Genomic DNA, 57,373 nt, shown 5'->3' with positions numbered 1-57,373 from the left:
AGGTGCGGTGCTGCAAATGCCGACGGCCATCTCCGTTGCAGTGCTGCCCAACGCCCCCCATGCCCGCTTAATGGCCACCCGCGCCCACAGTCAGGGCCGGGAAGTACTGATCCATATGCCGATGGCGCCGCTCAGTAAGCAACCGCTGGAGCGTGACACGCTACAGCCTTCCATGAGCAGTGAAGAGATACAGCGCATTATCCGCAATGCGGTCAATAATGTGCCCTATGCGGTGGGTATGAATAACCACATGGGGAGTGCCATGACCTCCAGCTTGCCCGGTATGCAAAAAGTCATGCAGGCGCTCGACAGCTATCAGCTCTATTTCCTCGACAGCATGACCATCGGCAACAGCCAGGCCACCCGAGCGGCGGCCGGCACCCATGTGAAGGTGATCAAGCGTAAGGTGTTCCTGGACGATACGGCCAGCGAAGCCGATATTCGCCGCCAGTTCAACCGGGCGGTCGAATTGGCACGGCGCAACGGTTCCGCTATTGCCATTGGCCACCCACGGCCGGCGACGGTGAAAGTGCTGCAGCAAATGCTGCCTACGCTGCCAAGCGACATCGTGCTGGTGAAACCCAGCTCGCTGCTGAACGAACCACAGGGCGGCGGTAGTGGCGGCAGCTATGTTCCACCACCGGTCAAACCGCAGAAACCGCAGCCGAAGAACCCGTTCAATGGCGGGATCAAGCAGTGTAAGGTCAAGTTGCCGAAGGAAAAAGTCAACGCGGGCAAGGTCATGAGTGTGATCGGCGAAAGCGTGACCCAGTCGCCGGCCGTGACCTTCATTAAACGTCAGTGGCAACGCTGGACGGACTCAACGCCAGACAAACCTAAAGCATAAAATCAGGGCCGGAATTCCGGCCCTTTTTACTGTTAATCCCAGCTCAAAATCACTTTCCCGGATTGGCCGGAACGCATGGCATCAAAGCCCTGCTGGAATTGGTCGATCGAGAAACGGTGAGTAATGATAGGCGTCAGATCCAAACCAGACTGAATCAGCGCCGCCATCTTATACCAGGTTTCAAACATCTCACGACCGTAAATCCCTTTGATAAACAGCCCCTTGAAGATCACCTGATTCCAGTCGATCGACATATCCGACGGTGGAATACCCAGCATGGCAATACGCCCACCGTGGTTCATCGCATTGAGCAACGAACGAAACGCCGGTGGCGCACCGGACATTTCCAGCCCAACGTCAAAGCCTTCGGTCATCCCCAACTCGGCCATCACGTCGTTCAGGTTTTCTTTGCTGACGTTCACCGCACGGGTCACGCCCATTTTACGCGCCAGATCCAAACGGTACTCGTTAACGTCGGTAATCACCACGTGGCGAGCGCCAACGTGCTTACATACCGCTGCGGCCATGATGCCAATCGGGCCGGCGCCGGAAACCAGCACGTCTTCGCCCACCAAATCAAACGACAGCGCGGTGTGCACCGCATTGCCGAACGGGTCGAAGATTGACGCCAGTTCATCGGAGATATTATCCGGGATCTTGAAGGCATTGAACGCCGGGATCACCAGATACTCAGCAAACGACCCTGGACGGTTCACGCCCACACCGGTGGTGTTGCGACACAGGTGCGTGCGGCCACCCCGGCAGTTGCGGCAATGGCCGCAGGTGATATGGCCTTCGCCTGAAACGCGGTCGCCGACGTTGAACCCTTTGACTTCCTGGCCGATGGCAACCACTTCACCCACGTATTCGTGGCCGACGACCATAGGCACCGGGATGGTTTTCTGTGACCATTCATCCCAGTTATAGATATGAACATCGGTACCGCAGATCGCGGTTTTACGGATTTTAATCATGATGTCGTTATGACCCAGCTCCGGCTGAGGCACATCGGTCATCCAAATCCCTTCTTCCGCTTTCAGTTTTGACAATGCTTTCATGGTTTTACCTTATGCAATAACGCCAAGATCTTTACCGATACGAATGAACGCCGCAACAGCACGCTCAATTTGCTCCGGGGTATGATCGGCAGACATCTGGGTACGGATGCGTGCCTGGCCTTTCGGCACCACCGGATAGAAGAAACCTGTTACATAGATGCCTTCCTTGAGCAACGCATTGGCGAATTCCTGCGCCAGTTTTGCTTCACCCAACATCACCGGGATGATGGCGTGATCGGCCCCGGCCAGCTCAAAGCCCGCCGCGGTCATTTTTTCACGGAACAGGCTCGCATTGGCCCACAGGCGATCGCGCAGTGCATCGCCCTCTTCCAGCAATTCCAATACTTTGATCGACGCTGCAACAATCGCCGGCGCCAGCGAGTTGGAGAACAGATAAGGGCGCGACCGCTGACGCAGCCACTCCACAACCTCTTTCTTCGCCGCGGTATAGCCGCCGGAAGCGCCGCCCAACGCCTTGCCCAAGGTACCGGTAATGATGTCGACGCGCCCCATCACTTCGCAATACTCGTGGGTGCCACGCCCGTTGGCGCCAACGAAACCAACCGCGTGGGAGTCATCCACCATCACCAACGCCTGATATTGGTCCGCCAGATCGCACACGCCTTTCAGGTTGGCGATCACGCCGTCCATGGAGAACACGCCGTCGGTGGCGATCATGATGTGCCGTGCGCCATCAGCCTTGGCCTGCTTCAGCTGTGCGGCCAATTCAGTCATATCGTTGTTGGCGTAGCGATAGCGCTTCGCCTTGCACAAGCGGACACCGTCGATGATCGAAGCATGGTTCAACGCATCAGAGATAATGGCGTCTTCCGGACCCAGCAGGGTTTCGAACAGACCCCCGTTGGCGTCAAAACAAGAGGAATACAGGATGGCGTCTTCCATCCCGAGGAAATCGGCCAGCTTTTTTTCCAGCTGTTTATGGCTATCCTGGGTGCCACAAATAAAGCGCACCGACGCCATGCCGAAACCGTGGCTGTCCATACCGGCCTTGGCCGCCGCGATCATCGCCGGGTGGTTAGCCAGGCCCAGGTAGTTGTTGGCGCAGAAATTGATCACATGGCTGCCGTCGGCTACGGCGATATCAGCCTGCTGAGCGGTAGTAATAATGCGCTCTTCTTTGAACAATCCCTCGCTACGGGTGGTCTCAAGTTGTTGTTCCAACTGCTGATAAAAAGACGCGGACATTCGGTTATCTCCAGGATTGGGCTGTTTTCAACATATTTTACTGATTTGTAACCAAACTGACGAGAATCAGCGGGAGAGAATATGAAAATTGCAGCAGATATCACGGCAAAGTACTGCAGTGCTCGACATCACGGGATATTCAGAGCCCGTCCGATGTTTGCAGCGGCATGAAATGCTATTATAAGCGGCATTGAGCGTGGGACACCGTGTCCCACCGGGCAGAATAACAGGGGTAACCCAATGATTATCGTCACTGGTGGCGCCGGCATGATCGGCAGCAATATCATTAAAGCGCTGAATGACACAGGGTATCGCGATATCCTGGTGGTAGATAACCTGAAAGATGGCACCAAATTCGCCAACCTGGTCGATCTCGACATCGCCGACTATATCGACAAAGAAGATTTCATCGCCAATATCGTGGCCGGTGACGATCTGGGTGAAATCGACGCGGTTTTCCACGAAGGTGCCTGCTCGTCCACCACCGAGTGGGACGGCAAGTACATGATGGACAACAACTATCAGTACTCTAAAGATCTGCTGCACTACTGCCTGGATCGCGAAATTCCGTTCCTGTACGCCTCTTCTGCAGCCACCTACGGCGGTCGTGAAGAGTTTATCGAAGAGCGCCAGTTTGAAGAGCCGCTGAACGTTTACGGCTACTCGAAATTCCTGTTCGACCAGTACGTACGTGAAATTCTGCCTGAGGCAGACTCGCAGATCTGCGGCTTCCGTTACTTCAACGTCTACGGCCCGCGCGAAGGCCACAAGGGCAGCATGGCCAGCGTGGCATTCCACCTGAACAGCCAGATCAACCGCGGCGAGAACCCGAAACTGTTCGACGGCAGCCAGAACTTCAAGCGTGATTTCATCTACGTCGGCGACGTAGCGGCAGTGAACCTGTGGTTCTGGAAAAGCGGCGTCTCCGGCATCTTCAACTGCGGCACCGGCCGTGCGGAAACCTTCCAGGCGGTGGCCGACGCGGTAGTCGACTTCCATCAGAAAGGCGCAGTGGAAAACATCCCGTTCCCGGAAAAACTCAAAGGTCGTTATCAGGCGTTTACCCAGGCCGACCTGACCAAGCTGCGCGCCGCCGGCTATGACGCACCGTTCAAAACGGTCGCCGAAGGCGTGAAAGAGTACATGGCCTGGTTGAACCGCACCGCCTAAGCTGAAGGAACAAACGTAGGGTATGAAAATACTGGTTATCGGCCCTTCATGGGTTGGCGATATGATGATGTCGCAAAGTCTCTACCGCACCCTGAAGGCCGAGCACCCGACGGCAGAAATTGATGTGATGGCGCCGGCCTGGTGCCGTCCATTGCTGGCGCGTATGCCGGAGGTCAACCAGGCCCTGTCGATGCCGTTAGGCCACGGCGCATTGGCACTCGGTGAGCGTCGACGTCTCGGGCATGCCCTGCGCGCTAACGGATACGATCGCGCTTATGTGCTGCCGAACTCCTTCAAATCTGCGCTGGTGCCCTTCTTTGCCCAGGTGCCACGGCGCGTTGGTTGGCGCGGGGAAATGCGCTATGGCCTGCTGAATGATATTCGCGTACTGGACAAGGCCGCCTTCCCGCTGATGGTGCAGCGTTATGTCGCGCTAGCCTATGACAAGCAACGTATTCAACGCGCAGAAGATCTGCCGCAGCCGCTACTGTGGCCGCAACTGCAGGTCAGCGACGAAGAGATTGCCGAAACTACCGCCGCCTTCAACCTGACCGATCATCGGCCGATCATCGGCTTTTGCCCCGGCGCCGAGTTCGGTCCGGCCAAACGCTGGCCGCATTATCACTATGCCGCTCTGGCACAGAAGCTGATCGATCAGGGTTATCAAATCGCCCTGTTCGGTTCCGCCAAGGATAACGAGGCGGGCGAACAGATCCGCGCTGCGCTGGATGACGACGCCCGCGGCTTTTGCATGAACCTGGCTGGGGAAACTCAGCTGGAGCAAGCGGTGATCCTGTTGGCCTCCTGTTCGGCCGTGGTCAGTAACGACTCAGGTTTGATGCACGTTGCGGCGGCGTTGAATAAACCGCTGATAGCCTTGTACGGCCCGAGCAGCCCGGACTTCACGCCGCCGCTGTCCGACAAGGCCAAAGTGATCCGCTTAATTAGCGGTTACCATAAGATACGCAAAGGCGATGCCGATCAGGGTTACCATCAAAGCCTGATCGATATTCAGCCACAGCAGGTGTTGGACGCGCTGACGCCGTTACTTGCCGCCAGCGAGGAATAAGCATGCAGGTGTTGATTGTAAAAACCTCTTCCATGGGAGATGTACTCCACACGCTACCTGCGCTCACCGACGCCATGCAGGCCATTCCCGGTATTCGCTTTGATTGGGTGGTTGAGGAAAACTTCAGCCAAATCCCCACCTGGCATCCGGCGGTGGACCGTGTGATCCCAGTGGCGATACGCCGCTGGCGCAAAAACTGGTTTGGCAGTGAAACTCGCCAGCAACGCTGCGACTTTAAACGCGTGGTGCAGGAGCGAAATTACGACGCGGTGATCGACGCCCAGGGGTTAATCAAAAGCGCCGCGCTGATCACTCGCATCGCCAAAGGCAGCAAACACGGTCAGGACAGCAAAAGCGCCCGTGAGCCCTTCGCCAGCTGGTTCTACAACCACCGCTACGATATCGACAAACAGCAACATGCCGTTGAGCGTACGCGCGAGCTGTTTGCCAAAAGCCTGGGCTATGAAAAACCCGACAGCGTCGGCGATTACGCCATTGCGGCCCGCTTTCTCAGCCATCTGCCGGCCGATGCTGGCCAGTATCTGGTGTTTTTGCATGCTACCACCCGCGATGAGAAGCACTGGCCGGAAACACACTGGCGCGATCTGATCGCGTTAACTGAGCCAACCGGTTTGAAGATCAAACTACCGTGGGGCGCAGAGCACGAGCGTCAACGCGCACTGCGTCTGGCGGAAGGTTTCCCGCACGTCGAGGTTTTACCCAAGCTCAGTCTGCAGCAGGTGGCCGAAGTGCTGGCCGGTGCGAAATGCGTGGTCTCGGTTGATACCGGCCTTAGCCACCTGACCGCCGCGCTAGACAGGCCGAATATCACGCTGTTTGGTCCCACCGATCCAGGATTGATCGGTGGTTACGGTCAGAATCAACATTCTCTGATTTCCCCAGAAAAAAGCATGGCGACGCTCTCCGCCGGTTCAGTCTGGGCCGAGTTGCAAAAGGTTATTGGATGAAAAAGCTGCACGTTATCAATTTAGGGAAGATGGGTGGCGTCGAACGCCTGTTCCTGCAGTATATCAACGACACTACCGACGGCAGTAACGAGGTGATTTGCATCAGTAGCGAGGTCGGTGAAGAGATCCGCCGGCAAATGCCTGACCAAAAAGTTACCTTTGCCAACCGGCTGGTGAACGCTTTGCCACTGCGCTGCCCGCAGTTTTTACGCAAATACCTGCTGAAAAGCAAAATCGAAAAGGCCAATGCCGACGTGGTCATCGTTTGGGATCTGGTACCCGGTCTGGCCGCCAAACCGAAACGCGGTAAGCTGGTTTACTACGATCACGGTTGTTCATGGCGCTACCCGAAGAATCACAAAACCTTGCGTTTTCTCGCCATGCTGGACGGGGTGATATCGGCTTCATTTGCCTCAAAACGGGTGATGGAACTGCGCTTTAATTTGCCCTGTCCGAATCACGTGGTGATCAACCGACTGAAAACGCCCTCCGGTATCAGCGATAGCCTGAAACCACTCAGCAAGCCGATCAGAATAGGCACCGCCTCTCGCCTGGTCAGCCTGAAAGGCATCAGCGTGTCGTTACTGATGATGCAGGAACTGCTGTGCCGCGGGCATGATGTCACTCTGGAAATTGCAGGCAAGGGACCCGACAGGGCAGAATTTGAAGCCTTGGCGGAAAAGCTCGAGCTGGGCGACCGGGTCATCTTCAGCGGTTTTCAGGATAACGTTGCGGATTTCTTCAACCGCACACATATCTATATGAGTACGCCGATCACCGAGCCCTTCGGCTTATCCTGTATGGAAGCGTTGTATTTCGGCGTGCCGGTCATATTCCCGCAGGTCGATGGTCAGCCAGAGGTGATCAAAGATGGGCACTGCGGTATTGGCTTGCTCCCCTCGGTAACGATTGATGAACATCAACGGCTAACGGGTATCAAGGTGGATTTCCCTCACGATGTCTATGATCCACTCAGCGATACCTTGGTCATGCCGAAACTGCTGTCACATCTTGAGTGCGCAGATGCAGTGGAAAAGCTGATAGTGCCGGAAACATATCAAAGTATGAGTCAAAATGCGCAGCGTTACCCGGTTGAACATTTCAGCTACGCTATGTTCAAAACAGAATTTGACGACGCGCTGAAATCATTTACTGCTTAACATTAATGCGAGCCGGAAACCCAGCCCCATGCAACTACTCAAAGAAACCACACCGCACCCTGTCTTCAGTTATCTGATCTATTTGGGATGCGCTATCGCGTTTTGTACTATCCCCTTCGGTTCCGACACCGGGCGCAATCTTTTTTATGTCGCCAGCTATATCTCATTTATCGCCGTGTGTTTAAACCTGAAGTATTACTTTAAAAACAAAAAAAACCTTATCGTACCCGTTCTGTTTTTCTGCGTAGGCATGGGGAGCATTTTCTGGTTGCAGCACTTTAAACAACCGGGCGATTACATCAATATTTACCGCTCATACATGTCGACCGGCAAGCTGCAGATCGCCACCGCCTTTATTCTGCTGATTGCGTTAAATGAACGCCTTTGCATGCAACGCGCCTTTATTGTTATTGCGTTGGTGACGGGTATTGCGGTCAACGGTTATTCCCTTTATCAGGGCTTGTGGCTGGATATTGGCCGCGTAGAGATTAACTTCGATCGCGCTACCGTTGCCGCCTATTTGATTACCGCCATCAATCTGGTCATGCTGCAGGCAATTCTGATGCTGCGAACGAAATACCGCATTCCGCTCTATATCATCGGCTTTCTGGTCACCTTATCCACGCTGGTGCTGACCGGCACCCGGGCGGCGATGCTGGTCTACCCGGTCGCGGTAGGCCTGTCGATACTGGCGACAAAAAACCTGATTTCCCATAAGCACAAAATCCTGCTGATAGCTTCAGTACCTTTATTGTTGGTCGCCTGCGGGTTCATCTTTAAACCACAAATTGAACAGCGTATTGCCGATTTTAAAACCAACATGCAGCAAGCGAATAATCCAGAAATCGACAATTCCATTATGTCACGCCTTACGATGCAAATAATCGGGGTGCGTACCGGAAACCTGGCCCCGTTGGGACAATCGGCAGAACAGCGCGGAGAGGAAATCAAAGCTATAGTTGCCAAGCAGCCCGAACTGTATGGCGTAATGCCTTATATCAATGTTCATATGCACAATGAGCTGCTGGAAACCTACTCGCTCAAAGGCGTCTGGGGGGCCCTGTTTTTACTGGCGCTGTACATCGGCTTATTTGTTTCCTCATTAAAGCCTCACCGCAATGCACTGTTGCTGGGTGTGACCTTCAGCCTGTTTGTTTATGGGCTCAGTGACGTCATATTCTTTAGCACTGAAGGTACGGCGATTTTTTGCCTGGCGATCGTTGCCAGCGTGCTTTCAGTGAAAAAAACGTCGGTCGCTCAGGATTAACCTCATGAACTCATCGCCGCCTCTGCTCAGCGTTATCGTGCCATTTTACAACAACGAAAATTTCGTCGTTGCCAGCCTGAGCTCGCTGTTTAACCAGATCGGCGATGATATCGAGGTGGTCATCATTGATGACGGCTCGACCGACAAGTCCGCCTCGCTGGTGCGCCAACTGTTAGCCGAACGCCGGCATCCCCAGGTGGTCTTTATTTCGCAAGAAAATAGCGGTATCGCCCACGCCCGCAACGTCGGCTTGCAGCTGGCTACCGGGCGCTATGTCACCTTCCTCGACGGCGACGACTTGCTGAGCAGCGACTATCTGGCCATTCTGCGGCCATTGCTGCTGGCAAACGAAGACGACCTGATCGATTTTAATTATCAGAAGTTTGCTGACAGTCCGCCGGTACAGCCTGTTGGCACCGCGATCCGCAGCAGCACTTATGACTTTGCTGGCCAGGGCCTGGCCTGTCTCACCCCGTTATTTTCCCACTCAATGTGGCACCTGTGGAGCCGTGTCTATCGACGCTCATTGTTGGAAGGTGACCGATTCGAAGACGGTCGACGCTATGAAGATGTCATTTTCACGCCTTTTCAATATTTCAAAACGCGCAAAATTACTCATCTCGACCACGTGCTCTATTTCTATCGAGATAACAGTCAGGGGATCACCCGCAATATCAAATCCAAGGATATTGAGGACATGCTTTTTGCGACGGGGAAAATGTTGAGTTTTGTCGAACAGCACCGAGATGACGAGCCACTGCGCCAACTGGCGGCTCTGATGCTCGGGAACTGTTTTTCAGAAATCAGAGCGATGTCGAAAGCGCTGTACGGTTACTATCACTATGAACCGGAAACACTACGTACCTTCAAACGCCTGGCTGAAGTCTGCAGCAACAGCGGCGTACCGCGAAAAAAGATCCGGCAAATGCGGTACGCACGAGTGGACACCTGGCTGTCAAAAATGCGCTGGCAACTGAAAAAGCGCTAACTCACTCTTTATTCAGCGATAAATGATCCACCACTTCAGCGTAAATACGCTGTGGTTGGATCACGCCCATCGGGCTTTCAGCCTCCAGCGGCATAGTATAGCCGGTACGGGAAACCTGAATGATCCGATGCAGCTCCGGATCCTGAATCGGTCCGGTAGAACGCGAATCCGCGGTGACAAACAGGCTGATGGTTTTTACCTTCAGCGCCACGGCTAAATGCAGTGGGCCGGTATCGCCGGTAACCAACACATGGAAGCTGTCGATCAGCGTCAGCAACGTCTGCAGCCCCGTTTTACCGATGCGGTTGTCTACACACTCCCGGGTTTGAGGGCTAACCTGGCTCAGAAACTGCTGCGCTTTCCCTTCGTCGAAAGGCCCGCCAATCAGTACGATGCGCACATTGGCATGCTTGGCCACCAGCTCATCGGCCAACCGAGCAAAATGCGATACCGGCCAACAGCGCGATTCGGTAGACGCGCCCAACTGAAAGCCTATCGTACAGTGCTCGCTGCTTTTGACGCCCGGTTGATACGGCGCGGGAATTTCCATGGTGGGATCGTCGCTGCGGCAACCCAAAATGGAAATCAGCTCCAACTTGCGGCGAATAAAATGGCCGTAGTAATGGAAGATATAGTTGGTCAACCAAGGTTCCAGCCCACAAATTCCGGAGCTGTAGTTATCCCGGATAATGTATTTAGCCCCGGATAAGACGGCGCTGATAATGTCGTACGGCAGATGTGAGTGCAGGATCAACGCCAAATCCGGCTGATGTTCGCGCAGCGATTTCAACAGCGGACGTAGACTTTTGATTTTGCTGTCCCAATACACCACGCGATCGTAGTAGCGGCCGTTTTCCACCAGCTCCTGATTCTTCTTGTGAACCACCAGAGTAATATGCGCGTTCGGATAGCGTTCACGCATCGCCCGCAGCGCAGGCGTGTTAAACATAAAGTCGCCCAACGCCGTCGTGGAATAGATGACGATATTGTCAAATTGAAGCCGACTGTCGAAAGTCGCCTTATCCTGGAAACGGCCGGACTTTGCGGTATAACGTCGCAAAAACCAATCCGCGACCTTAATTTTCCATTTTTTCGACATGTCAGTTCACTTTAAGTTGATAATACTCGGCCAGCGTCATGCCAACCGTACGCTGCTGCAGCCAGGCGAACAGCTGCTCTAAATCACGGTACAACACTTCAATATCCTGTTCGGTCTTAAAGGTTGGGCTGCCACCCGGCATAAACTCGGAAGAGTGGAGCATAAATTCCACGTAATCATGCCCCTGCGCCAAACAGCGCTCAGCCACAAGCTTCATTTTTTCCAGGTTTCCGCCGCTTGGGCGCAGCCAGTTGACCGACGGCGAACGTTGTTTGCCACGCAGCCGATCGTAACCCTGCTTCAGCGTATTCATCAGCGCAGAATGTTTATATTGAATGCTCATCGGCACTTCCAGCAGAGATGAGGAACCCGCTCTGGCGATATTTTCCGGATCGATAAAATAGGCCTGCGATGGGAAATGGCGATAGTCAGTGCCGCCGTTACCCTGCGGGTTGCCCGGTGAGTACTGCCAGTTAACGCGCGGCGTAACCGAGCAATCCACCTGATAACCATACTCCAGCAGCAAGGCGGCATAGTATTCGTTAAACGCCCAACGCCCGGCGCGATGGCTGAGCATTTTTGTCTGGAAGCTGTCTTCCAACAGTTTGGTCATGTGATCGACCTTGGCGCGGATTTGCTCGGCCGGGTATTCGATCAGATAGGGTTTGTGTCGCCAGTCATCTTCGGTCAACGGCGTCAGCGGCGGGCTGTTCCAGGCATGCAGATGCATTCCCACTTCGCCGGTGCCGCGGGCAATCACATCGCGAGCGAACTCGACATATTCTGCATCCATCGCCATTTCATAGTTGGTGAGGTACACCGGCTTAAAGCCATATTTCTCACACAGCGCCTGAAAGCGCGGCAAAAAGCGCGTGTTATCGGTCGAAATGCGATCGTGGTTTTGCCACAGATTGTCGCCTTCGGTATCAATGGTGATGAGAAATGCCGGTTTGGTCATAAATATCGGGCCTGATATCAACAGAATGCATTATGTTACGCAGGGCGTTTCGCCAGGGCAAACGACTTTAGTGCCTGGTTTTGACAACGTTGAAGGCATTTTGTCACTTCCCAAGGCGATTTTTTCTCTTCACGGCAAGAAAACCGTGCAACAGTAGCCACATGCGATCGGGTCATTTAGAATCAAAGATTGGTTTCCCTGAAAGCGACTCATGATGAACGACGCGCCAGCCCTTGCTCCTGATACCTCGATACAGCGTATTTTGATCGTTAAACTTCGCCACCACGGCGACATGTTGCTGATCACGCCGGTCATCAATACCCTGCAGCAAAACTACCCGCAGGCGCAGATCGACGTACTGCTGTATAAAGAAACCCAGGAAATGCTGGTCAGCCATCTGGCCTTGTCGAACGTCTTCGTGATCGATCGTCAATGGAAAAAACAGGGTACGAAAGCGCACCTGAGTCATGAACTGAATCTGATCCGACAGCTTAAGGCCCGGCATTACGATCTGGTGGTCAACCTGGCCGATCAGTGGCGCAGCGCTATTCTCGCCCGGCTGACCGGTGCACGTATCCGGCTGGGGTTCGATTTCCCCAAGCGTCAGGGCTTCTTATGGCGGCACTGCCACACGCATTTGGTACCGGTCAGCGATCATGCCCGGTTGCACACCGTTGAACAAAACCTGTCGCTGTTACAGCCGCTTGGCCTGCCAGGCGTCAGTCAGCAGGTCACCATGAGCTATCCATCGCAGGACTGGCAAGCCTGCGAGCAACTGTTGCAGCAACAGGGCATTACCGGCGATTACATTGTGGTGCAACCCACTTCCCGCTGGTTCTTCAAATGCTGGAGCGAAGAAAAAATGGCCGCCACCATCAGCGCGTTGCAGGCCGACGGTCACTCATTGGTGATCACCTCTGGCCCGGATCCAAAGGAACGCGAAATGGTGGCGCGCATTCTGGCGCTCTGTCCGCCACAGGGCGTAGTGTCCCTGGCTGGGCAACTGACGCTGCGGCAACTGGCCGCCCTGATCGACCACGCAAAACTGTTTATCGGCGTAGATTCGGTGCCTATGCACATGGCCGCCGCGCTGCAGACCCCTTGCGTCGCGCTGTTTGGCCCTTCCAAGCTGGTGTTCTGGCGTCCATGGCAGGTCATTGGCCATGTGATATGGGCCGGTGATTATGGCACCTTGCCCGATCCAGACGCCATTGATACCGGCACCGATGAACGTTATCTGGACCTTATTCCTACAGACGCGGTGATTGCAGCCGCGCGGAGCACGCTGGCATGAAAGCATTTCGTTTGGCGATCGTTCGCCAAAAATACCGCCCGGACGGTGGAGCTGAGCGTTTCGTCTCACGCGCCCTGGAGGCGCTGGAACAGCAGGACCTGGATCTTAACGTCATCACCCGCGAATGGCAGGGTGATGCCAACCCGAACTGGCACATTCACCTGTGCAATCCGCTGAAATTTGGCCGCATCAGCCGTGAACGCGGCTTTGCCGACGCGGCCAGAGCCCTGTGGCAAAAGGAACGCTTCGATTTGGTGCAAAGCCATGAGCGCATTCCGGGCTGCGATATTTATCGCGCCGGCGATGGCGTACATCGCCGCTGGTTATTGCAGCGGGCGCGCCTGCTGCCGGAATGGCGCCGCAAGTGGCTGTTCTCCAACCGCTACCACCGCTACGTTATGTGTGCGGAACGGGCGATGTACGCCGCTCCGGAGCTGAAAGCGGTCATCTGCAACGCCGAAATGATTAAACAGGAAATCATCGATGATTTCGGCGTTCCCGCCGATAAAATTACGGTGATCTACAACGCCATTGATAATCAAAAATTTCTGCCCGCCAATGCCGAACAGCGACAGCAGCTACGTCAGCAATACCAGATCCCGCAACAGGCGCACTGCCTGATTTTTGTCGGCTCAGGTTTTGAACGCAAGGGGCTGGCCGCCGCCATTCGCGCCGTCGCGGCCACTGACAGCTATCTGCTGGTAGTAGGCAAGGATAAGGCTGAAAAACGCTATCAGGCGCTGGCGCAGTCGCTCGGTTGCAGCGAACGGGTGCGGTTTATGGGAGTGCAGAAACAAACGCTGCCCTTCTACCAGGCCGCCGATGCGCTGTTATTACCGACGTTGTACGACCCGTTCCCCAATGTGATTCTGGAAGCCATGTCCTGTGGCCTTCCGGTGATCACCAGCACCACCTGTGGCGGTGCCGAGTTTATCACTCAGGGGCAAAATGGGTTTGTGACCGATGCCCTCGACGTACCGGCGCTGATCGAGGCGATCACCGCGTTGCCACGTCAGGCTCAGGGTTCCACCATGGGTGAAGCTGCAAGATTACGTATCATGTCGGCTACCCCGGCACACCTGTCGGAACAGCTGATATCCCTTTATAACCGGCTGCTGGATTAACTATGCGTATTCTGATGATTATCGACGGTCTGCCCGGCGGCGGCGCAGAAAAAGTGGTGCTGACGCTGTGCCAGGGCATGCAGCAAATGGGCAATGACGTCAGCCTGATTTCATTGCGCGATGTCTGTAACTACCCTACCCCTACCGGCATTCACTACCAGGTGGTGGCGGACAGCAGCCGTTCACCATGGCGTAAACTGACCGAACTGTCTCGCCGCGCCGCCGCGTTGGACAAGGCCATCGCAGATAACGAACGCCAACAGGGCGCCTATGATCTGGTGTTCTCCAACCTGCATAAAACCGATCGCATCGTCAGCCGCAGCAAACTGCTCTCGTCAGATCGCCTGTGGTTTTGCATTCACGGCATCCTTTCAACCTCTTATCTGGGCCACCGCAAGGGGCTGGATCGCTGGTTGAAACAGCGAAAAATCGCGGCGGTTTACCAAGGCAGAAATATCGTTGCGGTATCAAAGGCCGTCGGGGACGATTTACAGCGGAACCTGCCGATCCAGCCAAGCAGACTGGAAGTGATCAATAATCCGTTCGACATTGCCAGCATCGAGCAGCAGGCGACAGAGCCCTGCGAGTTGGCGGGCAAAGATTACCTGGTGCACGTTGGGCGTTTTCATCCGCACAAACGGCACGATCGCCTGCTGAAAGCCTATGCCCAATCGGGTATACAGGCGCCGTTGGCGCTGATCGGCACCGGCAGCGAATCCCATATCGCACAGGTGAAGCAACTGGCGAACCAGTTGGGCATTGCCGAGCGCGTGCTGTTTCTCGGCTTCCAGGCCAATCCCTACCCGTTTATTCGCCACGCATCCCTGCTGGTGCTGAGCTCCGACAGTGAGGGCTTTGGCAACGTACTGGTTGAAGCGCTGCTGTGCGATACGCCGGTGGTCAGCACCCGTTGCCCGGGCGGTCCTGCGGAAATTCTGGAAAAAGCGGGAATGGAAAACGCATTGGCGGAGCTCAATGAAAAATCGCTGGCGGAAAAAATGGCGGAAATGTATGCCTTGCCCCCGGAAATTAATCACCAACAGCTGCTGAGCTATGGGTTACAGCCTATTTGTCAGCAATATTTATCGCTCAAAAAATAATTAAGGCAGGGGAAACCCTGCCTTATTTTTAATTAATTGAACGCCTGTATTTTTTCCCACACATCATCAACGGGCACATCAATACAGTCACCCGATTCGGTCTGCAAAATGTGATAGCGGCCGGACCAGGGATGCCAGGATTCTTTATCCGTATCGCCAAAGAACACCACCATATCTTTATTCAACGCGGCAGCCAGATGCATCTGCCCACCATCGCTGCACAGCACCCTGTCGCATAAATCAAAACCGGCCAGTAATTCCCGCACTGACGCCGTTGGGTACAGCGCCACACGCTCGTTCTGGCACAGCGCCAACAGTTGCTCGGCCCGTTTCTGATCGCCAATATCATCCGGCGTCAGCGTGCCCTGAGGCGACCAAAAAATCAGGACTCCCGTGTTGGGTTCAGCAAGTAAGCGATTGATAATTTCAGCATAGCGTTCGATCGGCCAGCGCCGCTTAGGGCTGCGGCTGCTGATATGAACGGCACAAATCCGCTCGACCGACGGTAAGCTGGCTTGCAACCGCTGCGCTGCCTGTTGACGCTCTTCCGCGGTCAGAAACACCCGCACCGGCGGGATAGGGATGGATTGTTCGGTAATAGCCGAGAGGTAGCTGAAGGTATGTTCTACCTGATGTTTTCCGCTGAAATTCGCCTTGCGGAAAGGATGATGAATATCAGGCGTACCTAAATCTGCACCAATGATATTGCTGACCCCGGCCATTTTTGCCAATCGCAGGCTGTACTTGCAGGGTACCGGATTGGCCAGGATGGCCGCATCGAATTTTATTTTACGCAGCTGAAGAAAAATCATCAGCCGTTCGAAATAAACCCCCAGCGTGGTTTCATTTTTCGCCTTATGCTTTGCTTTTTTATAGACAAAGACTTTTTCCAGATGCGGGTTATTTTTAACGACATCCTGGCTAACTTTATTGATTAACAGATAAAGTTTGGCGTCCGGATAGGCAATTTTCACCCCTTCGATCAACGGGGTTGTACAAACAAGATCGCCAATATTGTCACGGCGAATAATTAAAATATTCTTCATTCCAAGCCTATCAGCGAAATCTCTCGCCTGTTGTCTGAAACTGACACCCAAGGTTACCAAATTAGCGCCTTTCCCTTCCAGTTATGGTACTATTCTGAATAACCCATATAAATGAAATTGATAGAATGTTGCTGCGTTTATATCAGGTACTACTCTACCTTATCCAACCCCTGATCTGGCTCCGCTTACTGTTGCGCAGCCGCAAAGCTCCAGCCTACCGTAAACGCTGGGCAGAACGCTATGGCTTCTGCGCCGGTAAAGTCGTGCCGGGCGGGATCATGCTGCATTCCGTCTCCGTGGGTGAAACGCTGGCCGCCATCCCCTTGGTCCGCGCGCTACGCCACCGCTACCCCTATTTACCGATTACTGTGACCACGATGACCCCGACAGGTTCAGAACGCGTGCAGTCCGCCTTCGGTAAAGACGTTCACCACGTTTATCTGCCTTACGATCTGCCTGGCTCGATGCGCCGTTTCCTGGATCAGGTGAATCCCAAGCTGGTCATCATCATGGAAACCGAGCTGTGGCCCAACCTGATTAACGCCCTGCACCAACGCCAAATCCCGCTGGTGATTGCCAACGCCCGTCTCTCTGCCCGCTCAGCCGCCGGTTATAAAAAAATCGGCGGTTTTGTCCGCGATATGCTGCGCCGTATTACGCTGATCGCCGCGCAAAATCAGGAAGATGGCGAGCGCTTTATCGAACTAGGCCTGAAACGCTCACAGCTTACCGTTACCGGTAGCCTGAAATTCGATATTTCCGTTACTCCGGAACTGGCCGCACGCGCGGTCACATTACGCCGTCAATGGGCGCCGCGTCGCCCAGTATGGATCGCCACCAGCACCCATGAAGGCGAAGAAAGCATTCTGCTGGCTGCACACCGAAAACTGCTGGAGAAACACCCTGACCTGCTGTTGATCCTGGTGCCTCGCCACCCGGAACGCTTCGCTACCGCTAAAGATCTGGTGCAGAAAGCCGGTTTCAGTTACACCCTGCGCAGCAGCGGTGAAATCCCTTCCGGCGGCACTCAGGTGGTGATCGGCGATACCATGGGCGAACTGATGCTGCTGTACGGCATTGCCGATCTGGCCTTCGTTGGCGGCAGCCTGGTGGAACGCGGCGGGCATAACCCGCTGGAAGCCGCGGCACATGCCATTCCGGTACTGATGGGTCCCCATACTTTCAACTTCAAGGACATTTGCGCCAAACTGTCGCAAGCGGAAGGGTTGATTACCGTGACCGACGAGGAATCACTGGTCAAGGAAGTGGCTACATTGCTCACCGACGAAGACTATCGTCGCTATTACGGCCGCCACGCGGTGGAAGTGCTGTATCAAAATCAGGGAGCGCTGCAACGCCTGCTGCAACTGTTGGAACCGCACCTGCCGCCTCGGAGCCATTAAATGAGCGACCGTAAAAGCCTGTCGGTGGTGATTATCGCCAAGAACGAGGCCGGGCTGCTGCCGGATTGCCTGCACTCCGTTGCCTGGGCAGACGAAATCATCATGCTCGATTCTGGCAGCCAGGATGACAGCGTCGCCGTTGCCGAAAGCCTGGGTGCCAAAGTATTCACCCATACCGACTGGCAGGGCTTCGGCAAACAGCGCCAACTGGCTCAAAGTTACGCCAGCCACGACTATATTCTGATGATTGACGCCGACGAACGCGTTACGCCGGAATTGCGCCAGTCTATTGAACAAGCGCTGACCGCGCCAGATGAGAATAAGGTCTACAGCTGCGCACGCCGCAACCTGTTCCTGGGGCGCTTTATGCGCCACAGCGGCTGGTATCCCGATCGCGTCAACCGCCTGTATGCCAATCGGCGTTATCGCTATAACGACAATCTGGTGCACGAGTCCCTCAATACTGACGGGGCGAAAGTTGTGCCCCTTAGCGGCGACCTGCTGCACCTGACCTGCCGTGACTTCTTTGCCTTTCAACGCAAACAGCTGCGTTATGCCGAAGAGTGGGCCATTCAACGCCACCAGGCAGGCAAGCGCTGCAGCTATCTGTCGATACTGACCCACACCCTTGGCGCCTTTTGCAAAACCTGGCTGCTGCGTGCCGGCTTCCTGGACGGTAAACAGGGGTTGCTGTTAGCCGTGGTCAACGCGCAATATACCTTCAATAAATATGCCGCACTCTGGGCATTGGGCCGCAACTATTCAGAGAAGTGAATCATGACCCGTAAAGCCATTTATCCCGGTACTTTCGATCCCATGACTAACGGCCACCTGGATTTGGTGACACGCGCATCTTTGATGTTCGATCACGTCATCCTGGCCATCGCCGCCAGCCCGAGCAAAAAGCCGCTGTTCACGCTGGATGAGCGCGTAGCCTTGGCCAGCCAGGTGACGTCGCATCTGGATAACGTGGAAGTGCTGGGGTTCAGTGAACTGATGGCACACTTTGCCGCCCATCAGAATGCCAATATTCTGGTACGCGGCTTGCGTGCGGTCTCTGATTTTGAATATGAATTGCAGTTGGCGAACATGAATCGCCATTTAATGCCGACATTGGAAAGCGTGTTCCTGATGCCTTCCGAAGAGTGGTCGTTCATCTCCTCCACCCTGGTGAAGGAAGTCGCACGGCACGGCGGCGATATCTCACCTTTCCTGCCGGCCGTAGTCACTCAGGCACTGTTCGAAAAGCTCGCCGAACACTAATCAGCGCTGGCAGCGACGGCAGAAAAATGTGCTGCGCTGCCCGTGTTTCGCAGACTCAATCGGCGTGCCGCATGCGCGACAAGGCTCCCCCGCACGGCCGTACACCTGCAACTCCTGCGCGAAATAACCCGGTTTACCGTCTGACTGCAGGAAATCGCGCAGCGTGGTGCCCCCCTGTTCGATTGAACGCAGCAACACCGCCTTGATGGTCTCCGCCAATAACTCCGCCTCTGCTTTGCTCAGCGAGCCCGCTGGACGGTCTGGCAAGATCCCGGCGGTAAACAGCGATTCACTGGCGTAGATGTTGCCTACCCCGACCACCAACTTGTTATCCATCAACCAGGGTTTGATCAGCGTGCGCTTGCTGCGTGACTTTTCGTACAGGTAAGCGCCGTTAAAGGCTTCGCTTAGCGGTTCCGGCCCCAGGTGCGCCAGCACGTTGCTGGCCGCCAGATCCTCGCACCATAACCAGGCGCCAAAACGGCGGGGATCGGTATAGCGCAGTGTCATGCCATTGCTGATCACCAGATCGACGTGGTCGTGCTTGCCGGCTTCGGTTTCCTCAGCCAGCATGCGCAGGCTGCCGGACATGCCCAGGTGAACGATAATCCAACCGTGGTCCAGTTCAATCAGCAGATACTTGGCACGGCGTTGCACGCTGCGCACCGGTTGGTCGCTCAGCGCCAGAATTTGCTCGGAAACCGGCCAGCGCAGACGGGCATTCCGCACCACCGCATATTGAATGCTGTGACCGACGAGATAAGGTTCAATCCCGCGTCGGCTGGTTTCAACTTCTGGTAATTCAGGCATCTGGCGCTCTCCCGTTGATTTCCTACCTTTATAAAACAAAAAACCCGGCCGAGGCCGGGTTTTTATTAATCCACTAAAATTATTTAATTTTAGCTTCTTTGTACAGTACGTGTTGACGGACAACTGGATCGAATTTCTTCAGTTCCAATTTTTCCGGCTTAGTACGCTTGTTCTTCGTGGTGGTATAGAAGTGACCAGTACCAGCAGAAGAAACCAGCTTGATCTTCTCGCGAACACCTTTAGCCATGATTCAGTTCCTTAATACTTCTCACCACGGGCACGCAGATCGGCCAAGACCGTCTCAATACCCTTCTTATCGATAACACGCATACCTTTAGCAGATACACGCAGAGTTACAAAGCGCTTCTCAGCCTCAACCCAAAAACGGTGTGAGTGCAGGTTCGGCAGAAAACGGCGTTTGGTCGCGTTCATTGCGTGGGAACGGTTGTTACCGCTCACCGGGCGCTTGCCAGTAACTTGGCAGACTCGGGACATGTCTATTCTCCAAAAATCAAATCAGCTCGAGCTTCGTATAGGGTATGGCCGCCTCGTCAGGCTTTTAGAGCCCATCTCAGCAAACTTCATACTGAGGAGACTCTCGTCATCAGGTCAGAAACCACACATCAGGTTAGAAACCTGCTGAGATAGGCTCTTGCGCCAAACCCAAGATTCTCAAAGGTGGCGTAGTATACGCTCTGAAGCGTAAGTGCTCAAGTCCCGAACAGCTAAAGATCCCATAAGGATCGCGAAAAAATCGCTTAAAGCCATCCGCGTTCGGCAAAAGAGACGCATTCACCCCGACCTATAACCAAATGATCGAGCACTCGGATCTCCAATAACAGGCAGGCATTAACCACTTGCTCAGTTATCAAACGGTCGGCGTGGCTGGGTTCAGCCTTACCCGAAGGATGATTATGCGCCAGAATAATGGCGGCCGCATTAGCCTTCAACGCTTCACGCACAATTTCTCTCGGGTGTACGACGACGCTGCTGATGGTACCAGCAAACATCTCCTGATGGCGAATAACACGGTGCTGATTGTCTAAAAACAATACCAAAAACACTTCCCGCTCATGGTGCGCCAGCAAACTTTGCAGATAATGCTGGGTCATCCTGGGGTTGAGCATGGCATTTTCCTGTGCCAGATGACTGGAAAAGAAGCGGAACGCCAGCTCCGAAATCGCCTGCAGTTGGGCATAACTGGAATTACCCAGCCCCTTGTGACTGCAAAAAACCGAATGGTCTGCCGACATCAGGTGATACAGCGAGCCAAACTGCGCCAATAATTGCTCTGCCAGTTGCATAACGTGCACGCCGGGAAAGCCGGTGCGCAGGAAAATGGCCAGCAGCTCCGCATCGGACAATGCCGACGCCCCGTAACGCAACAATTTTTCCCGTGGCGCCAATGTATCCTGCCACAGGGTGATTACCTGACTGCTCATTAACACCCTCCCGAAAACGCCACAGCATGCCACGCAGCGAAGCAGCTCACGACAGGTGTTTGATAACATTGCGAAGTGCTGCGCAAAGCACAATGTAACGCGTTGCAGGCGCAGCGGAATCACTCACCTGTCGGACGGTTATGCTAAAATGGCACATCTTTCGGATTCAATCGGACAATCATGATGACGGGACTTTCCGGCAAACATATTGTGCTTGGCATCAGTGGCGGTATCGCCGCATACAAATGCCCAGAACTGGTACGCCGCCTGCGTGACAGAGGCGCGGAAGTGCGTGTGATAATGACAGGCGCGGCGAAAGCCTTTATCACGCCGCTGACGCTGCAGGCCGTTTCCGGCTACCCGGTCTCGGACGATCTGCTGGATCCCGCCGCCGAAGCTGCAATGGGTCATATTGAGCTCGGCAAATGGGCGGACCTGGTGATTCTGGCGCCGGCTACCGCCGATCTGCTGGCGCGCGTCGCCGCCGGAATGGCCAACGATCTGCTGACCACCGTCTGCCTGGCCACGGCGGCACCGATCGCTGCCGCACCCGCCATGAACCAGCAAATGTACCGCGCCGTCGCCACCCAGGCCAATCTGCAGACGCTACAAGCGCGCGGTATGCTGCTCTGGGGGCCTGACAGCGGCAGTCAAGCCTGTGGCGACGTCGGCCCAGGCCGCATGCTCGATCCGCTGGAAATCGTCGAACTGGCGAACAGCCATTTCTCCGCACCGCAAGATCTGAAACATTTAAAGATTATGCTCACCGCCGGCCCCACGCGCGAAGCGCTGGATCCGGTTCGTTTCATCAGCAACCACAGCTCCGGCAAGATGGGCTTTGCCATCGCCGCCGCCGCCGCCGCACGCGGTGCGCAGGTCACGCTGATCGCAGGGCCGGTCAACCTGTCGACGCCGCCATCGGTCACCCGTGTAGATGTGATCAGCGCATTGGAAATGGAGCAGGCGGTCCAGCAAAGCGCCGGCCAACAGGATATTTTTATATCTTGCGCTGCCGTGGCCGATTACCGCGCCGAGCAGATTTCCGATGAAAAAATAAAAAAACAGGGTGATGAAATCATCCTCAAAATGGTAAAAAACCCCGATATCGTTGCCGGCGTCGCCGCGATGACCAAAAATCGGCCTTTTGTCGTGGGGTTTGCTGCCGAAACCCAGAATGTGGAAGAATACGCGCGACAAAAACTGGCGCGTAAGAAACTGGATTTAATTTGCGCTAACGATGTATCGCTTGCAGAGCATGGGTTTAACAGTGACACCAATGCCTTGCACCTTTTTTGGCAGAATGGAGAAAAGCGCCTGCCGCTGAGCGACAAGGCACTCCTTGGCCAACGTTTAATAGACGAGATAGTCAGCCGTTATGATGAAAAAAATCGACGTTAAAATCCTCGACCCGCGTATCGGGAAGGACTTCCCTTTACCGACCTACGCCACCCCAGGTTCCGCAGGCCTTGATCTACGTGCCTGCCTGGACAGCGCTGTCGAGTTGGCGCCGGGTGAAACCACGCTGCTGCCAACGGGCCTGGCTATTCATATTGCCGACACCGATCTTGCCGCAGTGATCCTGCCGCGTTCCGGTCTGGGCCATAAACACGGTGTGGTACTGGGCAATCTGGTCGGCCTGATCGACTCCGACTACCAGGGCCAGCTGATGGTTTCCGTCTGGAACCGTGGTCAGAAATCCTTCACTATTGAGCCAGGTGAACGTATCGCGCAGATGGTGTTCGTGCCGGTAGTTCAGGCTGAATTCAATCTGGTAGAAGAGTTCGACAGCAGCGAACGCGGTGCCGGTGGCTTTGGCCACTCCGGCCGCCACTAAGCGCTGCCTGATACCTGACCGACGACAAGGAATTGTCGCCTTAAATCTTGCTACCCCGGAGAGAAGGACGGCTCCATGGCAAGATTTGGCCGACTACGATTACAGCGCACACCAGGGCGCATGGAGAATACAGGTCGTTAAGGCCGCTGACCCCAGCATCGTAAAAAAGCTATCACATAAGCCGCACAGAGCTTTCTCTGCAACGGCCGGTGCCCGGGTTTCCGAAAGTCTAAGCAGTTTTAGCAAGGGTCTAATCAGACATGGCAGAAAAAGAAAATATCAAAAGGAATCGGCGCGAGGAAATACTGCAGGCATTAGCCCAGATGCTGGAGTCCAGCGACGGTAGCCAACGTATTACCACCGCTAAACTTGCCGCTAACGTCGGAGTCTCCGAAGCTGCACTGTACCGGCACTTTCCCAGCAAAACACGGATGTTCGACAGCCTGATCGAGTTTATTGAAGACAGCCTGATAACGCGCATCAACCTGATTTTGCAGGATGAAAAAGAGACCTTTAACCGTCTGCGCCTGATTTTGCTGCTGGTATTGGGGTTCGCCGAACGCAACCCTGGCCTGACGCGAATCATGACCGGCCATGCGCTGATGTTTGAACAGGATCGACTGCAAGGCCGCATCAACCAGCTGTTTGAACGCATTGAAGCGCAATTGCGTCAGGTACTGAAAGAGCGAAAACTGCGGGAAGGCAAAGGCTTTATCGTGGACGAAACGCTGCTGGCAAGCCAGCTGCTGGCGTTCTGCGAGGGGATGCTGTCGCGCTACGTGCGATCTGAATTCCGCTATCGCCCAACCCAAGAGTTCGATGGCCGCTGGCCACTGCTGGCGGCACAGCTGCAATAAACCCGTTACCGGGCGCATTTTACGCGCCCGGTAACGTAGATACTGAGTTAGACCCCGTACTGCTCACGATAGGCGCGCACCGCCGCCAGGTGATCCGCCATTTCTGGCTTTTCTTCGAGATAAACAATCAAATCCTTCAGCGTCACGATGGAAATCACCTTGCAGTGATAGTCACGCTCAACTTCCTGAATGGCCGAAATATCCGCACGACCTCGTTCCTGACGATCGAGTGAAATCAGCACGCCGGCCAACGTTGCGCCGCTGGCACCGATGATTTCCATGGATTCACGGATAGCCGTACCGGCAGTGATCACATCATCCACCAGCATCACGCGGCCCTGTAGCGGGCTGCCTACCAGCGTGCCACCTTCGCCATGGGTCTTGGCTTCCTTACGGTTAAAGCAGTAAGGCACGTCGCGCTCATGGTGCTCTGCCAAAGCCACCGCCGTGGTGGTGGCAATCGGGATACCTTTGTAAGCAGGACCAAACAGCAGATCAAACTCAATACCGGAATCCATCAGAGCTTCAGCGTAGAAACGCCCGAGTAGCGCAAGATCACGCCCGGTATTAAACAGGCCGGCATTAAAGAAATACGGGCTGGTGCGGCCGGATTTCAGGGTGAACTCGCCGAATTTCAATACCTGCTTGTTAAGCGCGAACTCGATAAACTGGCGCTGATAGGCTTTCATTACTGCTTCTCCTCGTCTGGTCGGTTAGATCTGTTAATACTGCCGCCCGATCGCCGGGCGTAAAAAAGGCGACTCTTGAGTCGCCTTGAAAAATTAGTCTGCCAGCGCCGCTTTCTGCGCCTGGAAGATGGTATCGATGCCCCCTCGGGCCAGCGCCAATAGCGCCAACAGTTCATCATGGCTGAACGGCTCGCCCTCGGCGGTGCCCTGCACCTCGATCATACGGCCATCTTCCATCATCACCACGTTCATGTCGGTTTCTGCTGCAGAGTCTTCAACGTACTCCAAATCGCACAGCGCTTCGCCGTTAACGATACCGACGGAAACCGCCGCCACCAGCCCTTTCATCGGGTTGGCTTTCAGCTTGCCGTTGGCTACCAGCGCATTCAACGCATCGGCCAGCGCAACGCAGGCGCCGGAAATGGACGCGGTACGGGTACCGCCATCGGCCTGCAATACGTCACAGTCGAGAGTGATGGTGAACTCACCGAGTTTTTTCAGATCTACCGCTGCACGGAGCGAACGGGCGATCAGGCGCTGAATCTCCAGCGTACGGCCACCCTGTTTGCCTTTGGCGGCCTCGCGGGCGTTACGGCTGTGGGTGGAACGCGGCAACATGCCGTACTCAGCGGTGATCCAACCCTGGCCCTGACCTTTCAGGAAGCGCGGCACACCCTCTTCTACCGTGGCGGTGCACAAAACTTTGGTATCGCCAAACTCAACCAGCACTGAGCCTTCTGCGTGTTTGGTATAATGACGGGTCAGTGTCAGTGGGCGAACTTGTTGTGGTGCTCTGCCTGCAGGACGCATGGGCTCTCTCCGGCTTCTTATCAACGATTGGCTGCGCATTATACGGGCTTCGTGACGTAATGCCTATCCTGCCCGAAGGTCCAACGCTATAATCGCTCCATCTTTTCCTATTACGGGTACGCATCAATGATCCGCAGCATGACAGCCTACGCTCGGCGAGAAATCAAGGGTGAATGGGGCAGCGCAGCTTGGGAGCTGCGTTCCGTTAACCAACGCTATCTGGAAACCTACATCCGTCTGCCGGAACAATTCCGCAGCCTGGAACCGGTGATCCGCGAACGCATTCGTGGTCGTTTGACCCGCGGCAAAGTGGAGTGCAACCTGCGCTTTGAGCTGGATCCGAGCGCGCAAAGCTCGATGATCCTGAACGAAAAACTGGCCAAGCAGCTGGTTGAAGCCGCCAACTGGGTAAAAATGCAGAGCGACGAAGGCGAAATCGATCCTATCGACGTCCTGCGTTGGCCTGGCGTGATGTCTGCTCAAGAGCAGGATCTGGACGCCATCAGCGCACAGCTGATGCAAGCGCTGGATGGTGCACTGGATGACTTCATTGTGGCTCGCGAAAGCGAAGGCACCGCACTGAAAGCGCTGATCGAACAGCGTCTGGAAGGCGTGAGCGCTGAAGTAATCAAGGTTCGCGCCCAAATGCCCAACATTCTGCAATGGCAGCGTGAGCGTCTGGTCAGCAAACTGGAAGAAGCCCAGGTGCAGCTGGAAAACACCCGCCTGGAGCAAGAGCTGGTGCTGATGGCGCAGCGTATTGACGTTGCCGAAGAGCTGGATCGCCTGGAAGCTCACGTAAAAGAAACGCACAACATCCTGAAGAAGAAAGAAGCCGTGGGCCGTCGCCTCGACTTTATGATGCAGGAGTTCAACCGCGAATCCAACACGCTGGCATCCAAGTCCATCAATGCCGAAGTGACCACTTCAGCCATCGAGCTGAAAGTGTTGATCGAGCAGATGCGCGAACAGATCCAGAATATCGAGTAATACATTGCTTCATTCGCTTAAGCCCGCACCCGCGGGCTTTTTTTATGGCGCAGAAGACCGCACCTGAAAAGGCGCGGCGGTGGTATGCGGCTTAATACAGCTCTTGGGTTGGCCGCAAAACAATTTCGTTGATATCTACCTCCGCCGGTTGCTCGATGGCATAGGCGATGGCACGCGCTACGGAATCCGCCGGGATGGCCTGTTGATAAAACTCCTCAACGAACTTCACGCTTTCCCGGTCCGAGGTGCCAAGCTTCAGTTCGGAATCCACGGCTCCCGGACAGATAATGGTGGTGCGAATATGTGCCCCCACCTCATAACGCAAGCCTTCGGAGATAGCGCGTACCGCAAACTTGGTGCCGCTGTAAACGGCGCCGCCCGGGCTAAGTACCTTCAGACCGGCGACGGAGGCGACATTGATAAAGTGACCGCTCTGCTGTTGCTCAAACACCGGTAGCGCAGCGGCAATGCCATACAGCACGCCTTTGAGGTTGATATCGATCATCCGTTCCCATTCGTCGACCCGGGTGGCGCTCAGCGGGGCTATCGCCATTAACCCTGCGTTGTTCACCAACACATCAACGCGCCCAAATTCCGTTATTGCGGCATCGACCATTGCCTCCACGTCGTTACGGTGAGTGACATCTACCGCTACCGCGAGCGCTTTACCCCCGGCCGCGATGATTTCATTCGCCAATGCATCAAGACGCGTTTTGCGACGCGCTGCCAATACCAACGTTGCGCCCCGAGCGGCGAGATGGCGAGCTGTCGCCTCGCCCAATCCACTACTGGCGCCGGTAATAATCACAACCTTGCCTGAAATCTGGTTCATACAGTTCTCCTCAGCAAAAAGGCCATAAAGCCTCCGTTATAGAACCGGATGTCGCGATGTGTCGTGAAGCCAAAAATAACCCTGCGATTTATAAGCCATCGCAAAGGCTGAAGTATAGTACAGCCGTAAAAATCCGGCTCACAAGCGACTCTCGCCGTGAAATTCGCGTTGAATTTATTTATGAAAAACTGCCGATAAGTAAGAGAGGATGACAATCGGCAACTTACCCGGCTTACCGAAAGTATTTTGTTCTAATTATCACGTAATGTAATGAAAGGCCGGGAGAGCTGTGGCTAAATGTGTTTTTTCCTGCCCGTTTAGCCGTACGGACTCTTTATGCCGCAAATTCTGCAATTTATTTTTGCCCTGGTGGTGATCATCGCCCTGGCACTACTGGTCAGTAATGACCGCAAGAAAATCCGCCTGCGTTATATTATTCAGCTTTTAGTCATTGAAGGCGCACTCGCCTATTTCTTCCTGCATTCAGAAAGCGGCCTGAGCGTCATCAAGCACGTTGCCGGTTTCTTTGAAACGCTGCTGACCTACGCCGCACAGGGTTCCGACTTTGTGTTTGGTGGCATGAGTAAAGACGGGCTGGCGTTTATCTTCCTGGGCGTGTTATGCCCGATTATCTTTATTTCCGCGCTGATCGGTATTTTGCAGCATTTCCGCATTCTGCCGCTGATTATCCGTCTGGTCGGCACCCTGCTGTCCAAGGTTAACGGCATGGGCAAACTGGAATCTTTCAACGCCGTCAGCACGCTGGTGCTCGGCCAGTCTGAAAACTTTATCGCCTACAAGGGCATCATCGGCGATATCTCGCCGCGTCGCATGTACACCATGGCAGCCACCGCCATGTCGACGGTATCCATGTCCATCGTCGGTGCCTACATGTCGATGATCGATGCGCAATACGTGGTAGCCGCGCTGATCCTCAATATGTTCAGCACCTTTATCATATTGTCGATCATCAACCCTTATCAGTTGGACGATGAACCCGAACTGAAACTGAGCAAGCTGCATGAAGACCAGAGCTTCTTTGAAATGCTGGGCGAGTACATCCTGGCGGGCTTCAAAATCGCGATGATTATCGCCGCCATGCTGATTGGCTTTATTGCGCTGATTTCAGCGGTAAACGCTCTGTTCTCCGCCGTGTTCGGCATCAGCTTCCAGCAAATCCTGGGCTATGTATTCTATCCACTGGCCTGGCTGATCGGTATCCCGGCACCGGATGCGCTACGAGCAGGCAGCATTATGGCGACCAAACTGGTGGCCAATGAGTTTGTGGCAATGATCGAACTGAAGAAAATCGCTACGGAGCTGTCACCGCGCGGCCTGGGCATTCTGTCGGTATTCCTGGTGTCTTTCGCCAACTTTGCCTCTATCGGCATCGTCGCCGGGGCAATCAAAGGGCTTAACGAGCGACAAGGTAACGTGGTTTCTCGTTTTGGTTTGAAGCTGGTTTATGGTTCCACGCTGGTCAGCCTGCTTTCGGCAGCCATCGCCGGACTGGTACTGTAAACACTATCCCGGCCTGCGGGCCGGGAGCTTATCAGAACGCGACGCACACGGGCGCATCAACCCGCATCACGGAATCCTGTGCAAACTGTTGTTTATAGCTGCTGCGCAATGCCTCAATATGGGTTTCACTTTCCTTGCCCGGCGCATGAATCAGCATCAGCGCTTTGCTGTTTTCGCGCGCCAGCTTGCCGTCATTACCCAACCACTGTCCTTTGGCATCAAATACCGATAACCCATCTTTAAAACGCGGCGTCACTTGCCGATCGACAAAACTCTGCCATTCGGCAGCACCGATCGCCGGCCCCGCAGGGCGATTAAGGCCAAAATAAAGCGTAGTTTGGATCATAGGATCGCCAACCTGGCAGATCGCCGATTTTTGCGGCTCAGTGTTCTGAACCGGCGCAACGCAACCGCTCAACAGGATGGTCACAGCGACAGCCGCCGCCAGTAGGGAAGTAGCTTTCATTTATCTTCATGTTCCTCAGTAAACGCCATCATCAGCCAGAGATCCCTCACCGCCAAGCGGCCTCGGGATCGCATGCAAAAAGCATAGTCAGCAATAGAAACCAATGCGAAATATCTAATGCTTTCTTGAATAAAATAAGGTTACAAAAGGCAATGGATAAGCAAATAAAACAAAAAATGGATTAACTAAAGTAATCCGAATTGCCATCGGTTAGAAAAACTCAGTGGTGCTATGTCCTCGCGGCTATTACCCTGCCACCATGACACTCATTCCCGCCCACCCTGTGAATATCTTATGTTATTGAGCATTCTTTATATCATCGGTATTACTGCCGAAGCCATGACTGGCGCACTGGCTGCCGGCCGCCGCCAAATGGACATGTTTGGCGTCATTATTATTGCCTCTGCCACGGCAATCGGTGGCGGTTCGGTACGCGACATGTTGCTCGGGCATTTCCCCCTGGGGTGGGTCAAACATCCTGAATATATCGTTATCGTTGCCATTGCCGCGATCGTCACCACCTGGCTGGCCCCCTTGATGCGTCACCTGCGCCGTCTTTTTCTGGTGTTGGATGCCGTTGGGCTGATTGTATTTTCAATCATCGGCGCGCAGGTCGCGCTGGACATGGGCCACGGTGCTATCATTGCCGCGATTGCCGCGGTGATCACCGGCGTATTCGGCGGCGTTCTGCGCGATATGCTCTGCAACCGCATTCCCTTGGTATTCCAGAAAGAAATCTACGCCGGTATCTCCTTCGCCGCCGCCTGGCTGTACATCGGTCTGCAACACTTCAGCCTGCCACATAATATGGTGGTGATCATCACTTTGGTAGCCGGCCTCAGCGCCCGACTGATTGCTCTGCGCTTTCGGCTGGGTCTGCCGGTGTTTAACTATCAGCATCCGGATCATTAATAAGGGCACCATAACAGCATAGGCAATCCCGTTGTTGATGGACTCCAAGAGGAACATCACATCAAGGCGCGCCGGCAAAACCCACAATCCCTTGTGAGCCCAGGGTGCTGACCAGCGCCAAGACTGGCTGGTGCTGGAGAAAATCGGCAATCTGTTGTGCCCTTTTTGCACCAATACCGACGATTTGCCGCCACGCCACGGGGGACATTTGCTGGACCTGATGCCAGTTTGTCAGCGCCATCGTTTGCTGCGGGGAGAGCGGTATACCCAAAGCGAGCAGCCAACGCGCGAACGGTTGTTGTCGCGCCTGCTGAAATTGCCGGTGAATGCTTTGCCCTCGCTTACCGCCGATCCCGGGCGCGGCCATCAGTTGTTCCGGCGTCAGCAACAGCCAATCCAGCAAATTCCGCACTAACCCCTGATCGATCAGCGTCTGCCAGGTGGATTCACTGACGCCGCGCAAACTTAACCCCTGCGGGCCGCTCAACCACACCAGTCGGGCAAGAAACTGCTGACGGCAATCCGGTTGCCAACTGAAACAACTCAACGCGTGGTAACGTTCAGCAGACGGCGCACTGGGCAGCGACCGGTCCGTTCCACGCCAGACCACATTATTGAGATGTGGAATGCCGTGTCCCATCAGGCTGATGGTTACCTGATCTCCGGGCACAACCGCCCATTTTCGCCAACGTGGTAGCGAGCCGAGGTTAACTCTTGTCACCCATTTATCGTCCATCCTGACGGGTTCAAGCCGCAGTACCACGGCGATTTTTCCGGTGCGACCAATATTGAAATCAATACCATTGACCCTCGCCACTTGCTGCACGGGCGGATATTTCCAGGCAACGGCCCAATCACCGGGCCTGGCTTGCCAGTAGAGCCCCTGGGGTGAGTGTGCCTGATGGATCACCACACCATCGGTGACGAAAGGCAGAGCGGTTTTATGCCAATGCTCTCGCCATTGTTGCACCTCCGCCGAGGAGTTCACCGGCTGCGAAAAAGTCAGGGCAAGAGGAAAACCCATTTCAGCAAGCTGGCGTAAACGCTGCGCCATCTCCTGCGGACCGTTCGGCCAGGCCCAGACAAACAGCCCGATCTGCTGGAGTAGCGGCGAAGGCTTATTTTTCATCAGCGCGCCGGCGACCTTGGCACGGGCGTTGATGCCGCCGCTGACCTTTTGTTGATGACCGTTCACCATCAGAAACAGCTCGCCCTGCAGAATCAACGTTGGCGGGGCCCCCTTAATACTGACCGGCACCGCAGGAATAGTCCGCACTTTTTCCAGCCAGTTCTCGCCTTTCAGCCCGTTCCCTCGGCTGATCGCCGACGTCAGTTTTCCGTCGTGATAAACCAGCGTGATGGCGACACCGTCCACTTTGGGTTGAACCCAGAGATCACTGCGCCCCTTTAACCATTGGTCGACGGCGGCAAGATCCGGCAATTTCCGCAACCCGGTATGCGCCACCGGGTGCGGCACCTTGCCTTCGGGTAAAAGCGGGCCAGCCCCCTCCTCCGGCGCTGCCCCGGCGCAACGCTGCCATAACCGCAGCTTTTCGCGCAGGCTGTCGTAGACTTCATCTTCAATTAAACTGCTGCCCTGCTGGTAATAAGCTACGTCCCAGCGTTCAAGCTGGTTTTTTAAGGCGGTTATCTCCAGTTGCATCCGCACCGGGCGCCACGCCGGACAGGCTTGCGCCCGAACAGTCTCACTGCACAGCAAACCGAACAGCAGCATCATCCCTATTCTCATGACACTTTTGCGCATCTTTCACCTCCCTGATAACCGGCAGTAAAACCAGAAGAGGAAAGCACGACAATGGCCCATGTGGCGTTCTGCGCAGCGGCTCGAGAAAGCCCGCTCGCATTGCAGAAAACCGTCAAAATTTGGCGATACGCTGCGCAAACCACCCTGTTTGAGGTTTTTTCAGCATAAAGGGGCGGGCAAAATGCGAGCTAACGCTGCATCCGGCACGTTAGCCGTGTATACTGTGCGGAGAAAATACACATCCGCTGTTATTGGCATATCAACGAATATCATCATGGCTCAAGGCACGCTTTATATTGTCTCTGCCCCTAGTGGCGCAGGGAAATCAAGTCTGATTCAGGCTTTGTTAAAGACGCAACCGCTGTACGACACGCAGGTTTCGGTTTCGCACACCACGCGCGACAGCCGCCCGGGTGAACAGCATGGCGATCATTATTTCTTCGTCTCAAAAGAAGAATTCTGCCGAATGATTGAGCAGGATGCGTTTCTTGAGCACGCCGAAGTGTTCGGCAACTATTACGGTACCTCACGCGCTGCCATTGAGCAGGTGCTGTCGACCGGGGTAGACGTTTTCCTGGATATCGACTGGCAGGGCGCGCAACAAATTCGTGCCAAAATGCCCCAGGCGCGCAGCATCTTTATTTTGCCGCCGTCGAAGGAAGAACTTGGCCGTCGCCTTCGTGGACGCGGACAAGACTCTGATGAAGTGATCGCCAAACGCATGGCGCAAGCCGTGGCGGAAATGACGCACTACGCGGAGTATGATTATTTAATCGTGAACGATGATTTCGATCTGGCCCTGTCCGATCTGAAAACCATAATTCGCGCCGAACGCCTGCGTTTAGGCCGCCAATTACTGCGGCATGACGCTTTAATCAGCAAACTATTGGCAGACTGAAGACAGTTTCAGTATTATGCCCAGTCTTTTCGTCACCTGTGGAGTAGCACAAATATGGCACGCGTAACTGTTCAAGACGCTGTAGAGAAAATTGGTAACCGTTTTGACCTGGTGTTGGTCGCTGCTCGTCGGGCACGTCAAATCCAGACTGGCGGTAAAGATGCACTTGTTCCGGAAGAAAACGACAAGTACACCGTTATCGCGCTGCGCGAAATCGAAGAAGGCCTGATCACCAGCCAGATCCTCGATGTTCGCGATCGTCAGGAGCAGCAAGAGCAGGAAGCCGCAGAAATTCAAGCGGTTACCGCGATTGCTGAAGGTCGTCGTTAATTAATTAGACTGCGAGCCTGCCTTGTACCTGTTTGAAAGCCTGAATCTGCTGATTCAACGTTACCTGCCTGAGGAGCAGATTAAGCGCCTCAAACAGGCATACCTCGTTGCACGTGATGCTCACGAGGGACAGACACGCTCCAGCGGTGAGCCCTACATTACTCACCCGGTTGCTGTGGCCTGTATTCTGGCGGAAATGCGTCTCGATCATGAGACGCTGATGGCAGCCCTGCTGCACGACGTCATCGAAGACACCCCAGCCACCTATCAGGATATGGAACAGCTGTTCGGCAAAAGCGTCGCCGAATTGGTTGAGGGCGTATCCAAGCTCGACAAACTGAAATTCCAGGACAAAAAAGAAGCCCAGGCGGAAAACTTCCGCAAGATGATCATGGCGATGGTGCAGGATATCCGCGTCGTGTTGATCAAACTGGCCGACCGCACGCACAACATGCGTACCTTAGGTTCGCTGCGCCCCGACAAACGGCGGCGTATTGCGCGTGAAACCCTGGAAATCTACAGCCCACTGGCCCATCGTCTGGGTATTCACCACCTGAAAACCGAGCTGGAAGAGCTGGGTTTCGAGGCGTTGTATCCGAACCGTTATCGCGTAATCAAAGAAGTGGTGAAAGCCGCACGTGGTAATCGTAAAGAGATGATCCAGAAGATTCTCGCCGAAATCGAGGGGCGATTGACCGAAGCCGGCATCCCCTGCCGCGTCAGCGGGCGAGAAAAACATCTGTATTCCATCTACCTCAAGATGCACCTGAAAGAACAGCGCTTCCATTCGATTATGGATATCTATGCGTTCCGGGTGATCGTGAAAGAGGTGGATACCTGCTACCGCGTGCTGGGTCAGGCTCACAGCCTGTATAAACCGCGCCCTGGCAGGGTCAAAGACTATATCGCCATTCCCAAGGCCAACGGCTATCAATCGCTGCACACTTCACTTATCGGCCCGCATGGCGTTCCGGTAGAGGTGCAGATCCGTACCGAAGATATGGATCAGATGGCCGAAATGGGGGTCGCCGCGCACTGGGCTTATAAAGAAAAAGAACAGGGTGAAACCGGCACCACCGCGCAAATCCGAGCCCAGCGCTGGATGCAGAGCCTGCTGGAGCTGCAACAGAGCGCCGGTAGCTCGTTTGAATTTATTGAGAGCGTCAAATCCGATCTGTTCCCGGATGAGATTTACGTTTTCACCCCGGAAGGCCGCATCGTTGAATTGCCTGCGGGCGCCACCCCGGTCGATTTCGCCTACGCGGTGCATACCGATATCGGCCACGCCTGCGTTGGCGCACGGGTTGATCGTCAGCCATACCCGCTGTCGCAGTCACTGACCAGCGGCCAGACGGTCGAAATCATCACTGCCCCGGGCGCACGGCCAAACGCCGCCTGGCTGAACTTTGTCGTCAGTTCCAAAGCGCGCGCTAAAATTCGCCAGATGTTGAAAAACCTCAAGCGCGATGATTCGGTTGGCCTCGGCCGCCGTTTGTTAAACCATGCGTTGGGCGGCAGTCGCAAACTGGCCGAGATCCCGCCGGAAAATATCCAACACGAGTTGGATCGCATGAAGCTGGCGACGCTGGACGATCTGCTGGCTGAAATCGGCCTGGGCAATGCCATGAGCGTCGTGGTCGCGAAAAACCTGCAGGGCGATCAGTCCAATCTGGGCACCTCTTCCGGCGTTCGTAATCTGGCGATCAAGGGCGCAGACGGCGTGCTGATCACCTTTGCCAAATGCTGCCGACCTATTCCGGGTGACCCGATTATCGCCCACGTCAGCCCAGGTAAAGGCCTGGTGATCCACCATGAATCCTGTCGCAATATCCGCGGCTACCAGAAAGAGCCTGAAAAGTTCATGGCGGTAGAGTGGGATAAAGACATCGAGCAGGAATTCATTGCCGAGATCAAAGTGGACATGTTTAACCATCAGGGGGCGCTGGCCAACCTGACGGCAGCCATCAATGCGGCTGAGTCCAATATTCAAAGCCTGAATACCGAAGAGAAAGACGGCCGGGTTTATAGCGCCTTTATCCGCTTGACCACCCGCGATCGCATCCATCTGGCAAATATTATGCGTAAAATCCGTATCATGCCGGATGTCATTAAAGTTAACCGTAACCGAAATTAGCGCTTATGAGCCCTGAACGCTATGCGCGGATTTGTGAAATGCTGGCCACCCGGCAGCCGGATTTAACCGTCTGCCTGGAACAGGTTCACAAACCGCATAACGTCTCCGCCATTATCCGCACCGCCGACGCTGTCGGCGTGCATCAGGTGCATGCCGTGTGGCCAACTACACGCATGCGAACCCTGGTTTCCTCCGCCGCCGGCAGCAACAGCTGGGTCAATGTTCAAACCCATCGCACTATCGGCGACGCCGTAACTCATCTGAAAGGCCAGGGCATGCAGATCCTGGCGACTAACCTTTCCGCCCGGGCGGTAGACTTTCGCGAAGTGGATTACACTCGCCCTACCTGCGTCCTGCTGGGCCAGGAAAAAACCGGCATTACCGAAGAAGCGCTGGCGCTTGCCGATCAGGACATCATTATTCCGATGATCGGTATGGTGCAGTCACTCAACGTGTCGGTTGCCTCAGCCTTGATCCTGTACGAAGCGCAACGCCAGCGGCAAAATGCCGGCCTGTATCGCCGTGAGCACAGTATGCTCGACGCAGAAGAACAACAACGTCTGCTGTTTGAAGGTGGCTACCCGGTGCTGGCCAACGTGGCCAAGCGTAAAAAGCTGCCGCGTCCTCATATCGATCAACAGGGCCAGGTGGTCGCCGATGCCGAATGGTGGGCGGCCATGCAGGCGACGGTACGCAAATGAAAGGCCGTCTGCTGGATGCTGTCCCACTCACTACGCTTTCCGGGGTTGGCGCCAGCCAGGCGGGCAAACTGGCCAAGATTGGTCTGGAAACCATTCAAGATCTGCTGCTGCACCTGCCGCTGCGCTATGAAGACCGCACCCGCCTCTACCCGATAAACGATCTGCAGCCTGGCATTTTTGCCACGGTGGAAGGCGAAGTGCTGCGTACCGACATCAGTTTTGGACGCAGGCGCATGCTAACCTGCCAGATCAGCGACGGTACCGGCCTGCTCACCCTGCGTTTCTTCAATTTCAACGCTGCGATGAAAAACAGCCTGGCCACCGGCCGTCGCGTGACCGCCTACGGTGAAGTCAAACGCGGTAACCACGGCGCCGAAATTATTCACCCTGAATATCGCATTCAAGGGGAAAGCAGCGAAGTTGAGCTGCAAGAGTCATTGACACCGGTTTATCCCACCACCGAAGGCATACGCCAGGCCACGCTGCGCAAGCTGACCGATCAGGCGCTGGAGTTGCTGGATACCTGCGCTATTGCCGAACTGCTGCCGCCGGAACTGAGCGGCGGTCTGATGAGCCTGCCACAGGCGCTGCATACCCTGCACCGCCCGCCGCCGGATATCCAATTGGCGGATTTGGAACAGGGCAAGCATCCGGCGCAAAAACGCCTGATCCTGGAAGAACTGTTGGCGCATAACCTCAGCATGCTGGCGGTACGAGCCGGTGCGCAGAGCTATCAGGCCCTGCCGTTAATGCCCGACGACCGGCTTAAAAAGCAATTCCTCGCCCAGTTGCCCTTTGCCCCCACCGGCGCGCAAGATCGCGTAGTGGCCGATATCGAAGCCGATATGCAAAAAGGCTTCCCGATGATGCGCCTGGTGCAGGGCGACGTTGGTTCCGGCAAAACGCTGGTGGCCGCGCTGGCAGCACTGCGCGCTATCGCTCACGGCAAGCAGGTGGCGTTAATGGCCCCGACGGAACTGCTGGCCGAACAGCACGCCAATAACTTCCGTCAGTGGTTTGAGCCGCTGGGGTTAGAGGTTGGCTGGCTGGCCGGCAAGCAAAAAGGCAAGGCGCGTATCGCACAGCAAGAGGCAATTGCCAGCGGGCAGGTCTCCATGGTGGTCGGTACCCACGCCATCTTCCAGGAACAGGTGCAATTTTCCGGTCTGGCGCTGGTGATCATCGATGAACAGCACCGTTTTGGCGTACACCAGCGGCTGGCACTGTGGGAGAAAGGCGAAGAACAAGGCTTCCATGCCCATCAGTTGATCATGACCGCCACGCCAATCCCACGCACGCTGGCAATGACCGCCTATGCCGATCTCGACACCTCGGTGATCGACGAACTGCCACCGGGCAGAACGCCCGTCACTACCGTTGCCATTCCAGACACCCGGCGCGCCGATATTATTCAGCGGGTGAAAAGCGCCTGCATGGAAGAAGGCCGCCAGGCGTACTGGGTTTGTACCCTGATCGAAGAATCCGAACTGCTGGAAGCCCAGGCAGCCGAAGCCACCTGGGAAGAATTGAAAACCGCGCTGCCAGAGCTGAAAGTGGCGCTGGTGCACGGTCGCATGAAAGCACAAGAGAAACAGGCGGTAATGCAGGCCTTTAAACAGGGTGAGCTGCAGCTGTTGGTGGCGACGACGGTGATCGAGGTGGGGGTCGACGTGCCCAACGCCAGCCTGATGATCATCGAAAACCCGGAGCGACTGGGGCTGGCTCAGCTGCATCAGTTGCGGGGGCGCGTGGGTCGTGGCGCCGTAGCGTCTCACTGCGTGTTGTTGTACAAAACCCCGTTGAGCAAAACGGCGCAAAAGCGCCTGCAGGTGCTGCGCGACAGTAATGACGGTTTCGTTATTGCCCAGCGCGATCTGGAAATCCGCGGTCCCGGTGAACTGTTGGGCACCCGCCAAACCGGCAGTGCGGAGTTCAAAGTGGCGGATTTGCTGCGCGATCAGGCGATGATCCCGGAAGTACAACGCGTCGCCCGCCATATACACCAGCAGTACCAGGAGCATGCCAGAGCCCTGATTGAACGCTGGCTACCGGAGAAAGCACGTTACTCCAACGCCTGATTTTCAGGCAGAGAAAAGGCGCCAGATAGGCGCCTTTTTCGTTATTACGACCGGTTAATCAGCCAATCGCCGGAAACACCGGCAACAGCAGATACAGCTTAATCACAATCGCGTTGGCGATATCGATAAAGAACGCCCCCACCATAGGCACCACCAGAAACGCCAGGTGCGATGGACCGAAGCGATCGGTAATCGCCTGCATGTTGGCGATCGCCGTAGGCGTGGCTCCCATGCCGAAACCGCAGTGGCCCGCAGCCAACACCGCTGCATCGTAATTTTTACCCATCACCCGGTAGGTAACGAAAATTGCGTACAGTGCCATCACCAGCGTTTGTACGGCCAGGATCGCCAGCATTGGCAGCGCCAGAGAAGCCAGCTCCCACAAACGCAGGCTCATCAACGCCATCGCCAGGAACAGCGACAGGCTAACGTTGCCCAGCACCGACACCGCACGCTCAAACACGGTATAGAACCCGGTGAAGGCCAGGGTGTTGCTGAGGATCACCCCAACGAACAGCACGCAAACAAAGTTGGGTAATTCAAATACCGTACCGCTCAGCAAGCCGGAGATAAACTGCCCCAGGCTCAGGCAGATGGCGATCATCGCGATGGTTTCAATCATGATCAGCGAGGTGATCAAACGGCCGCTCTCCGGTTTTTCAAAACCGCTTGGCTGGACGCTGTCATCCGGCGAGCCTTCCGGGGTGGAAGAGTGCTTCACCAGGTAACGCGCCACCGGACCGCCGATCAGGCCACCCAGAACCAGACCGAAGGTGGCACAGGCCATCGCCACTTCCGTGGCGTTTTCAAAGCCGTAGCGTTCGATAAACAGCTTGCTCCAGGCCGCCCCGGTACCGTGACCGCCGGACAGGGTAATCGAGCCGGCGATCAGGCCCATCAACGGGTCCAGACCCAGCATTTTCGCCATGCCGATGCCGATAGCGTTCTGCACCAGCAGCAGGCCCAGCACCACAAACAGGAATACCATTAATGCCTTGCCACCCGCGCGCAACCGCGACAGGTTGGCGTTCAAACCGATGGTGGCGAAGAAGGCCAACATTAACGGGTCTTTCAGCGACATATCGAAGCTGATTTCCCAGTTAACGAACTTTTTCAGGGCTAACAACAGGAGTGCCACCAGTAAACCACCGGCGACAGGAGCGGGAATGGTGTATTTCCTCAACAGGGGGATGCTGGTGACGCATTTGCCCCCAAGGAGCAGAACCAATGTTGCTGCGACTAACGTGCCATAAGTATCAAGATGAAACATCCAGTTACTCCATGTAAGGGAAAAGATCCAATTAATAAATAATAAGTTAGAGAAAACCGCTTAGTTTTTAAAACTTGATGAGTGCAGGATTAGAAGTAAAAAACGCTGATAACACAAGAAAAAATGAACGAAAATGCGACATAAGTGACGATACTGCTAACAAAGCATTAACGCGCAACCGTTTGCTTTTATGGGCCAAATCATTAAAATGCCTGCTTTGCCGTTTCTGGAAATGCCACACCATGACCCAGCCATCCGCCGAGTTCGATGCTGCGCAAAAAGCATCCGCCACTCCCCGCAACAGTGAACTGATTTATCGCCTGGAAGATCGCCCACCGCTGCCGCAAACGCTGTTCGCCGCCGGTCAGCACCTGCTGGCGATGTTCGTTGCCGTGATCACACCGGCCCTGTTGATTTGTCAGGCACTGGGTCTGCCGGCGCAGGACACTCAGCACATTATCAGCATGTCGCTGTTCGCCTCCGGCCTGGCCTCGATTTTACAAATCAAAACCTGGGGACCCGTCGGCTCGGGCTTGCTGTCTATTCAGGGCACCAGCTTTAACTTTGTTTCGCCGCTGATCATGGGCGGGCTGGCGCTGAAAAATGGCGGCGCGGACGTTCCCACCATGATGGCTGCGCTGTTCGGTACGCTGATGGTCGCCTCCTGCACCGAGATCCTGCTGTCACGCGTGTTGCACTTGGCACGGCGCATCATCACCCCGCTGGTCTCCGGCATTGTGGTGATGATTATCGGTTTGTCTCTGATTCAGGTCGGTTTGACTTCCATCGGCGGCGGCTATGCTGCGATGAACGGAGGTACCTTCGGCGCCCCCAAAAATCTGCTGCTGGCCGGCGCGGTATTACTGGTCATTATCCTGCTTAACCGTCAGCGCAATCCCTACCTGCGCGTCGCCTCACTGGTGATTGCCATGGCGGTGGGTTATCTGCTGGCCTGGGCCATGGGCATGCTGCCAGAAAGCCAGCCCACCCCCGAGACGGCGGCGATCATCATCCCGACCCCGCTGTATTACGGTCTGGGTTTTGACTGGAATCTGCTGCTGCCGCTGATGTTGATATTTATGGTCACCTCGTTGGAAACTATCGGCGATATCACCGCGACCTCTGACGTGTCGGAACAACCTGTCAGTGGCCCACTGTATATGAAGCGCCTTAAGGGCGGCGTACTGGCCAACGGCCTGAACTCCATGCTGTCGGCGGTGTTTAATACCTTCCCTAACTCCTGCTTCGGTCAAAACAATGGCGTGATCCAACTGACCGGCGTCGCCAGCCGCTACGTCGGCTTCGTGGTGGCACTGATGCTGATCGCGCTGGGGCTGTTCCCGGCGGTGGCCGGCTTCGTACAACACATTCCTGAGCCGGTATTGGGCGGCGCCACCCTGGTGATGTTCGGCACCATCGCCGCATCCGGTGTGCGCATCGTGTCGCGAGAGCGTCTGAACCGCCGTGCAATCATGATCATGGCGCTGTCGTTGGCCGTGGGGATGGGCGTTTCCCAGCAACCGTTGATCTTGCAGTTCGCACCGGACTGGCTGAAAACATTACTCTCCTCAGGCATTGCTGCCGGCGGCATCACTGCCATCGTGCTGAACCTGCTGTTCCCGCAGGAACACGAGAAACAATAATCCATCGAACTGCCTTGTGACAAACGGCCGCTTGCGGCCGTTTTTTATTGCCTATCAGACCATTGCACTTGAGATGCCCGGCCAATTGCGGCATAAACAGGGTATCTTTTTTGACCGACGCGGATGTAGACGATGAAATTTATCGGAAAACTGTTGCTGACGTTGCTGCTGCTGGTCGTGCTGGCCGTTGCACTGTTGTACGTCATAGGGCAAACCCGTTGGGCCGCGGGCTGGGTCAGCCGCTGGGTCAGCGATAACAGCGACTACCGCCTGTCGGTGGCGGCAATCTCGCACTCATGGAACCAGCCGGGCCAAATCAGCCTGGAAGACGTTCAGTTGGCCAAAAAAAATCAGCCTCAATCACTGGTGGCCAAACGTCTGGACCTCGGTCTCAGCCTGCGCCAAATTACCGAACCTCGTCATTTCCATAGCGTCACGCTGCGTGACGGCACGCTGAATCTGCAGCAGCAGGACGCAGCAATGCCAATACAGGCCGACGTGCTGCAACTGAGCAATATGGCGCTGCAATCCAACGATGAAACCTGGCAGCTCAACGCGCAGCAGGTCAACGCCGGCATCACGCCATGGCAACCCAAAGCCGGCCATCCGCTGGGTGATAACAATCAGTTCCAGTTCAGCGCTGGCTCGATGACGCTCAATGGCATCCCGGCCTCTCAGGTCCTGGTTCAGGGCGAGCTGAAACAAAATCAGCTGCTGCTCAGCAATTTCGGCGCCGACCTGGCGCAGGGGGATTTGACCGGCGTAGCCACTCGCGCCGCCGACGGCAGTTGGCAGGTAGAGCGACTGAGGCTCAGCGGCGTGCGCATGCAAACTCCCCTGACACTGGAACAGTTCTGGCAACGTTTTACCGCTCTGCCCCCCGTCACGCTCAAACGTTTTGATCTGATAGATGCACGGCTGGAAGGCAAGGAGTGGGCATTTAACGATCTCGACCTGTCACTGCAAAATGTCACCTTCCAACAGGGCGGCTGGAGCAGCCAGGACGGTTCGCTGAACTTTAACGCCAGCGACCTGATCAATGGCAGTTTCCATCTGATTGATCCGATCATGAATATGCGACTCTCGCCGGCCGGCATCGCCATTCAGCAGTTCACCACCCGCTGGGAAGGTGGGTTATTGCGCACCTCGGGCAACTGGCTGCGTGCCAACAACCGCCTGCAGCTGGATGAGGTCGCGGTCGCTGCGTTGGAATATACGTTGCCTATAGACTGGCGCGCATTGTGGTTACAACCGCTGCCGAACTGGCTGGCGGAGGTGTATGTCAATAAACTGACCACCAACCGTAACCTGATCATCGATATCAACCCGGCCTTCCCTTTCCAGATCACCGCACTGGACGGTTATGGCAGCAACCTGCTGCTGGCGCGCGACCACCAGTGGGGCATCTGGTCCGGCACGCTGAATTTGAACGGCAGTGAAGCTACCTTCAACAAAATTGACGTGCGCCGACCATCGCTGGCGCTGAACGCCAATGACGGGCAGATCAACGTCACCGAGCTCAGCGCCTTTATGCCGCAGGGGTTGTTGGATGCAAAAGCCACCGTCGAGCAACTGCCGGGCAAGCCTTTTACGCTGTCGTTGAATGGGCGTTCGGTACCGCTGAATACGCTACAACAATGGGGATGGCAAGCAGTACCGCTGGAAGGCGACGGTAATCTGCAATTACAGTTGAAAGGTTTGTTGAACAGCGATGGGCCATTTAAGGCTTCATTGCAGGGCAGGTTGCAGGCCACTGCCGCCGATGGCCAAACGGTCAACCAGCAACTGCCTTAATTCTGGATAGGCCCTCTCCGCATAGAGAGGGCCTGGGTATTAACTGTCTATCGCCTCACAGCCGCCCTGATCCAGGGGCACTTCCGGCTCGGCCGGCAACACCATATAAGTGCCTTCAAATACCGCACCTTTGTCATCGTCACCGAACAGATGGACTTCCGCCTGCACGCGAGCGCGGCGGCCACGGGCCAAACGGGCCAGATCGCCGCTCAACGAGCTGAGATCCGCCACTGCACGCGGTCGGCCTGTGATGGGCTTGCTGTAACGAATATGGGCATCGGCCAAAATGATGGTGCCACCGAGATGGCGCTCACGCAGCAATAGCCAGATCAGGCCCCAGGCGGTCAAGGTGGCCAGAGAGAACAGGCTGCCGGCAAACAACGTGTGGTGCGGGTTCTGGTTGCCAATTTCCGGCATGGTGGTGACAAAGCGCTGGCCGGTGTATTGGCTGATGCGCACCCCCATCTTCTCGCTGAGCGGAATGTGATCGTACCAGGCCTGCTGCAGCTGACCGCACCAGTCGGGCCGATGCAGGATGTCGTCCAGCGTCGCCACCGGTTTGATCATCAGGAAATGGCGAATCGGCGTGGTTTGCGGCGCGGTGATCTCACCCTGATTAATGAAACCCAGCTTGGCAAAGAAATCTACCGCGTCTTCACGGGCGCTACAGACTACGCGCTTCACGCCCTCCTGGCGCGCCACGGATTCCAGCGTCATGGCTACCAGCGTCCCCAGGCCTTTGTCCTGCACCGTCGGGTCTACCGCCAGAAAACGAATCGCGGCTTCGTTATCGGCATTGATGTACAGCCGCCCAATGGCGACAATTTTTCCGCTCTCGTCCACCACCATCTGATGATGTGCCATGGCGTCGTAGGCATCCTTTTCCGACCCCACCGGCTGGTGCAACGGCTTGCGCAGCATTTCCCAGCGAAACTGGTAATACTCTTTCAGTTCTTGCTCTGTTACCGGTACTCGTAGGTGATACATAGACGCCTTCTCTCTCAGAATTCTTAGACTTGAAGCCAAAACGTCACCGGCCCGTCGTTCACCAGCGCGACTTTCATGTCGGCCGCAAACTCACCGGTTTGGGTTTCGATACCGCGTTCGCGGCATTGGCCAACAAAATATTGGTATAACCGATCGGCCTCTTGCGGTACCGCGCCACGAGAGAAACTCGGACGCATCCCCTTTTGCGTGTCGGCCACCAGCGTGAACTGCGAGACCACCAGCAAACTGCCCCCTGCCTGTTGGACGTTGAGATTCATTTTGTCGTTCTCATCGCCAAAGATGCGGTAGCCCAATACGCGCTCACACAGGCGCTCAGCCTTCTGTTCGTTATCGTCCTGCTCCACGCCCAATAACACTAACAAACCGGGGCCTATGTTGCCTACCGTCTGGCCTTCCACCGTGACGCTGGCATTTAATACCCGTTGAATTAACGCAATCATAACTGCCCTTCTGATGACTGTTCCTGTTGTTGTGCCTTTTGCTGTCGGTAGTCGCGGTATTCCCCAATGGTAACCGTGATTTCCGCACCGAGTAACACGATACACCAGCTCCAGTAGACCCAAAGGAATAAAATGGGGATCACCGCCAACACGCCGTAAATCAGCTGATAAGACGGGAACATGGTGACATACAGCGCAAACCCCTTCTTGCCCAGCTCAAACAGCAAACCGGCCACCAGTGCGCCAATCAACGCATCCTTGGGTGGCACCCTAACCGTCGGCACGATGCAATACAGCAGCCAGAACGATATCCACGACAGGATCAGCGGGAAAATACGCAGCACCTGATCCACCAGGCTGTTGACGCCGGTTTGCGCCAGCCAGTTAAGCGACAGCAGATAGGAGCTGATCGCCATACTGGCCCCCACCAACAGCGGCCCCAAGGTCAGCACCATCCAGTACACGGCGAAAGAAAACACGATAGGACGCTGATTCTTGCTGCGCCAGATGGTGTTGAGCACGCTGTCCACCGACGAGATCAGCAACAGCGCAGTGACTATCAGGCCGCAGGTCCCGACGGCGGTCATCTTGTTGGAGTTGGCGACAAACTGCTCCAGATAACTTTGGATCACGTTGCCGGCGGCCGGCATGAAGTTGGAAAAGATAAAGCTTTTCAGTTGAACGCTGATGTCGGAGAACATCGGGAACGCGGCAAACAGCGCAAACACCACGGTCACCAGAGGTACCAGTGACAGCAGTGAGACGTAGGCCAGGTGGCCCGCCAACATGGTCAGGCCATCGCTGTCGACGCGTTTAATCAGCAGTCGTAAAAAGGTGACGCTGGGTTTGATCGAAGCGGGCAGCTTCTTGCGGCGGAAAAACGACATGGCCACTCCTTGATGTCAGTTTGTACGCCTTAAGCTTAACCCTTTGCGGTCATTGGGCAAAATAAGCCGGTACTACGTCGCGGTCGGTCACGTGAACCGTTTTGATGCCAAGTGCCTGGGCGGCAGCGACGTTATCCGGGTGATCGTCAAAGAACACCGCGTCGTCCGGCGAAGTATTTTCTGCATCCAGTACGTGCAGATAAATGTTGGCGTCCGGCTTACGCATGCCAAGATCCTGCGACAAATAGAGATGATCGGCGGCTTCGGCCACCTGCGGGTAGTGCTGCGGCCAGTAATTGCAGTGCAAGCGGTTGGTGTTCGATAACACCACCACCCGGTGACCTTCGCTGCGCAGGCGCTTCATGATGTCGATCACTTCTGGACGCAGGGCGACAAACACCGCCTGCCAGCCGGTAGCGAACTGCTCGAAACTGAGGGCAATCCCCATTTCGGCACTCAGCCCTTCGGCAAAGTCTTTATCGCTGATTTCACCGCGCTCGTGCTGCTGAAACAATTCGCCCATAGCAAAACGTTCGGACAAGACCGCCAATGGCGTACCGCTCAAACTGCTCCATACACCCAGTACACGTTTGAAATCGATATCGACGATCACATTACCTAAATCAAAGATATACAGCATAGTCCTCTCCTGATGGGCCGGTGAGATTTTACTGTAGCGGGAAAAGCAGAGGCTGAATAGAGAGCGGATGGAAAAGCGTATAGCACGCGGCAGAAATGAGAAAAGACAGAGGAAAAAACTCAGGGCGCTGGCGCGCCCTAAGTGTTGCAGACTAAATCGGCGATTAAGCTTCTTTAGGACCGCGGCTTGCACGCTTACGATCGTTTTCCGTCAGGTGACGCTTACGGATACGGATCGAGGTTGGCGTGACTTCTACCAGTTCGTCATCATCGATGAATTCCAGAGCTTGCTCCAGAGTCATTTTGATAGCCGGAACCAGGGTAGTGGCTTCGTCAGTACCGGAAGCACGCATGTTGGTCAGCTTCTTACCGGTCAGGCAGTTCACGGTCAGGTCGTTGGAACGTGAGTGAATACCGATGATCTGGCCTTCATACACTTCCGCACCGTGACCCAGGAACAGCTTGCCGCGATCTTGCAGACCGAACAGGGCGAACGCTACCGCTTTACCCTGGCCGTTAGAGATCAGCACGCCGTTCTGGCGCTGGCCAACTTCACCCGGACGTACGTCGTCGTAGTGGCTGAAGGTGGAGTACAGCAGACCGGTACCGGAAGTCATGGTCATGAACTCGTTACGGAAGCCAATCAAGCCGCGGCTTGGGATCACGTAGTCGAGACGCACACGGCCTTTACCGTCTGGATCCATGTTTTTCAGGTCAGCTTTACGCTCACCCATGGCTTGCATGACTGAACCCTGGTGCTGTTCTTCGATGTCCAAGGTCACGTTTTCGAACGGCTCTTGTTTACGACCATCGATTTCACGGAAGATTACTTTCGGACGGGATACCGCCAGTTCGAAGCCTTCACGACGCATGTTTTCGATCAGAACCGACAGGTGAAGTTCACCACGGCCAGATACGCGGAATGCATCAGCATCTTCAGTTTCTTCAACGCGCAGTGCCACGTTGTGCACCAGTTCCTTGTTCAGACGCTCAAGGATTTGACGCGAAGTCACAAACTTACCTTCTTTACCGCAGAAAGGTGAGGTGTTGACGTTGAAGAACATGGTTACGGTCGGCTCATCTACAGACAGCGCCGGCAGTGCTTCCACTGCAGAGGTGTCACAGATGGTGTCGGAAATGTTCAGCTCGCCCAGACCGGTGATAGCGATGATGTCGCCCGCTTCAGCCAGGGTAGACTCGATACGCTCCAGACCCATGTGGCCCAGCACTTTGCCCACTTTACCGTTGCGAGTTTTACCTTCGCTATCGATGATGGTGACCTGCTGGTTTGGCTTCACTTTACCACGCTTGATACGGCCGATACCGATCACGCCCAGGTAGTTGTTGTAGTCCAACTGGGAGATTTGCATCTGGAATGGCGCTTCGAGCTCAACCTGCGGTGCAGACACGTGGTCTACGATCGCTTGATACAGCGGGGTCATGTCTTCCGCCATCTCATTGTGGTCAGTACCGGCGATCCCCATCAATGCAGAAGCATAGATGATTGGGAAGTCGAGCTGCTCGTCGGTCGCGTCGAGGTTAACGAACAAGTCGAAGACCTGATCAACAACCCAATCAGGACGTGCGCCCGGACGGTCAACCTTGTTGATTACCACGATCGGCTTCAGACCATTAGCGAAGGCTTTTTTGGTCACGAAGCGGGTTTGCGGCATTGGGCCATCCATTGCATCCACAACCAGCAGCACCGAGTCAACCATTGACATCACACGCTCAACCTCACCGCCGAAGTCGGCGTGTCCTGGGGTATCCACGATGTTGATGCGGTAGTCTTTCCAATTAATGGCGGTGTTTTTTGCGAGGATGGTAATCCCACGCTCTTTCTCCAAATCGTTGGAGTCCATTACGCGTTCGGTGGCTTCTACACGCTCTCCGAAAGTACCGGATTGTTGCAGCAGCTTATCAACCAGGGTGGTCTTACCATGGTCAACGTGGGCAATAATGGCGATGTTACGCAAATTTTCGATCACAGCTTTGCCTCAGGCATTAGAAATAGCGCGCTATTGTACACGTATTAAGCGAGGGACTAAACAAGATCACAACAGTCTCTTATAAACAACTGTGTACAGGTCAGTATGTGATCCCTTTCACGGTGCAAAAAGCAGCATCCGGTGCACTTTTGCACCATTACAGTGCCCCACCCCGCACCGATTGCACCATTTAAGTGCAAAACGTCACTGATGGTGCATACTGATTCTGTGCAAAACCCACGCAGAAAGGCGATTAAAGCGCTTTAGCAAAGTTGGCACAGTTTTCGCTTTAGTCTTTTCAAGGCAAAAAAAGCCAGTTTCACAGATTCGTTCCACGACGACGACAATGATAAATCCGGGAGAGTTAAGTATGTCCGCTGAACACGTTTTGACGATGCTGAATGAGCATGAAGTGAAATTCGTAGACCTGCGTTTCACTGACACCAAGGGTAAAGAACAACACGTCACCATCCCTGCTCATCAGGTAAATGCCGACTTCTTCGAAGAAGGTAAAATGTTTGACGGTTCCTCGATCGGCGGTTGGAAGGGCATCAACGAATCTGACATGGTGCTGATGCCAGACGCCAGCACTGCGGTACTGGATCCGTTCTTCGAAGAATCTACCCTGATCATTCGCTGCGACATCCTCGAGCCAGGCACCATGCAGGGCTACGATCGTGACCCGCGCTCAATCTCCAAGCGTGCAGAAGATTTCCTGCGCTCTTCCGGCATCGCAGACACCGTTCTGTTCGGACCAGAGCCAGAATTCTTCCTGTTTGACGACATTCGTTTCGGCAGCAGCATCCGCGGTTCCCACGTGGCCATCGACGATATCGAAGGCGCATGGAACTCCGGCACCCAATACGATGGCGGCAACAAAGGCCACCGTCCGGCAGTCAAAGGCGGTTACTTCCCGGTTCCTCCGGTCGATTCTTCACAGGACATCCGTTCTACCATGTGTCTGACCATGGAAGAAATGGGCCTGGTCGTTGAAGCGCACCACCACGAAGTGGCAACCGCAGGTCAGAACGAAGTGGCAACCCGCTTCAACACCATGACCAAGAAAGCCGACGAAATCCAAATCTACAAGTACGTGGTTCACAACGTGGCTCACGCATTTGGCAAAACCGCGACCTTCATGCCGAAGCCAATGTTCGGTGATAACGGTTCCGGCATGCACTGTCACATGTCGCTGTCCAAGAACGGGACCAACCTGTTCGCCGGCGACAAATACGGCGGCCTGTCTGAGACTGCCCTGTTCTACATCGGCGGTATCATCAAGCACGCTAAAGCGATCAACGCCCTGGCCAACCCGACCACCAACTCTTACAAGCGTCTGGTCCCAGGCTACGAAGCTCCGGTCATGCTGGCTTATTCTGCCCGTAACCGTTCCGCTTCCATCCGTATCCCAGTGGTTGCCAGCCCGAAAGCGCGCCGTATCGAAGCCCGTTTCCCGGATCCAGCAGCTAACCCGTACCTGTGCTTCGCGGCCCTGCTGATGGCAGGCCTGGACGGTGTGATTAACAAAATCCACCCTGGCGACGCCATGGACAAAAACCTGTATGACCTGCCACCGGAAGAAGAAGCTGAAATTCCAAAAGTTGCAGGCTCTCTGGATGAAGCGCTGGCAGCACTGAGCGAAGACCGCGAGTTCCTGACCCGTGGCGGCGTATTCACTGACGACGCTATCGATGCTTACATCGATCTGCGCAAAGAAGAGATGGACCGCGTTCGCATGACGCCACACCCGGTTGAATTCGAACTGTACTACAGCGTTTAAGTTTTACCGCGCCGTCTGCGGGCGGCGCCCAGATTTAGTTGTCTTTTTTGTTGCCGTGGAAACTTTCAGCCCATCTTCGGATGGGTTTTTTTCTCCACCGTATTTTCTGCAAAACTATTCCATACCGCGTGCATAACGGATGGAGTAGGATAAATGCACTAAAAAGGTGCAGTCGTCTGCTATGCCCAAGAGATTTCACGGTGCAGCTAGGCGGCAACCGAGCGAACCGACAGGAGCTTGGTCTGCCAAGTGACTGGTGTGAGTAAGAGCAGCCAACAACGCTGCGTCTTGAAAGATAAAGGGCATATATGGCAACTGGCAAGCTGCCCGACGCAGGGCAGATCCTCAATTCTCTCATCAACAGCATCCTGCTGTTGGATGACTCACTGGCGGTTCATTACGCCAATCCGGCAGCACAACAACTGCTGGCACAAAGTTCTCGTAAACTTTTCGGTACACCGTTACCCGATTTGCTCGGTTATTTCTCACTGAACGTCGATCTGATGCGTGAGAGCCTGCATGCCGGTCAGGGCTTTACCGATAACGAAGTGACCCTGGTGGTTGACGGGCGTGCGCATATCCTCTCCCTGACCGCACAGGCGCTGCCTGATGGCTATATCCTGATCGAGCTGGCGCCAATGGATAACCAACGCCGTTTGAGCCAGGAACAACTTCAGCACGCCCAGCAGGTGGCAGCCCGCGATCTGGTCCGTGGCCTGGCGCATGAAATTAAAAACCCGCTTGGCGGACTGCGCGGCGCGGCACAGCTACTGGCCAAAGCGCTGCCCGATCCGTCGCTGACCGAATACACCAAGGTGATCATTGAGCAGGCCGATCGCCTGCGCAACCTGGTCGATCGCCTGCTCGGCCCGCAGCGGCCAGGGCAGCACATAACCCAAAGCATTCATCAGGTGGCAGAGCGAGTGTGCCAACTGGTGTCGCTGGAGAAGCCGGATAACGTGACGCTGGTGCGGGACTACGACCCGAGCCTGCCTGAAATGGCGCACGACCCGGATCAAATCGAACAGGTATTGCTGAACATCACCCGCAATGCGCTGCAGGCGCTGGGAGAAACGGGCGGCACCATCACGCTGCGCACTCGTACCGCTTTCCAGATCACCCTGCACGGCACCCGCTACCGGTTAGCGGCACGTATCGACGTAGAAGATGACGGCCCCGGTGTGCCGGCGCAGTTGCAGGACACGCTATTTTACCCGATGGTCAGCGGCCGCGAAGGCGGGACCGGCCTGGGGTTATCCATCGCCCGTAATCTTATCGATCAGCATTGCGGAAAAATTGAATTTAACAGTTGGCCAGGACATACCGAATTCTCGGTTTACCTGCCTATTCGCCAGTGAGGTTTTCTATGCAACGAGGGATAGTCTGGATCGTCGATGACGATAGCTCCATCCGCTGGGTGCTTGAACGTGCGCTCACTGGAGCCGGTGTGAGCTGCGTGACCTTCGACAGTGGCAATGCGGTGCTCGAAGCCCTGGCCACGCAAACTCCTGACGTGTTGCTGTCTGACATCCGCATGCCGGGTATGGATGGCCTTGCGTTGCTCAAGCAGATCAAACAGCGTCATCCGATGCTTCCGGTCATCATAATGACCGCACATTCGGATCTCGACGCCGCCGTCAGCGCCTACCAGCAAGGGGCGTTCGATTACCTGCCGAAACCCTTTGATATCGATGAAGCCGTAGCGCTGGTTGAACGCGCCATCAGCCATTATCAGGAGCAGCAGCAGCCTGCACGCAGCCAACCGGCCAACGATCCGGTGGCAGACATCATCGGTGAAGCCCCGGCGATGCAGGACGTGTTCCGCATCATCGGGCGCCTGTCGCGTTCGTCGATCAGCGTACTGATCAACGGCGAATCAGGTACCGGTAAAGAGCTGGTTGCCCATGCCCTGCACCGTCACAGTCCGCGCGCCAAATCGCCTTTTATCGCGCTGAATATGGCGGCGATCCCCAAAGACCTGATCGAGTCCGAACTTTTCGGACATGAAAAAGGGGCCTTTACCGGCGCCAACCAGATCCGTCAGGGTCGCTTTGAGCAGGCCGACGGCGGGACCTTGTTCCTGGATGAAATCGGCGATATGCCGCTGGATGTGCAAACCCGCTTGCTGCGGGTGCTGGCAGATGGCCAATTCTATCGGGTCGGTGGTTATGCCCCGGTGAAGGTTGACGTACGCATCATCGCCGCCACCCACCAGAACCTGGAAATGCGGGTACAGGAAGGTAAATTCCGTGAGGATTTGTTCCACCGCCTGAACGTGATCCGCGTGCACCTTCCGCCGTTGCGTGAACGTCGTGAGGATATTCCGCGTCTGGCGCGTTACTTCCTGCAGGTGGCGGCAAAGGAGCTGGGTGTGGAAGCGAAAAACCTCCACCCGGAGACTGAAACTGCACTGACGCGCCTGCCATGGCCAGGTAACGTTCGCCAGTTGGAGAACACCTGCCGTTGGTTAACCGTGATGGCCGCTGGTCAGGAGGTGCTGATTCAGGATCTGCCGAGTGAGCTGTTTGAAACCTCTGCGCCGGAAACGACCGGGCATAGCCTGCCCGACAGTTGGGCCACGCTGCTGGCACAGTGGGCAGACCGCGCGCTGCGTTCCGGTCATCAAAACCTGCTGTCGGAAGCGCAACCGGAGATGGAGCGCACCTTGCTCACCACTGCACTGCGTCATACCCAAGGGCATAAGCAGGAAGCCGCCCGTTTGCTGGGGTGGGGGCGCAATACGTTAACGCGTAAGTTGAAAGAATTGGGAATGGAATAGTTTGCGGCATTGATTATAGAAAATACAATCAAGCGCACAAAAAACGGCTATTTCAGGCTTTACAGCCGAAGAGGCCGCAGTATGATCGGGGCGCACACCCTGGAGGCTTCCATGCTGGATTCGTTAATCGCATTCATTTCTCAAGGCGCAGAACTTGGTTCTGCCGCCAGCCACACGCCGCAGGCAGCCGTTGCTGCGGTATTGTGCGCCGCACTGATTAATTTCTTCAGTTAAAACAACGGCCGCGAAAGCGGCCGATGTTTTACTCATCAAATAACCCGAGAGAATTGCTGAGTGCGGGCCTGTTGACGCAGGTAGATATCAAAGCACATGCAAATATTGCGGATCAGTAACCGGCCACGCGGCGTAACCTGAATGCCCTGCTCGTCACGCTCCACCAGCCCATCGCGTTCAAACGGCGCCAACAATTGCAAATCCTCGGCAAAATAATCGGCAAAGTTGATGTCGAACTGACGTTCTATGGCCAGATAGTCCAGTTTGAAATTGCAGATCAGCGTTTTGATCACCTCACGCCGCAAGCAGTCGTCTTCGGTCATCGCCAGGCCGCGCCACAGTGCATGACCTTGCGCTTCGACGCTGCTGTAATAAACCTTCAGCTCTTTCTGGTTCTGCGCATAGCTGTCCCCCAGCATGCTGATGGCGGAGACACCCAGCCCCAGCAAATCACTGTCGCCCTGGGTGGTATACCCCTGGAAATTACGGTGAAGTTTTCCTTCGCGCTGCGCCACCGCCAACTCATCGTCCGGTCGTGCGAAATGATCCATGCCGATAAACTGATAACCCGATTCGGTCAGGGAGGCTATGGTGTGCTGCAAGATATCCAGTTTCTGCTGCGCGCTCGGCAGATCTGCGTCTTTGATTTTGCGCTGGGCAGCAAACAGGTTCGGCATATGGGCATAGTTAAATACGCTCAGGCGATCGGGGCTTAGCTCTGCCACCCGCTGCAGAGTGTAGGCAAAGCTCTCCGGCGTTTGCTTTGGCAAGCCGTAGATTAGATCGATATTGGTGGAATTAAAGCCAAGCGCTTTAGCGCGAGCAATCAGGGCAAAGATAAAGGCTTCATCCTGCTCGCGGTTCACCAGCCGCTGCACCTCTTTATTGAAGTCCTGCACCCCCATGCTCAGGCGATTAAAACCCTCGCTGCGTAAATGATCGAGCACATCCAGCTCAATCTCACGCGGATCGACTTCGATCGACATTTCGGCATCGGGAAGGAAATCAAAGTGTTGGCGCAGCATCGTTACCAGCTGGCTGATTTGTGCCTTGCTCAGATAGGTTGGCGTACCGCCGCCCCAGTGCATCTGGCCGACCTTACGCCCGGCAAACAACGGTGCACGTTGAGCAATCTCTTGCGCCAGCACCGCCAGATATTCATCGGCCTTGTGCGTTTGACGCGTCACCAGCTTGTTGCAACCACAGAAATAGCAGAGCTTGTGGCAGAAAGGAATATGCACGTACAGCGATAAAGGGCGCTCAGGATAACGCGCCGCGGCGCGTTGAAACGCCGCTTCGTCGTAGCTCTGGTTGAATTCCAGCGCTGTGGGGTATGAGGTGTAACGCGGCCCTGAATAGTTATATTTCTGGATCAGGGCCAGATCCCAGACAATTGCCTGCTCTGACATGCTCACTCCTTCCGATATTTTTTCCTACCGGGCCGGGAGATGGGCAGTTGTCTACGCTGTCTGGCCGCGGAAGCGCTGCGAAAACGCTTTTTGCGTTTAGACAGCCGCCATAGTTTACCGAATAACCACAGCAGATAACACATCAAGAGTAGGGCTATTGACGGGATCAGCCACATGACGCGTTAAATTACGTCTTTCGGGTTACCGCCTTTCAGCAGTTTCAGGATATCTTCCTTTTTCTCTTCTTCTTCGTCGTCTTCATCGTCGCCCAGCTCAATGCCCAGTTGTTCCATCAGGGCATCAATGCGATCCAGAGTCTGGTCAACATAACTCTGATCTTCTGCGCTCAGCGTCTCGCCGTCGTCAATACGATCCAGCAGTGCGTCCAGACGCTCATCATTTTCCAGCTTCGCCAGCTCTTCTTCCGGGGACAGACGTGGTTTGGCTTCGGCCTTAGGTTTTGGCTGCGGCTTGGCTTTTGGCTTGGCTTCAACCACCAGCGCTACCGGCACTTTGCTACCAATGCGCGGATCTTTGGTCTGCGCGTCGGCCTTATTCTTTTGATTGGCAGACTCAACCTGGGTGCGAGAACCGGAAGCAAGACCACGGCGCTTTTTCAGACGCTTGCGCTCACGGGCTTCCTGATCGAGCTCCACACGGCTTTTCTTTTTGGTTTTCGACGTCGCCGCGCTGCTGCGTGGGGCGCGAGGTGCTTTTGATGGCTGGTTCATAGCGTATGCTCTTAGGTATGTAGATTCAGTATAGAGATAGATGCTATACGATTGCGGCGGAATCTAGCAGAAAGCGAACAAAGAAAAAAGGCGGCAGGTTAAACCCGCCGCCTTTTTGCACCCTCTTTCGAAGGATATTCCTGCTACGCATTCCGTGCGCACACTCAACATCCAGGTTTTTCCTTTTGCTATAAGCGCATTCCCTGCCGCACTACTTCCTTCATCCTGAAGGGAAAATCGTCCATGGTGAAATCCGTTCGTGTCCACTCTTCCTGAGTTTGCTTCCTGCGGGCATCCCAATTGCGGTAACTTCACCATCCCTGTGCTATTTGCAAATTCCGATGCAAATAGATCCATTCCTTCGGTTATTCGTCCTGGCACTCATTAGCACGTCCCGTGCTCTCCCTGAGATTTATCACCCTTCCCGGATGTTCCTTAATCCTGCACAGCCCTGTGCTGCAACTTACTTTACGCTATCAGGGGTCAGGCTCAAGGCACCCGCTGCGTAATAGGCTGATAAAAATACTCATCGGAGAATTAACATCATGTTTTATAATAAAAAGAATAAAAACAACTTTCGAATAAAAGCGACATTACCCCCTATTCGAATGGCAAATGTCTCACAAGCCTGCCCCACATAAATTGCCACACCCAACTGGCCCGGCGCTTAAAAACAGAGAAACACACCATTTTTAGCGCTGATGCAGTTATAATCGCCAACCAGTTAGCCATCCTCACGGAGACGAAAAATTTTGACCAGCAAGAATTACAATTATCATGTGACCCATTTCGTCACCAGTGCGCCCGATATTCGCCATCTGCCGGGGGATGAAGGTATTGAAGTTGCGTTCGCCGGCCGTTCTAACGCCGGTAAGTCCAGCGCGTTAAATACCCTGACCAATCAGAAAAGCCTGGCGCGTACCAGTAAAACGCCGGGGCGTACCCAGCTTATAAACCTGTTTGAAGTGGAAGAAGGCATTCGCCTGGTCGACCTGCCGGGTTATGGCTACGCCGAAGTGCCTGAAGAGATGAAACGCAAATGGCAGCGGGCGCTGGGTGAATACCTGCAAATGCGCAACTGCCTGAAAGGCCTGGTGGTGCTGATGGACATCCGCCATCCGTTGAAAGATCTCGACCAGCAAATGATCCAATGGGCTGTCGATGTCGGCACGCCGGTTCTGGTTCTGCTGACCAAAGCGGACAAACTGGCATCCGGCGCACGTAAGGCGCAACTGAATATGGTGCGTGAAGCGGTAGTGCCGTTTATGGGTGATATCCAGGTTGAGGCCTTCTCCTCACCGAAAAAAATGGGCGTCGACAAACTGAGCCAGAAACTGAACACCTGGTTTAACGAGATCCCGCCGGAAGTGCTACCGGAAGATGATGAAGCCGCCGGCGAATAAAAAGCCGCTGCGCTGCAACAGAGCCGATGTGGAAACGCATCGGCTTTTTTATGCGCGTTATTCGGGCGCCAGGCTATTTTCGTTATCTAATTACAGTTCTGACTGAAATCCATCACAAATACTTATGATGACTTGGTATTGAGAATCCGTTGAGCAGGCCATTTCGGGGGAAAATCTGAAGGAAAGAGGTCGCGGGACGAATAAGAAGAACCTATGGTTTGGCTTTGTTTTTACAATAAAAAACGCCCCAGTCAATACTGACTGGGGCGGCTAAATATTCAGCCAAATCCGATTACGTGAAGTAAAAGGTCTGAAAGATAGAACATCTTACCTCTGTACCCTACGCCAGTAACTCTACATGATTTTTTCGCAGTGCAAAAGAATTTTTTGTAGTTTACTTACACAGTTTGGCGCGTAATAACGGCGAGGTTGGGGAAACAATCGCCGTATCCTGTAGCTTAATTACAAAAACTGCTTAGGTTATCGCCAGTTAGCCCATCCTTTAAGAACGAGGCCAGCGAACGGCCGCGCAATCAGTGGGCTTCGTCCCAGTTGGCTCCCACGCCGACATCCACTTTCAGTGGGACAGCCAGCGTCATGCTATTTTCCATCAGCTCGCGAATGCGTTGGTTGGAGGTTTCCAGCACCGATTCATGCACCTCGAACACCAATTCATCGTGTACCTGCATGATCATACGCACCAGCGGCTCTTCCTGATCTTGCAACCAGGCGTCCACCTCGATCATCGCACGTTTGATGATATCGGCGGCGGTCCCTTGCATAGGGGCGTTAATCGCCGCGCGCTCGGCCGCCTTGCGACGCATGCCGTTACTGGAGCTGACATCCGGCAGATAGAGGCGGCGGCCGTCCAGCGTGCTTACATAGCCCTGACTGGCAGCCTGCTGGCGGGTACGCTCCATATATTCCAATACGCCCGGGTAGCGCTCGAAGTAGAGATCCATGTAGCGCTGCGCTTCACCACGCGGAATGCCCAATTGGCGTGCCAGACCAAACGCGCTCATGCCATAAATCAGGCCAAAGTTAATTGCCTTGGCGCTGCGACGCTGTTCGTGGGTCACTTTATCAAGCGGCAGGCCAAATACCTCGGCTGCGGTGGCACGGTGGATATCTTCACCGGCCGCAAAGGCCTTCAGTAACCCTTCATCCTGTGACAGATGGGCCATAATGCGCAGTTCGATTTGCGAATAGTCGGCCGCAACGATGCGGTAACCCTCAGGAGCAATAAAGGCCTGGCGGATCCGGCGCCCTTCGTCGTTAC

Annotated in this window: 54 protein-coding genes (2 of these 54 cut by a window edge); 31 read left to right on the top strand and 23 right to left on the bottom strand. The window is 55.1% G+C overall.

All coding sequences use genetic code 11. The features are described from left to right. Positions 1–847 carry the 3' portion of a divergent polysaccharide deacetylase family protein gene (locus ACMGG1_RS24570; RefSeq protein ID WP_115060818.1) on the top strand. It extends 119 nt beyond the left edge of the window, so 847 of the gene's 966 nt are visible here — the last part of the coding sequence; its start codon lies off the left edge, out of view; its stop codon occupies positions 845–847. A 32-nt stretch (positions 848–879) separates the two neighbouring features. Here the strand turns inward: ACMGG1_RS24570 and tdh are convergent, their stop codons facing one another. Then, on the bottom strand, positions 880–1,905 hold the full coding sequence (gene tdh / locus ACMGG1_RS24565) for an L-threonine 3-dehydrogenase (protein WP_044554904.1): 1,026 nt from the start codon (positions 1,903–1,905) through the stop codon (positions 880–882). Between the two features lie 9 nt (positions 1,906–1,914). Next, positions 1,915–3,111, bottom strand: a complete 1,197-nt coding sequence (kbl, locus tag ACMGG1_RS24560) for a glycine C-acetyltransferase (RefSeq protein WP_046374879.1) — start codon at positions 3,109–3,111, stop codon at positions 1,915–1,917. 240 nt (positions 3,112–3,351) lie between these two features. Here kbl and rfaD point away from each other — a divergent pair, with 240 nt between their 5' ends. Genes rfaD through ACMGG1_RS24530 form a run of 6 tightly spaced genes read left to right on the top strand, consistent with a single transcriptional unit; the run spans position 3,352 to position 9,733 of the window. Then, positions 3,352–4,281 carry an ADP-glyceromanno-heptose 6-epimerase gene (gene rfaD / locus ACMGG1_RS24555; protein ID WP_020837590.1) on the top strand — a complete coding sequence of 310 codons (930 nt, stop codon included), beginning with the start codon at positions 3,352–3,354 and terminating at the stop codon, positions 4,279–4,281. A gap of 22 nt (positions 4,282–4,303) precedes the next feature. Further along, a complete protein-coding gene (gene rfaF, locus ACMGG1_RS24550) occupies positions 4,304–5,350 on the top strand; it encodes an ADP-heptose--LPS heptosyltransferase RfaF (protein WP_020837591.1) in 1,047 nt (348 codons plus the stop codon). Positions 5,351–5,352: 2 nt separating this feature from the next. Then, positions 5,353–6,318, top strand: a complete 966-nt coding sequence (rfaC, locus tag ACMGG1_RS24545; RefSeq protein ID WP_130016864.1) for a lipopolysaccharide heptosyltransferase RfaC — start codon at positions 5,353–5,355, stop codon at positions 6,316–6,318. Then, positions 6,315–7,478 (top strand): glycosyltransferase, encoded by a 1,164-nt coding sequence (locus tag ACMGG1_RS24540; protein WP_414161079.1) that lies wholly within the window; start codon positions 6,315–6,317, stop codon positions 7,476–7,478. Before rfaC ends, ACMGG1_RS24540 begins: the two co-directional genes overlap by 4 nt. 28 nt (positions 7,479–7,506) lie before the next feature. Beyond that, positions 7,507–8,745, top strand: coding sequence for an O-antigen ligase family protein (locus tag ACMGG1_RS24535; protein ID WP_122080462.1), 1,239 nt, complete (start codon positions 7,507–7,509; stop codon positions 8,743–8,745). A 4-nt stretch (positions 8,746–8,749) separates the two neighbouring features. Continuing rightward, positions 8,750–9,733: a glycosyltransferase family 2 protein gene (locus tag ACMGG1_RS24530; RefSeq protein WP_142816213.1), complete on the top strand. Its 984-nt coding sequence runs from the start codon at positions 8,750–8,752 to the stop codon at positions 9,731–9,733. Position 9,734: 1 nt separating this feature from the next. Here ACMGG1_RS24530 and ACMGG1_RS24525 read toward each other — a convergent pair whose 3' ends face one another. Beyond that, entirely contained in the window at positions 9,735–10,832 is a 1,098-nt protein-coding gene (locus tag ACMGG1_RS24525) for a glycosyltransferase family 9 protein (RefSeq protein ID WP_142816212.1), read from the bottom strand. 1 nt (position 10,833) lies between these two features. Then, positions 10,834–11,790, bottom strand: a complete 957-nt coding sequence (locus ACMGG1_RS24520; RefSeq protein ID WP_128865462.1) for a polysaccharide deacetylase family protein — start codon at positions 11,788–11,790, stop codon at positions 10,834–10,836. A gap of 211 nt (positions 11,791–12,001) precedes the next feature. On the opposite strand from ACMGG1_RS24520, the gene rfaQ reads away from it, so the two are divergent. The 3 genes from rfaQ to ACMGG1_RS24505 are packed head-to-tail and all read left to right on the top strand — an operon-like array spanning position 12,002 to position 15,308. Beyond that, positions 12,002–13,084, top strand: a complete 1,083-nt coding sequence (rfaQ, locus tag ACMGG1_RS24515) for a putative lipopolysaccharide heptosyltransferase III (RefSeq protein ID WP_198640244.1) — start codon at positions 12,002–12,004, stop codon at positions 13,082–13,084. Beyond that, positions 13,081–14,208 carry a glycosyltransferase family 4 protein gene (locus tag ACMGG1_RS24510; RefSeq protein ID WP_122080467.1) on the top strand — a complete coding sequence of 376 codons (1,128 nt, stop codon included), beginning with the start codon at positions 13,081–13,083 and terminating at the stop codon, positions 14,206–14,208. The genes rfaQ and ACMGG1_RS24510 overlap by 4 nt, the downstream gene beginning before the upstream one ends. Positions 14,209–14,210: 2 nt before the next feature. After that, positions 14,211–15,308 carry a glycosyltransferase gene (locus tag ACMGG1_RS24505; RefSeq protein ID WP_414161078.1) on the top strand — a complete coding sequence of 366 codons (1,098 nt, stop codon included), beginning with the start codon at positions 14,211–14,213 and terminating at the stop codon, positions 15,306–15,308. Positions 15,309–15,340: 32 nt separating this feature from the next. On the opposite strand, the gene ACMGG1_RS24500 is transcribed toward ACMGG1_RS24505, so the two are convergent. After that, positions 15,341–16,354 carry a glycosyltransferase family 9 protein gene (locus ACMGG1_RS24500; RefSeq protein WP_020837605.1) on the bottom strand — a complete coding sequence of 338 codons (1,014 nt, stop codon included), beginning with the start codon at positions 16,352–16,354 and terminating at the stop codon, positions 15,341–15,343. A 125-nt stretch (positions 16,355–16,479) separates the two neighbouring features. On the opposite strand from ACMGG1_RS24500, the gene waaA reads away from it, so the two are divergent. The 3 genes from waaA to coaD are packed head-to-tail and all read left to right on the top strand — an operon-like array spanning position 16,480 to position 19,020. Beyond that, complete coding sequence (gene waaA, locus ACMGG1_RS24495; RefSeq protein WP_048762411.1) at positions 16,480–17,757, top strand: lipid IV(A) 3-deoxy-D-manno-octulosonic acid transferase; 1,278 nt, start codon at positions 16,480–16,482, stop codon at positions 17,755–17,757. Beyond that, on the top strand, positions 17,758–18,531 hold the full coding sequence (locus tag ACMGG1_RS24490; RefSeq protein ID WP_414161077.1) for a glycosyltransferase family 2 protein: 774 nt from the start codon (positions 17,758–17,760) through the stop codon (positions 18,529–18,531). It begins immediately after the preceding gene. Positions 18,532–18,534: 3 nt separating this feature from the next. Then, complete coding sequence (gene coaD, locus ACMGG1_RS24485) at positions 18,535–19,020, top strand: pantetheine-phosphate adenylyltransferase (protein WP_020837609.1); 486 nt, start codon at positions 18,535–18,537, stop codon at positions 19,018–19,020. Here coaD and mutM read toward each other — a convergent pair whose 3' ends face one another. From mutM to radC, 4 genes are all read right to left on the bottom strand, one after another. Continuing rightward, positions 19,021–19,830 (bottom strand): bifunctional DNA-formamidopyrimidine glycosylase/DNA-(apurinic or apyrimidinic site) lyase, encoded by an 810-nt coding sequence (mutM, locus tag ACMGG1_RS24480; protein WP_122080471.1) that lies wholly within the window; start codon positions 19,828–19,830, stop codon positions 19,021–19,023. Between the two features lie 79 nt (positions 19,831–19,909). Then, positions 19,910–20,077 (bottom strand): 50S ribosomal protein L33, encoded by a 168-nt coding sequence (gene rpmG, locus ACMGG1_RS24475; protein WP_002208990.1) that lies wholly within the window; start codon positions 20,075–20,077, stop codon positions 19,910–19,912. Positions 20,078–20,088: 11 nt separating this feature from the next. Then, positions 20,089–20,325 carry a 50S ribosomal protein L28 gene (rpmB, locus tag ACMGG1_RS24470; protein ID WP_004931195.1) on the bottom strand — a complete coding sequence of 79 codons (237 nt, stop codon included), beginning with the start codon at positions 20,323–20,325 and terminating at the stop codon, positions 20,089–20,091. A 263-nt stretch (positions 20,326–20,588) separates the two neighbouring features. After that, the gene (gene radC, locus ACMGG1_RS24465; protein ID WP_020837632.1) at positions 20,589–21,272 is read right to left on the bottom strand and encodes a RadC family protein; all 684 of its coding nucleotides are present in this window, start codon (positions 21,270–21,272) and stop codon (positions 20,589–20,591) included. A 180-nt stretch (positions 21,273–21,452) separates the two neighbouring features. Between radC and coaBC the strand changes: the two genes are divergently transcribed. The 3 genes from coaBC to slmA all read left to right on the top strand — a co-directional run bounded on the left by coaBC (position 21,453) and on the right by slmA (position 23,963). Further along, positions 21,453–22,670, top strand: coding sequence for a bifunctional phosphopantothenoylcysteine decarboxylase/phosphopantothenate--cysteine ligase CoaBC (gene coaBC / locus ACMGG1_RS24460; RefSeq protein ID WP_165366271.1), 1,218 nt, complete (start codon positions 21,453–21,455; stop codon positions 22,668–22,670). After that, entirely contained in the window at positions 22,648–23,106 is a 459-nt protein-coding gene (gene dut / locus ACMGG1_RS24455) for a dUTP diphosphatase (RefSeq protein ID WP_046374864.1), read from the top strand. Before coaBC ends, dut begins: the two co-directional genes overlap by 23 nt. Before the next feature lie 260 nt (positions 23,107–23,366). Next, positions 23,367–23,963 (top strand): nucleoid occlusion factor SlmA, encoded by a 597-nt coding sequence (gene slmA, locus ACMGG1_RS24450; RefSeq protein WP_020837638.1) that lies wholly within the window; start codon positions 23,367–23,369, stop codon positions 23,961–23,963. Positions 23,964–24,010: 47 nt separating this feature from the next. On the opposite strand, the gene pyrE is transcribed toward slmA, so the two are convergent. Together pyrE and rph are read right to left on the bottom strand one after the other, a co-directional pair. Next, positions 24,011–24,652 (bottom strand): orotate phosphoribosyltransferase, encoded by a 642-nt coding sequence (pyrE, locus tag ACMGG1_RS24445; protein ID WP_020837639.1) that lies wholly within the window; start codon positions 24,650–24,652, stop codon positions 24,011–24,013. A 93-nt stretch (positions 24,653–24,745) separates the two neighbouring features. Next, entirely contained in the window at positions 24,746–25,462 is a 717-nt protein-coding gene (gene rph / locus ACMGG1_RS24440) for a ribonuclease PH (RefSeq protein ID WP_012147518.1), read from the bottom strand. A 126-nt stretch (positions 25,463–25,588) separates the two neighbouring features. Between rph and ACMGG1_RS24435 the strand changes: the two genes are divergently transcribed. Continuing rightward, positions 25,589–26,452 (top strand): YicC/YloC family endoribonuclease, encoded by an 864-nt coding sequence (locus tag ACMGG1_RS24435; protein ID WP_020837642.1) that lies wholly within the window; start codon positions 25,589–25,591, stop codon positions 26,450–26,452. Between the two features lie 91 nt (positions 26,453–26,543). On the opposite strand, the gene ACMGG1_RS24430 is transcribed toward ACMGG1_RS24435, so the two are convergent. Continuing rightward, a complete protein-coding gene (locus ACMGG1_RS24430) occupies positions 26,544–27,284 on the bottom strand; it encodes an SDR family oxidoreductase (protein ID WP_259220112.1) in 741 nt (246 codons plus the stop codon). A 336-nt stretch (positions 27,285–27,620) separates the two neighbouring features. Here ACMGG1_RS24430 and ACMGG1_RS24425 point away from each other — a divergent pair, with 336 nt between their 5' ends. Next, on the top strand, positions 27,621–28,805 hold the full coding sequence (locus ACMGG1_RS24425) for a NupC/NupG family nucleoside CNT transporter (protein WP_020837645.1): 1,185 nt from the start codon (positions 27,621–27,623) through the stop codon (positions 28,803–28,805). A gap of 31 nt (positions 28,806–28,836) precedes the next feature. On the opposite strand, the gene ACMGG1_RS24420 is transcribed toward ACMGG1_RS24425, so the two are convergent. Continuing rightward, the gene (locus ACMGG1_RS24420) at positions 28,837–29,271 is read right to left on the bottom strand and encodes a DUF3574 domain-containing protein (protein ID WP_128865459.1); all 435 of its coding nucleotides are present in this window, start codon (positions 29,269–29,271) and stop codon (positions 28,837–28,839) included. A 294-nt stretch (positions 29,272–29,565) separates the two neighbouring features. Here ACMGG1_RS24420 and ACMGG1_RS24415 point away from each other — a divergent pair, with 294 nt between their 5' ends. Then, on the top strand, positions 29,566–30,183 hold the full coding sequence (locus tag ACMGG1_RS24415; protein ID WP_020837649.1) for a trimeric intracellular cation channel family protein: 618 nt from the start codon (positions 29,566–29,568) through the stop codon (positions 30,181–30,183). A gap of 61 nt (positions 30,184–30,244) precedes the next feature. Here ACMGG1_RS24415 and ligB read toward each other — a convergent pair whose 3' ends face one another. Continuing rightward, positions 30,245–31,948: an NAD-dependent DNA ligase LigB gene (ligB, locus tag ACMGG1_RS24410; protein ID WP_414161076.1), complete on the bottom strand. Its 1,704-nt coding sequence runs from the start codon at positions 31,946–31,948 to the stop codon at positions 30,245–30,247. Positions 31,949–32,222: 274 nt separating this feature from the next. Here ligB and gmk point away from each other — a divergent pair, with 274 nt between their 5' ends. Genes gmk through recG form a run of 5 tightly spaced genes read left to right on the top strand, consistent with a single transcriptional unit; the run spans position 32,223 to position 38,089 of the window. Next, on the top strand, positions 32,223–32,846 hold the full coding sequence (gmk, locus tag ACMGG1_RS24405) for a guanylate kinase (RefSeq protein WP_041415115.1): 624 nt from the start codon (positions 32,223–32,225) through the stop codon (positions 32,844–32,846). Positions 32,847–32,900: 54 nt separating this feature from the next. Beyond that, positions 32,901–33,176 (top strand): DNA-directed RNA polymerase subunit omega, encoded by a 276-nt coding sequence (gene rpoZ / locus ACMGG1_RS24400; RefSeq protein ID WP_004953385.1) that lies wholly within the window; start codon positions 32,901–32,903, stop codon positions 33,174–33,176. 22 nt (positions 33,177–33,198) lie between these two features. After that, on the top strand, positions 33,199–35,310 hold the full coding sequence (gene spoT, locus ACMGG1_RS24395) for a bifunctional GTP diphosphokinase/guanosine-3',5'-bis pyrophosphate 3'-pyrophosphohydrolase (protein ID WP_020837653.1): 2,112 nt from the start codon (positions 33,199–33,201) through the stop codon (positions 35,308–35,310). A 5-nt stretch (positions 35,311–35,315) separates the two neighbouring features. Beyond that, on the top strand, positions 35,316–36,011 hold the full coding sequence (gene trmH / locus ACMGG1_RS24390; RefSeq protein WP_020837654.1) for a tRNA (guanosine(18)-2'-O)-methyltransferase TrmH: 696 nt from the start codon (positions 35,316–35,318) through the stop codon (positions 36,009–36,011). Next, positions 36,008–38,089 carry an ATP-dependent DNA helicase RecG gene (recG, locus tag ACMGG1_RS24385; protein ID WP_234529008.1) on the top strand — a complete coding sequence of 694 codons (2,082 nt, stop codon included), beginning with the start codon at positions 36,008–36,010 and terminating at the stop codon, positions 38,087–38,089. Before trmH ends, recG begins: the two co-directional genes overlap by 4 nt. 58 nt (positions 38,090–38,147) lie before the next feature. Here the strand turns inward: recG and gltS are convergent, their stop codons facing one another. Next, positions 38,148–39,359: a sodium/glutamate symporter gene (gene gltS, locus ACMGG1_RS24380; protein ID WP_020837656.1), complete on the bottom strand. Its 1,212-nt coding sequence runs from the start codon at positions 39,357–39,359 to the stop codon at positions 38,148–38,150. Between the two features lie 242 nt (positions 39,360–39,601). Between gltS and ACMGG1_RS24375 the strand changes: the two genes are divergently transcribed. Both ACMGG1_RS24375 and ACMGG1_RS24370 read left to right on the top strand, forming a co-directional pair. Then, entirely contained in the window at positions 39,602–41,002 is a 1,401-nt protein-coding gene (locus ACMGG1_RS24375; RefSeq protein WP_187962075.1) for a nucleobase:cation symporter-2 family protein, read from the top strand. A gap of 132 nt (positions 41,003–41,134) precedes the next feature. Next, positions 41,135–42,796, top strand: a complete 1,662-nt coding sequence (locus ACMGG1_RS24370; RefSeq protein WP_201895889.1) for an AsmA family protein — start codon at positions 41,135–41,137, stop codon at positions 42,794–42,796. A 39-nt stretch (positions 42,797–42,835) separates the two neighbouring features. Here the strand turns inward: ACMGG1_RS24370 and fabY are convergent, their stop codons facing one another. The 5 genes from fabY to typA form a co-directional block, all read right to left on the bottom strand. Then, the gene (fabY, locus tag ACMGG1_RS24365; RefSeq protein ID WP_020837659.1) at positions 42,836–43,783 is read right to left on the bottom strand and encodes a fatty acid biosynthesis protein FabY; all 948 of its coding nucleotides are present in this window, start codon (positions 43,781–43,783) and stop codon (positions 42,836–42,838) included. A gap of 23 nt (positions 43,784–43,806) precedes the next feature. After that, the gene (gene dtd, locus ACMGG1_RS24360) at positions 43,807–44,244 is read right to left on the bottom strand and encodes a D-aminoacyl-tRNA deacylase (RefSeq protein ID WP_020837661.1); all 438 of its coding nucleotides are present in this window, start codon (positions 44,242–44,244) and stop codon (positions 43,807–43,809) included. After that, positions 44,241–45,131 carry a virulence factor BrkB family protein gene (locus ACMGG1_RS24355; RefSeq protein WP_020837662.1) on the bottom strand — a complete coding sequence of 297 codons (891 nt, stop codon included), beginning with the start codon at positions 45,129–45,131 and terminating at the stop codon, positions 44,241–44,243. Before ACMGG1_RS24355 ends, dtd begins: the two co-directional genes overlap by 4 nt. A gap of 49 nt (positions 45,132–45,180) precedes the next feature. Continuing rightward, positions 45,181–45,771 carry a glucose-1-phosphatase gene (gene yihX / locus ACMGG1_RS24350; RefSeq protein WP_414161075.1) on the bottom strand — a complete coding sequence of 197 codons (591 nt, stop codon included), beginning with the start codon at positions 45,769–45,771 and terminating at the stop codon, positions 45,181–45,183. 163 nt (positions 45,772–45,934) lie between these two features. After that, a complete protein-coding gene (gene typA, locus ACMGG1_RS24345) occupies positions 45,935–47,758 on the bottom strand; it encodes a ribosome-dependent GTPase TypA (RefSeq protein ID WP_020837665.1) in 1,824 nt (607 codons plus the stop codon). A gap of 370 nt (positions 47,759–48,128) precedes the next feature. Here typA and glnA point away from each other — a divergent pair, with 370 nt between their 5' ends. The 4 genes from glnA to ACMGG1_RS24325 all read left to right on the top strand — a co-directional run bounded on the left by glnA (position 48,129) and on the right by ACMGG1_RS24325 (position 52,551). Beyond that, the gene (glnA, locus tag ACMGG1_RS24340; protein WP_020837667.1) at positions 48,129–49,538 is read left to right on the top strand and encodes a glutamate--ammonia ligase; all 1,410 of its coding nucleotides are present in this window, start codon (positions 48,129–48,131) and stop codon (positions 49,536–49,538) included. Between the two features lie 308 nt (positions 49,539–49,846). Next, positions 49,847–50,896 (top strand): nitrogen regulation protein NR(II), encoded by a 1,050-nt coding sequence (gene glnL / locus ACMGG1_RS24335; protein WP_020837668.1) that lies wholly within the window; start codon positions 49,847–49,849, stop codon positions 50,894–50,896. An 8-nt stretch (positions 50,897–50,904) separates the two neighbouring features. Further along, positions 50,905–52,317 carry a nitrogen regulation protein NR(I) gene (gene glnG / locus ACMGG1_RS24330; protein WP_041415118.1) on the top strand — a complete coding sequence of 471 codons (1,413 nt, stop codon included), beginning with the start codon at positions 50,905–50,907 and terminating at the stop codon, positions 52,315–52,317. Between the two features lie 111 nt (positions 52,318–52,428). Beyond that, entirely contained in the window at positions 52,429–52,551 is a 123-nt protein-coding gene (locus ACMGG1_RS24325) for a YshB family small membrane protein (RefSeq protein WP_139285489.1), read from the top strand. 35 nt (positions 52,552–52,586) lie between these two features. Here the strand turns inward: ACMGG1_RS24325 and hemN are convergent, their stop codons facing one another. Together hemN and yihI are read right to left on the bottom strand one after the other, a co-directional pair. After that, positions 52,587–53,960 carry an oxygen-independent coproporphyrinogen III oxidase gene (gene hemN, locus ACMGG1_RS24320; RefSeq protein WP_174574929.1) on the bottom strand — a complete coding sequence of 458 codons (1,374 nt, stop codon included), beginning with the start codon at positions 53,958–53,960 and terminating at the stop codon, positions 52,587–52,589. A 182-nt stretch (positions 53,961–54,142) separates the two neighbouring features. After that, positions 54,143–54,691 (bottom strand): Der GTPase-activating protein YihI, encoded by a 549-nt coding sequence (yihI, locus tag ACMGG1_RS24315; RefSeq protein WP_020837675.1) that lies wholly within the window; start codon positions 54,689–54,691, stop codon positions 54,143–54,145. A gap of 752 nt (positions 54,692–55,443) precedes the next feature. On the opposite strand from yihI, the gene yihA reads away from it, so the two are divergent. Then, on the top strand, positions 55,444–56,094 hold the full coding sequence (gene yihA, locus ACMGG1_RS24310) for a ribosome biogenesis GTP-binding protein YihA/YsxC (RefSeq protein ID WP_046374857.1): 651 nt from the start codon (positions 55,444–55,446) through the stop codon (positions 56,092–56,094). A 533-nt stretch (positions 56,095–56,627) separates the two neighbouring features. Here the strand turns inward: yihA and polA are convergent. Then, on the bottom strand, positions 56,628–57,373 hold the 3' portion of the coding sequence (gene polA, locus ACMGG1_RS24305) for a DNA polymerase I (RefSeq protein WP_262245167.1). The gene runs 2,056 nt beyond the window's last position; 746 of the gene's 2,802 nt are visible here — the last part of the coding sequence; the start codon falls outside the window, past its right edge — the gene reads right to left on this strand; it ends in the stop codon at positions 56,628–56,630.

It is taken from the genome of Serratia sp. BNK-12 (genome assembly GCF_047456085.1).
Taxonomy (GTDB): domain Bacteria; phylum Pseudomonadota; class Gammaproteobacteria; order Enterobacterales; family Enterobacteriaceae; genus Serratia; species Serratia liquefaciens.
This window is presented reverse-complemented; position numbering and strand designations above follow the sequence as displayed.

Coding starts and splice junctions, on each gene's coding strand:
- ACMGG1_RS24530 (WP_142816213.1), top strand. CDS start 8,750: ATGAACTCATCGCCGCCTCTGCTCAGCGTTATCGTGCCATTTTACAAC.
- dut (WP_046374864.1), top strand. CDS start 22,648: ATGATGAAAAAAATCGACGTTAAAATCCTCGACCCGCGTATCGGGAAG.
- recG (WP_234529008.1), top strand. CDS start 36,008: ATGAAAGGCCGTCTGCTGGATGCTGTCCCACTCACTACGCTTTCCGGG.
- rpmG (WP_002208990.1), bottom strand. CDS start 20,077: ATGGCTAAAGGTGTTCGCGAGAAGATCAAGCTGGTTTCTTCTGCTGGT.
- trmH (WP_020837654.1), top strand. CDS start 35,316: ATGAGCCCTGAACGCTATGCGCGGATTTGTGAAATGCTGGCCACCCGG.
- ACMGG1_RS24435 (WP_020837642.1), top strand. CDS start 25,589: ATGATCCGCAGCATGACAGCCTACGCTCGGCGAGAAATCAAGGGTGAA.
- glnA (WP_020837667.1), top strand. CDS start 48,129: ATGTCCGCTGAACACGTTTTGACGATGCTGAATGAGCATGAAGTGAAA.
- waaA (WP_048762411.1), top strand. CDS start 16,480: ATGTTGCTGCGTTTATATCAGGTACTACTCTACCTTATCCAACCCCTG.
- rfaC (WP_130016864.1), top strand. CDS start 5,353: ATGCAGGTGTTGATTGTAAAAACCTCTTCCATGGGAGATGTACTCCAC.
- ACMGG1_RS24420 (WP_128865459.1), bottom strand. CDS start 29,271: ATGAAAGCTACTTCCCTACTGGCGGCGGCTGTCGCTGTGACCATCCTG.
- ACMGG1_RS24430 (WP_259220112.1), bottom strand. CDS start 27,284: ATGAACCAGATTTCAGGCAAGGTTGTGATTATTACCGGCGCCAGTAGT.
- ACMGG1_RS24525 (WP_142816212.1), bottom strand. CDS start 10,832: ATGTCGAAAAAATGGAAAATTAAGGTCGCGGATTGGTTTTTGCGACGT.
- ACMGG1_RS24510 (WP_122080467.1), top strand. CDS start 13,081: ATGAAAGCATTTCGTTTGGCGATCGTTCGCCAAAAATACCGCCCGGAC.
- coaBC (WP_165366271.1), top strand. CDS start 21,453: ATGATGACGGGACTTTCCGGCAAACATATTGTGCTTGGCATCAGTGGC.
- ACMGG1_RS24355 (WP_020837662.1), bottom strand. CDS start 45,131: ATGTCGTTTTTCCGCCGCAAGAAGCTGCCCGCTTCGATCAAACCCAGC.
- kbl (WP_046374879.1), bottom strand. CDS start 3,111: ATGTCCGCGTCTTTTTATCAGCAGTTGGAACAACAACTTGAGACCACC.
- rpoZ (WP_004953385.1), top strand. CDS start 32,901: ATGGCACGCGTAACTGTTCAAGACGCTGTAGAGAAAATTGGTAACCGT.
- rph (WP_012147518.1), bottom strand. CDS start 25,462: ATGCGTCCTGCAGGCAGAGCACCACAACAAGTTCGCCCACTGACACTG.
- coaD (WP_020837609.1), top strand. CDS start 18,535: ATGACCCGTAAAGCCATTTATCCCGGTACTTTCGATCCCATGACTAAC.
- mutM (WP_122080471.1), bottom strand. CDS start 19,830: ATGCCTGAATTACCAGAAGTTGAAACCAGCCGACGCGGGATTGAACCT.
- ACMGG1_RS24425 (WP_020837645.1), top strand. CDS start 27,621: ATGCCGCAAATTCTGCAATTTATTTTTGCCCTGGTGGTGATCATCGCC.
- ACMGG1_RS24490 (WP_414161077.1), top strand. CDS start 17,758: ATGAGCGACCGTAAAAGCCTGTCGGTGGTGATTATCGCCAAGAACGAG.
- ligB (WP_414161076.1), bottom strand. CDS start 31,948: ATGCGCAAAAGTGTCATGAGAATAGGGATGATGCTGCTGTTCGGTTTG.
- slmA (WP_020837638.1), top strand. CDS start 23,367: ATGGCAGAAAAAGAAAATATCAAAAGGAATCGGCGCGAGGAAATACTG.
- dtd (WP_020837661.1), bottom strand. CDS start 44,244: ATGATTGCGTTAATTCAACGGGTATTAAATGCCAGCGTCACGGTGGAA.
- ACMGG1_RS24325 (WP_139285489.1), top strand. CDS start 52,429: ATGCTGGATTCGTTAATCGCATTCATTTCTCAAGGCGCAGAACTTGGT.
- fabY (WP_020837659.1), bottom strand. CDS start 43,783: ATGTATCACCTACGAGTACCGGTAACAGAGCAAGAACTGAAAGAGTAT.
- ACMGG1_RS24540 (WP_414161079.1), top strand. CDS start 6,315: ATGAAAAAGCTGCACGTTATCAATTTAGGGAAGATGGGTGGCGTCGAA.
- ACMGG1_RS24375 (WP_187962075.1), top strand. CDS start 39,602: ATGACCCAGCCATCCGCCGAGTTCGATGCTGCGCAAAAAGCATCCGCC.
- ACMGG1_RS24535 (WP_122080462.1), top strand. CDS start 7,507: ATGCAACTACTCAAAGAAACCACACCGCACCCTGTCTTCAGTTATCTG.
- ACMGG1_RS24370 (WP_201895889.1), top strand. CDS start 41,135: ATGAAATTTATCGGAAAACTGTTGCTGACGTTGCTGCTGCTGGTCGTG.
- rfaF (WP_020837591.1), top strand. CDS start 4,304: ATGAAAATACTGGTTATCGGCCCTTCATGGGTTGGCGATATGATGATG.
- ACMGG1_RS24520 (WP_128865462.1), bottom strand. CDS start 11,790: ATGACCAAACCGGCATTTCTCATCACCATTGATACCGAAGGCGACAAT.
- yihX (WP_414161075.1), bottom strand. CDS start 45,771: ATGCTGTATATCTTTGATTTAGGTAATGTGATCGTCGATATCGATTTC.
- gltS (WP_020837656.1), bottom strand. CDS start 39,359: ATGTTTCATCTTGATACTTATGGCACGTTAGTCGCAGCAACATTGGTT.
- tdh (WP_044554904.1), bottom strand. CDS start 1,905: ATGAAAGCATTGTCAAAACTGAAAGCGGAAGAAGGGATTTGGATGACC.
- rfaD (WP_020837590.1), top strand. CDS start 3,352: ATGATTATCGTCACTGGTGGCGCCGGCATGATCGGCAGCAATATCATT.
- ACMGG1_RS24500 (WP_020837605.1), bottom strand. CDS start 16,354: ATGAAGAATATTTTAATTATTCGCCGTGACAATATTGGCGATCTTGTT.
- hemN (WP_174574929.1), bottom strand. CDS start 53,960: ATGTCAGAGCAGGCAATTGTCTGGGATCTGGCCCTGATCCAGAAATAT.
- radC (WP_020837632.1), bottom strand. CDS start 21,272: ATGAGCAGTCAGGTAATCACCCTGTGGCAGGATACATTGGCGCCACGG.
- glnL (WP_020837668.1), top strand. CDS start 49,847: ATGGCAACTGGCAAGCTGCCCGACGCAGGGCAGATCCTCAATTCTCTC.
- pyrE (WP_020837639.1), bottom strand. CDS start 24,652: ATGAAAGCCTATCAGCGCCAGTTTATCGAGTTCGCGCTTAACAAGCAG.
- rfaQ (WP_198640244.1), top strand. CDS start 12,002: ATGATGAACGACGCGCCAGCCCTTGCTCCTGATACCTCGATACAGCGT.
- glnG (WP_041415118.1), top strand. CDS start 50,905: ATGCAACGAGGGATAGTCTGGATCGTCGATGACGATAGCTCCATCCGC.
- ACMGG1_RS24505 (WP_414161078.1), top strand. CDS start 14,211: ATGCGTATTCTGATGATTATCGACGGTCTGCCCGGCGGCGGCGCAGAA.
- rpmB (WP_004931195.1), bottom strand. CDS start 20,325: ATGTCCCGAGTCTGCCAAGTTACTGGCAAGCGCCCGGTGAGCGGTAAC.
- ACMGG1_RS24415 (WP_020837649.1), top strand. CDS start 29,566: ATGTTATTGAGCATTCTTTATATCATCGGTATTACTGCCGAAGCCATG.
- gmk (WP_041415115.1), top strand. CDS start 32,223: ATGGCTCAAGGCACGCTTTATATTGTCTCTGCCCCTAGTGGCGCAGGG.
- yihI (WP_020837675.1), bottom strand. CDS start 54,691: ATGAACCAGCCATCAAAAGCACCTCGCGCCCCACGCAGCAGCGCGGCG.